The organism is Streptomyces sp. NPDC107521, assembly GCF_055598485.1.
In genome coordinates this window covers 1-57671 of record NZ_JBVKAT010000014.1, presented here as the reverse complement: position 1 = coordinate 57671, position 57671 = coordinate 1, and the positions used below count along the sequence as shown (strand labels likewise).

The 57671-nt window shown below is 75.3% G+C and carries 37 protein-coding genes and 3 pseudogenes (1 of these 40 running past the window's edge); 13 read left to right on the top strand and 27 right to left on the bottom strand.

The features are described from left to right. On the bottom strand, window positions 1-1444 hold the 5' portion of the coding sequence (locus ACZ7LB_RS21005) for an ATP-dependent DNA ligase (RefSeq protein ID WP_471470193.1). The gene continues 95 nt to the left of window position 1, outside the view; 1444 of the gene's 1539 nt are visible here — the first part of the coding sequence; its start codon is at window positions 1442-1444; its stop codon lies beyond the left edge, outside the window. Between the two features lie 233 nt (window positions 1445-1677). Here ACZ7LB_RS21005 and ACZ7LB_RS21000 point away from each other — a divergent pair, with 233 nt between their 5' ends. Further along, complete coding sequence (locus tag ACZ7LB_RS21000; RefSeq protein WP_471470191.1) at window positions 1678-2286, top strand: helix-turn-helix domain-containing protein; 609 nt, start codon at window positions 1678-1680, stop codon at window positions 2284-2286. 495 nt (window positions 2287-2781) lie between these two features. Next, entirely contained in the window at window positions 2782-2976 is a 195-nt protein-coding gene (locus tag ACZ7LB_RS20995) for a hypothetical protein (protein WP_161226796.1), read from the top strand. Window positions 2977-2988: 12 nt separating this feature from the next. Here ACZ7LB_RS20995 and ACZ7LB_RS20990 read toward each other — a convergent pair whose 3' ends face one another. The 19 genes from ACZ7LB_RS20990 to ACZ7LB_RS20900 form a co-directional block, all read right to left on the bottom strand. Next, on the bottom strand, window positions 2989-3333 hold the full coding sequence (locus ACZ7LB_RS20990; protein WP_471470189.1) for a DUF779 domain-containing protein: 345 nt from the start codon (window positions 3331-3333) through the stop codon (window positions 2989-2991). Between the two features lie 221 nt (window positions 3334-3554). Then, the gene (locus ACZ7LB_RS20985; protein WP_471470187.1) at window positions 3555-3938 is read right to left on the bottom strand and encodes a luciferase domain-containing protein; all 384 of its coding nucleotides are present in this window, start codon (window positions 3936-3938) and stop codon (window positions 3555-3557) included. A 336-nt stretch (window positions 3939-4274) separates the two neighbouring features. Further along, window positions 4275-6359 (bottom strand): hypothetical protein, encoded by a 2085-nt coding sequence (locus tag ACZ7LB_RS20980; RefSeq protein WP_471470185.1) that lies wholly within the window; start codon window positions 6357-6359, stop codon window positions 4275-4277. Beyond that, window positions 6356-10267: a DUF5682 family protein gene (locus ACZ7LB_RS20975; RefSeq protein WP_471470388.1), complete on the bottom strand. Its 3912-nt coding sequence runs from the start codon at window positions 10265-10267 to the stop codon at window positions 6356-6358. The genes ACZ7LB_RS20980 and ACZ7LB_RS20975 overlap by 4 nt, the downstream gene beginning before the upstream one ends. Further along, window positions 10264-11430, bottom strand: coding sequence for an ATP-binding protein (locus ACZ7LB_RS20970; RefSeq protein ID WP_471470183.1), 1167 nt, complete (start codon window positions 11428-11430; stop codon window positions 10264-10266). The genes ACZ7LB_RS20975 and ACZ7LB_RS20970 overlap by 4 nt, the downstream gene beginning before the upstream one ends. Window positions 11431-11501: 71 nt before the next feature. Then, window positions 11502-16580, bottom strand: coding sequence for a hypothetical protein (locus ACZ7LB_RS20965; RefSeq protein ID WP_471470181.1), 5079 nt, complete (start codon window positions 16578-16580; stop codon window positions 11502-11504). Further along, window positions 16577-17431 carry a DUF4132 domain-containing protein gene (locus ACZ7LB_RS20960; RefSeq protein WP_471470179.1) on the bottom strand — a complete coding sequence of 285 codons (855 nt, stop codon included), beginning with the start codon at window positions 17429-17431 and terminating at the stop codon, window positions 16577-16579. Before ACZ7LB_RS20960 ends, ACZ7LB_RS20965 begins: the two co-directional genes overlap by 4 nt. A 303-nt stretch (window positions 17432-17734) precedes the next feature. After that, window positions 17735-19012, bottom strand: coding sequence for an amidohydrolase (locus ACZ7LB_RS20955; RefSeq protein ID WP_471470177.1), 1278 nt, complete (start codon window positions 19010-19012; stop codon window positions 17735-17737). Between the two features lie 453 nt (window positions 19013-19465). Continuing rightward, complete coding sequence (locus ACZ7LB_RS20950; protein WP_471470175.1) at window positions 19466-21466, bottom strand: TOMM precursor leader peptide-binding protein; 2001 nt, start codon at window positions 21464-21466, stop codon at window positions 19466-19468. Next, on the bottom strand, window positions 21463-22218 hold the full coding sequence (locus ACZ7LB_RS20945; RefSeq protein WP_471470173.1) for an ABC transporter permease: 756 nt from the start codon (window positions 22216-22218) through the stop codon (window positions 21463-21465). The genes ACZ7LB_RS20950 and ACZ7LB_RS20945 overlap by 4 nt, the downstream gene beginning before the upstream one ends. Continuing rightward, on the bottom strand, window positions 22215-23186 hold the full coding sequence (locus ACZ7LB_RS20940; protein WP_471470171.1) for an ABC transporter ATP-binding protein: 972 nt from the start codon (window positions 23184-23186) through the stop codon (window positions 22215-22217). Before ACZ7LB_RS20940 ends, ACZ7LB_RS20945 begins: the two co-directional genes overlap by 4 nt. 43 nt (window positions 23187-23229) lie before the next feature. Further along, a complete protein-coding gene (locus ACZ7LB_RS20935) occupies window positions 23230-24456 on the bottom strand; it encodes a metalloprotease (protein ID WP_471470169.1) in 1227 nt (408 codons plus the stop codon). Further along, window positions 24453-25601 (bottom strand): lantibiotic dehydratase C-terminal domain-containing protein, encoded by a 1149-nt coding sequence (locus tag ACZ7LB_RS20930; RefSeq protein WP_471470167.1) that lies wholly within the window; start codon window positions 25599-25601, stop codon window positions 24453-24455. The genes ACZ7LB_RS20935 and ACZ7LB_RS20930 overlap by 4 nt, the downstream gene beginning before the upstream one ends. Beyond that, a complete protein-coding gene (locus ACZ7LB_RS20925) occupies window positions 25589-28390 on the bottom strand; it encodes a lantibiotic dehydratase (RefSeq protein WP_471470165.1) in 2802 nt (933 codons plus the stop codon). Before ACZ7LB_RS20925 ends, ACZ7LB_RS20930 begins: the two co-directional genes overlap by 13 nt. A 19-nt stretch (window positions 28391-28409) precedes the next feature. Next, window positions 28410-30140, bottom strand: coding sequence for a nitroreductase family protein (locus ACZ7LB_RS20920; protein ID WP_471470163.1), 1731 nt, complete (start codon window positions 30138-30140; stop codon window positions 28410-28412). 141 nt (window positions 30141-30281) lie between these two features. Beyond that, on the bottom strand, window positions 30282-32333 hold the full coding sequence (locus tag ACZ7LB_RS20915) for a TOMM precursor leader peptide-binding protein (protein ID WP_471470161.1): 2052 nt from the start codon (window positions 32331-32333) through the stop codon (window positions 30282-30284). After that, a complete protein-coding gene (locus ACZ7LB_RS20910; protein WP_471470159.1) occupies window positions 32323-34695 on the bottom strand; it encodes a TOMM precursor leader peptide-binding protein in 2373 nt (790 codons plus the stop codon). The genes ACZ7LB_RS20915 and ACZ7LB_RS20910 overlap by 11 nt, the downstream gene beginning before the upstream one ends. A gap of 308 nt (window positions 34696-35003) precedes the next feature. Next, complete coding sequence (locus ACZ7LB_RS20905; protein ID WP_471470157.1) at window positions 35004-36953, bottom strand: AfsR/SARP family transcriptional regulator; 1950 nt, start codon at window positions 36951-36953, stop codon at window positions 35004-35006. A 425-nt stretch (window positions 36954-37378) separates the two neighbouring features. After that, a complete protein-coding gene (locus ACZ7LB_RS20900; RefSeq protein WP_031128743.1) occupies window positions 37379-37549 on the bottom strand; it encodes a thiazolylpeptide-type bacteriocin in 171 nt (56 codons plus the stop codon). Between the two features lie 693 nt (window positions 37550-38242). On the opposite strand from ACZ7LB_RS20900, the gene ACZ7LB_RS20895 reads away from it, so the two are divergent. Then, entirely contained in the window at window positions 38243-38992 is a 750-nt protein-coding gene (locus ACZ7LB_RS20895; protein ID WP_471470155.1) for an SMI1/KNR4 family protein, read from the top strand. Between the two features lie 30 nt (window positions 38993-39022). Then, window positions 39023-40127, top strand: a pseudogene (locus tag ACZ7LB_RS20890) (IS630 family transposase); the annotation flags it as partial. A gap of 115 nt (window positions 40128-40242) precedes the next feature. On the opposite strand, the gene ACZ7LB_RS20885 reads toward ACZ7LB_RS20890, so the two are convergent. The 3 genes from ACZ7LB_RS20885 to ACZ7LB_RS20875 are packed head-to-tail and all read right to left on the bottom strand — an operon-like array spanning window position 40243 to window position 46060. After that, a complete protein-coding gene (locus ACZ7LB_RS20885) occupies window positions 40243-40974 on the bottom strand; it encodes a hypothetical protein (protein WP_471470153.1) in 732 nt (243 codons plus the stop codon). Next, window positions 40959-45392, bottom strand: a complete 4434-nt coding sequence (locus ACZ7LB_RS20880; protein WP_471470151.1) for a WD40 repeat domain-containing serine/threonine protein kinase — start codon at window positions 45390-45392, stop codon at window positions 40959-40961. The genes ACZ7LB_RS20885 and ACZ7LB_RS20880 overlap by 16 nt, the downstream gene beginning before the upstream one ends. 5 nt (window positions 45393-45397) lie before the next feature. Then, window positions 45398-46060, bottom strand: coding sequence for a DUF7019 family protein (locus ACZ7LB_RS20875; RefSeq protein ID WP_471470149.1), 663 nt, complete (start codon window positions 46058-46060; stop codon window positions 45398-45400). Between the two features lie 653 nt (window positions 46061-46713). Between ACZ7LB_RS20875 and ACZ7LB_RS20870 the strand changes: the two genes are divergently transcribed. The 3 genes from ACZ7LB_RS20870 (at window position 46714) to ACZ7LB_RS20860 (ending at window position 47965) form a co-directional block, all read left to right on the top strand. Further along, a complete protein-coding gene (locus tag ACZ7LB_RS20870) occupies window positions 46714-47208 on the top strand; it encodes a DUF6232 family protein (protein ID WP_471470147.1) in 495 nt (164 codons plus the stop codon). Next, window positions 47205-47555 (top strand): hypothetical protein, encoded by a 351-nt coding sequence (locus tag ACZ7LB_RS20865; protein WP_471470145.1) that lies wholly within the window; start codon window positions 47205-47207, stop codon window positions 47553-47555. Before ACZ7LB_RS20870 ends, ACZ7LB_RS20865 begins: the two co-directional genes overlap by 4 nt. A 146-nt stretch (window positions 47556-47701) precedes the next feature. Further along, window positions 47702-47965, top strand: coding sequence for a hypothetical protein (locus ACZ7LB_RS20860; RefSeq protein ID WP_471470143.1), 264 nt, complete (start codon window positions 47702-47704; stop codon window positions 47963-47965). A gap of 428 nt (window positions 47966-48393) precedes the next feature. Here ACZ7LB_RS20860 and ACZ7LB_RS20855 read toward each other — a convergent pair whose 3' ends face one another. Continuing rightward, a complete protein-coding gene (locus ACZ7LB_RS20855) occupies window positions 48394-49023 on the bottom strand; it encodes a TetR-like C-terminal domain-containing protein (RefSeq protein ID WP_471470141.1) in 630 nt (209 codons plus the stop codon). A 104-nt stretch (window positions 49024-49127) separates the two neighbouring features. On the opposite strand from ACZ7LB_RS20855, the gene ACZ7LB_RS20850 reads away from it, so the two are divergent. Beyond that, a complete protein-coding gene (locus tag ACZ7LB_RS20850; RefSeq protein ID WP_471470139.1) occupies window positions 49128-50180 on the top strand; it encodes an aldo/keto reductase in 1053 nt (350 codons plus the stop codon). Window positions 50181-50419: 239 nt separating this feature from the next. On the opposite strand, the gene ACZ7LB_RS20845 is transcribed toward ACZ7LB_RS20850, so the two are convergent. The 3 genes and pseudogenes from ACZ7LB_RS20845 to ACZ7LB_RS20835 all read right to left on the bottom strand — a co-directional run bounded on the left by ACZ7LB_RS20845 (window position 50420) and on the right by ACZ7LB_RS20835 (window position 51870). After that, window positions 50420-51106 carry a hypothetical protein gene (locus tag ACZ7LB_RS20845; RefSeq protein WP_471470408.1) on the bottom strand — a complete coding sequence of 229 codons (687 nt, stop codon included), beginning with the start codon at window positions 51104-51106 and terminating at the stop codon, window positions 50420-50422. Between the two features lie 117 nt (window positions 51107-51223). Continuing rightward, window positions 51224-51364, bottom strand: a pseudogene (locus ACZ7LB_RS20840) (IS5/IS1182 family transposase); the annotation flags it as partial. A 53-nt stretch (window positions 51365-51417) separates the two neighbouring features. After that, on the bottom strand, window positions 51418-51870 hold the full coding sequence (locus ACZ7LB_RS20835; RefSeq protein WP_471470137.1) for a GNAT family N-acetyltransferase: 453 nt from the start codon (window positions 51868-51870) through the stop codon (window positions 51418-51420). A 129-nt stretch (window positions 51871-51999) separates the two neighbouring features. Here ACZ7LB_RS20835 and ACZ7LB_RS20830 point away from each other — a divergent pair, with 129 nt between their 5' ends. From ACZ7LB_RS20830 to ACZ7LB_RS20810, 5 genes and pseudogenes are all read left to right on the top strand, one after another. Beyond that, window positions 52000-53376, top strand: a complete 1377-nt coding sequence (locus ACZ7LB_RS20830; protein ID WP_471470135.1) for an aminotransferase-like domain-containing protein — start codon at window positions 52000-52002, stop codon at window positions 53374-53376. A 469-nt stretch (window positions 53377-53845) separates the two neighbouring features. Then, complete coding sequence (locus tag ACZ7LB_RS20825) at window positions 53846-53980, top strand: hypothetical protein (protein ID WP_471470133.1); 135 nt, start codon at window positions 53846-53848, stop codon at window positions 53978-53980. A 150-nt stretch (window positions 53981-54130) separates the two neighbouring features. After that, window positions 54131-54976, top strand: a complete 846-nt coding sequence (locus ACZ7LB_RS20820) for a sensor domain-containing protein (protein WP_471470131.1) — start codon at window positions 54131-54133, stop codon at window positions 54974-54976. Continuing rightward, window positions 54894-55546: pseudogene (locus ACZ7LB_RS20815) on the top strand (LuxR C-terminal-related transcriptional regulator). The gene ACZ7LB_RS20820 and the pseudogene ACZ7LB_RS20815 overlap by 83 nt, the downstream one beginning before the upstream one ends. A gap of 1014 nt (window positions 55547-56560) precedes the next feature. Further along, window positions 56561-57241: a hypothetical protein gene (locus ACZ7LB_RS20810; protein WP_471470129.1), complete on the top strand. Its 681-nt coding sequence runs from the start codon at window positions 56561-56563 to the stop codon at window positions 57239-57241. Window positions 57242-57671: the final 430 nt, after the last annotated feature.

The window sequence follows — 57671 nt, the reverse complement described above, 5'->3', positions numbered from 1 at the left end:
AGCGGAGGGTGACGCCGGCCGGGTAGCGGGTGGAGCGCTGGAGGCCGTCGTAGGCGATCTCGACGACGAGTTCGGGCCGGACGGTGACCCCCCAGGGGTGCTCCGTCACGGCCAGTTCCCGCAGCCGTCCCGTCTGCCAGGCCAGCAGGGCGTCCGTCATCCCCTTGAACGTCTTGCCCAGCATCACGAAGGAGCCGTCGGCCGCGCGGGCGCCCAGATGCAGGTTGGAGAGCCGGCCGGTGCGGCGGCCGTGCCCCCACTCGGCGGCCAGCACCACCAGGTCGAGGGTGTGCACGGGCTTGACCTTCAGCCAGGACGCGCCGCGCCGCCCCGCGCCGTACGGGGCGTCCAGGGCCTTGACGACGACGCCCTCGTGGCCGCGCTCCAGTGCCCCGGCGAGGAACCGCTCCCCGGCGGGCGCGCCGTCCGGCCCCCGCACCACGGCGCGGCGCACCCGGGCGGCGTCCGGCACCAGCCGGGCCAGCTCCGCGTGCCGCTCCGACAGCGGCAGGTCCAGCAGGTCGCGGCCGTCGACGGAGAGGGCGTCGAAGAACACCGCGGAGACCGGCACCGCCCGCGCCGCCGTGGCCACGTCGGCACGGGAGCCGACGCGTCCGGCGGTCTCCTGGAAGGAGCGGGGCCGCCCGCCGGCGGTCAGCGAGATCACCTCGCCGTCCAGGACGAACCGCTCACCGGGCAGCGACCGGGCCGTCGCGGCGACCTCCGGGAGCCGGTCCGTGATGTCGTCCAGGGTCCGGGTGTACACGCCCACGGCCGCGCCGTCGCGGTGCACCTGGACGCGGATGCCGTCGAGCTTCTCCTCGACCGCGCAGTCGCCCAGCCGATCCACCGCCTCCGTGACCGAGGACGCGCTGTGCGCCAGCATCGGCAGCACCGGACGGCCCACGGTGAGCCGGAACCGGTCCAGGGCCCCCGGGCCGTCGGCGAGCAGCGCCGCGGCCACCGCGGGCAGCGAACCCGCGAGCATCACCGCGCGCCGGACCCCCGCCGGGGGCGCCCCGGTGGCCAGTGCCAGTCCCTCGACGGCCACCGCCTCCAGGGCGCCCTGGCGGACCTCACCGGTGAGCAGGCCGCGCAGGAAGCGCTGCTCCTCCGCGGTCGCCGCGCCCATCAGCTCCTCGACCAGCCGGGCCCGCCCGGCCTGCGCACCGGGCCCCGACACCCCGGCGAGCCGGGTCAGCAGGGCGTCCACCGCGCGCACCGTCAGCGACGGTCCGGCGGCGGGTTCCACCGGCCGTGCCAGCGTCTTCCAGCCGACGCCGATGCGGCCCTGGGGGAGGCGCCCCGCGAGATACGGGATGACGACGGGCACGTCCTCGGGGTCCGCCTCCCCGAACAGCTCCGCGAGCAGCGCGGTCTTGCGCGACCGGGCCGACACCGCGCCGACCTCCCGCGACACCTCGGCCACCCGGGCGAACAGCATGCCCCCATGGTGCACCGGGCCCGCCGGGTCCACATCCCCGCCGGTGCGGTGCGGTGCGGTGCGGTGCGGTGCGGGGCCGGGGCGTGGCGGGCGACGGGGTGCGGGCGGGTGCCGTGGTGGCGCGGCCGGGCGGTGCGGCGGAGCGGTGCTGGCCGCCGGTGCGGGCTGCGGGCCGCCGCCGGGCCGGGGCTCCGGGGTGACGGGTGCCCCCGCCGGTTCCGCACAATGGGGTCATGACCGCAGACGACGTCCTCGCCCGGGTCGGCCCCAGGCTCCGGCAGCTCCGCAAGGAGCGCGAGATCACCCTCGCCGCCCTGTCCGAGGCGACCGGGATCTCGGTCAGCACCCTCTCCCGGCTGGAGTCCGGACTGCGCAGACCGACCCTGGAACTGCTGCTGCCCCTGGCCGGTGCCCATCAGGTGCCCCTGGACGAGTTGGTCGGCGCGCCGCCGGTCGGCGATCCCCGGGTGCGTGCCGAACCGGTCGTGCGCGAGGGGCGCACCCACTGGCCGCTCACCCGCCAGCCCGGCGGACTCCAGGCGTTCAAGGTGCTGGAGCCCCGCCGCTCCCGGGAACCGGACCCGCGCAGCCACGAGGGCTACGAGTGGCTGTACGTGCTCTCCGGACGGCTGCGGCTGGTCCTCGGCGAGCACGACGTGGTGCTGGGCGCGGGCGAGGCCGCCGAGTTCGACACCCGGGTCCCGCACTGGTTCGGGTCGACGGGGGAGGGGCCGGTGGAGTTCCTCAGCCTGTTCGGCCCGCAGGGCGAGCGGATGCACATCCGCGCCCGGCCCGCACGTCCCGAGGGCCCCGCCCGTCCCGAGGGCCCCGCCGGGCGGTGACGCTGCCGGTCCGTGACGCTGCGGGTCGGACCGGCGGTGGAACGGAGCGGTCCCGGGCGGGCCGGCCGGGGTGCCGGGCGTCGGACCGGGCGCGGTGGGGCTCTCCCCGGGGCCGGGACGCGGAAGCGGGCGCCGTGTCCGGGCGGGGCGGCGACCGGCGTACCGCCCCCGGTACGGTCGGTCTCCCGGGGTCGGGAGCGGGTCCGGCGCACGGCCGGGGATGCCCGGCGGCGACGACCGGTGTATGGCGACTGCTCCATAACACCGTCTGAACGTCGGGGAATTGACTCCACGGGTGAGCGCCCGCCGTCGCCGGACGGGCCGGGTCCCTAGGCCCCGCGGCCGCGCCCGGCCCGTGCGCGAGCCGTGCACGGGCGGGGGAGCGGCACCGGACACCACACGTTCGGCGGACAGGTCATCCGCCCGGACGAACCCTCCGCTGGGCCACACTTGCCGCCGAACGCCGCGAAGCGGACGTGGTGAAGGAGGCGGACGATGGCCATTTCCATCTCTGTGGTGCTGTTGCTGTTCATCTTCGCGGTGATCTTCCTGCGCAACGGCGGGCTGAAGATCTCGCACGCGCTGGTCTGCCTGCTGCTCGGCTTCTATCTGGCGAGTTCCAGCATGGCCCCCACCATCAGCAGCGGCCTGGCGGCGACGGCGGACATCGTCAGCAGCCTGCGACCGTGACACGGGGCGCCGTCAGGCGCCGACGACCCGGGAGCGGATGAGGAAGCGGACGCCTTCGGGGGCCTCCAGGGAGAAGCCGCTGCCCCGGCCGGGCACCACGTCCACGGTCAGCGCGGTGTGGCTCCACACCGCGAACTGGGCACGGGACATCCAGAACGGCACGGGCTCGGCGACGCCCTCCACCGCCAGCTCCGCCAGCAGCACGTCCGCGGCGCCGGTGCGGAACTCACCGGCCGGGAAGCACATGGGGGCGCTGCCGTCGCAGCATCCCCCGGACTGGTGGAACATCAGCGGACCGTGTTCCGCGCGCAGTCGGCGCAGCAGCCCGGCGGCCTCCGGGGTGAGTGCGACGCGCACGGTGTCGCCGGACGTCCCCGGGGCCCTGGACGGACCGGGTGCCTCGGGAGCCTCCGACGGGCGGGGTGTCTCGGGTGTGGGGGGTGTCTCGGGGATGTGGGGCATGCGGTGCATGCCACCACGGGGGACGTTGCGACGGCGTTGCGGTCCCGGCGGTGCCGACGGCCCCGGAGGTGCCGGTGGCCCGAGTGGTCGGCGCGGGGCCGCGGACGGCCGTCGGATCAGCGGACGCCGTCGCGGCGCAGGACGGTGACGCGGCGGTAGTTGCAGCCGGACGGGGTGTCGGTGGGCGGGTAGGTCAGATGGGCCTTGAGCGCGACGCTCGTCAGGCTGAGCAGGAGGTCTATGTCGGTTCCGCAGTCCAGGTGCACGGTCGCCCACGGGGAGTCCGGCACCAGGCGTATCGCGCTGGAGCCCCCGAGGTCGTAGTGGAAGCGTTGGATGGCCCGCCGGGTGAGATGGAGGTCCACATCCCGGTCCGAGTGGAAGTGGACGATGTCGTCGCGGACGGAGCGGAGAGCCCGCCCCGTCCCGCAGCTGGCCCTGCTCGTGGTGAGGTCGGGCCAGGCCTGCAGCCGCTCCAGGGCGTGCTGAGCCAGAGTCATGCCCCCATCGTGGCCGGATCACCGCCCGGCAACCAGGGGTTGAGCGATTCGTAACCGGCATGTGAGGCCGGACGCCCGCCGCCCGGTCCGGCGGGGGCCGGAGCGGCACCGCGCGGTGCCCCTCCCCGGCCCCGGGGGCGGCGGGCCGAGGGCCCCGGGGAAGCCGTTGTCCGTGGGGACGGGGGCGGGGGGCGAACAGGGACGCGGCGGCGGGGCCCGGACGTCCAGGTGAACCGGGACCCGGCGGTGGAGCCCGGACGTGCCGCTGCCCTCCGGCGGGACGGTCCGGTGGCGGTCCGTGTCGCGGGGTGCGACGCGGACCGTCGTCCCCGCCGGTCAGCCGTCCGTTCCCGGCACCGCCGGCGGCGGTGCCCCGGCCGCACCCGGTGCCGCGTCCCGCCCCGCCGGAACGGGGGCCGCCGGGTGGAGGGGCGTCGGGCGGAGGGGCGCCGTGCCCCAGGAGGCGGCGCAGAGCGCGCGGTCCAGCTCCTCGGTGTACACCGAGGCGGCCAGCCACGCCCGGGAGAACCGCCCGGCGTCGGCGGGCAGCAGCCGGCCGAAGGGGTCCCGCCCGCGGTCCGCGGCGGCCCCGCGCAGCTCGTCCAGGAGGTCACCGGCGGTCGTGAGACCGTTGCGGCGCAGCCGCGCGCCGTCCGCGTCCTCGCGGTGGCCGGAGAAGGCCAGCACCCGCCGTCCGCCGGAGACGGCCTGATGGACCCGGCGGCGCAGCAGATGCAGGGGCGCCTCGTCGCCCGGCGGCGCGAGGGGCGCCGCCGGTGCCGGGGATGGCGGGAGGTCCGCGCGGCGCAGCCGGTCGAGCCCCAGGTCCACCCGGACACCGGGGTCGGTGGGATGACCGGCCGCCAGCAGCAGCGCCCGCGGCACCGGACCGGGGGTGAGACGGGCGATCACCCGCAGCCGGAGGCCACCGGCGGAGGCGAGCAGCCGCAGGTTCTCCCGGTACGGCAGCGCCGGGTCGTCGTGGGCGGCGGCCAGCCGCACCGCCACTTCGCCGCAGTGGGCCACCAGGCACTCGCCCGCCGCCTCGCGCACCGTCCCGGCCGTCGTCACGTCGAGGAACAGCAGGTCCTGACCGGACGTCAGGGCCCGGGAGACCTGCTCGGCCACCGGCACCGCCCACAGCCGGTCCAGGGGCTCCTCGTGCCAGGCGACCCCGGAGGCGCGCACCGCCCGTACGCCCGCACCCGCTCCGAGCCGCCCCGTCGGGGAGACCGTCGCGCCGGACACCGCGAGCCCCGCGCGGGAGAGCTCCCGGTGGGTCAGGGTGGTGTCCCCGATCCGCACCGCGCGGTCGGCGGCGCCCGTCGCCCGGCCCGCGCCGCCCGGGGCGACGTCGGACACCGTGCAGAGCCTGCCCCGGGCGTCGGCGGTCCAGGTGACCGCGCCCGCGTACCCGCTGGTGGTGAGGACGGGTTCGGAGAACAGCCCGTACAGCCGCAGCGAGCCGTCCGGGGTGTACGGCTGCCGCGCCGCGCCGCGCAACTCGGCCAGCTCCGGGCCGGTCGCGAGGGGGAGGCGGTGGGCGGCGGCCAGGACGTCGCGGAGCCCGGCGGCCAGGTCCGCCAGCCGGTGGGAGGGATCGCCGCTCCGGGCCGCGCGCACCGCCGTGACGACGGCGACGGCGCGTCCGGCCGCTCTCGGCAGTCCCGCGAGCCGCGCGGTGTGCGCCGCGCGCAGCAGCTCGGCCTGGAGCACGGCACCGGCCCCGTCCGCGCCGGCCTCCAGGACGGCGGTCGCCGCGTCGCGCAGGGCCCGGGCGGCGTCCCGCTGCGCGGGGGTCGCCCCGGGGCCGGGTCCGGGGTCGGCCGGGTCCGTACCGGGAGAGTGGGGGGAGTCGGGAGAGCCGGGGGAGCGGGGGCAGCCGGGGGAGCCGGCACGGGTCCGGCCCGCCGCGCCCGTGCCCGCGGCGGAGGCTGCGCGCCCGGGTGCCGTCGACGGCACCCGGTCCGGGCCCGGCGCGCCGTCGGCCGGACCCGGTGCGGTGGCCGCCGGTTCCCCCGGGCCGGGTGCGGTCCCGTCCGGGGGGCCCGGCGCCCCGGACGGCGAAGGCTCCGCCGCCGGGGCGCCGGCCGCGTCCCCTCCCGCGCCCTCGGCGGCCGGGTACTCGGCGGGGTCCGCGACCGGCGCCGCCGAGGCAGCCGCCGCGCGGTGCAGGCAGTCCGGCGCCAGCAGGCACCCGCAGCGGATCGCCCCGGCGTCCGTCACCGCGCCGCCGGGCGCGTGGAGTTCGAGGTCCGTGTCGTTGTCGACGGCGATCCGCACCACGTCCCCGTCCCGGACCGCGGGCCGGGCGGCCACCTTGGCGACGCCCGCGTCCAGCCGCTTGCGCAGCCGGGGCGTCAGCGCCGCGACGAGTTCGGCGGTGACCGCCGGATCGACCGGCGGAAGGTGCGCGTTCATGAGATCTTCTCCCCTACCCAGCGGGCGAGTTCCAGCGGACTGAGGGCGGCGACCGGCATGCCCGCCGCGACGAGCTGCCCCGCCACGCCGGTGGAGTACCGGGGGCGCCCGGAGTCGTCGAGGCTGGCGCAGCCCAGCACGTGGCACCCGGCCCCGACCAGCGCCCGCACCTCGGCGAGCAGACCGCCCAGCGGATACCCCTCCTCGAAGTCGCTGACGACCACGACGAGCGTGCGCGAGGGCACGGTGACCAGCTCCCGGGCGTGCCGCAGCCCCGCCGCGATGTGGGTGCCGCCGCCCACGCTGACCTCCAGCAGCAGCGACAGCGGGTCCTCGACGTGGTCCGTGAGGTCGATGACCTCCGTCGAGAAGGCCAGGAAGTGCGTGGACAGCGTGGGCACCCCGGCCAGCACCGACGCCGTCAGCGCGGCCCACACCGTGGACGCCTCCATCGAGCCCGACACGTCCGTCACCAGCACCAGCCGCCAGTCGGCGGCCCGCCGGGCCCGGCTGCGGAAGACGGGACGCTCCGGGACCACCCGGACCGTGCCGTCCGGCGCACGGCGCGCCGAGGCCAGGTTGGCCCGCAGTGTCCTGGGCAGGTCCAGACCGCCGCCCGGCCGGCGGCTGGGGCGCGGCAGCACCGTGCCGTGCAGCGCGGGGCGCAGCCGGGTCGACAACTGCCGGGTCAGCGCCTCGACCAGCCGCCGCACCAGGGGTCGCAGCGCGGCCAGCCGCGCCTCGGGCAGGCCGCCCGCGTGCCGCAGCACCGTGCGCAGCAGGTCGACGGAGGGGCGGACGCTCTCCGCGTCCAGTTCGGCCAGGACGTCCGAGCGGCCCGCGTCGGCCGCCGCCGCGAGGACCTCCTCACGGATGCCCGGACCGAACAGCGCCGCCAGCTCCTCCGACCACTCCCGGACCCCGGGGTAGGGGGCCTCCCGGCCGCCCACGCCCCCGCGGCCGGTCAGCTCGCCCCTGCTGCCCTCGCCGCGGCCGTTGCCGTACAGCTCGTCCAGGGCGGTGGCGAGGGCCGCCGCGGACGGCGGCAGCCGGTCGGAACGGCGGCCCAGCACCAGCCGCCAGCGGTCGGCGGGGGCCAGCCACCGCTCCTCGGCGGCGGCAGCCCCGGCCCCTGTGGCACCTGAGGCATCCTCGGCACCGGTGCCGGGAGCATCGACACCCCCGCGCCCGGGGGCACCGGTGCCGGACCCCTCCGGACCGCCGGACATGCCGGGGACGGCGGCCTCGCCGGGAACAGCGGCCGTGGCGGACGGGGCCGGACCGCCCGACGCGCCGGGCCCGGCGGGAGGAGCCGCCCCGATGGCGGCCGCCGCGGTGGTGACGGTCCCGTCGGGCGCGGTGCCCGGGACGGACGCCGTGTCGTCCGCCGGGGCGGGCCCGGCGGTGGCCGGCGCGGGCAGCAGCCCCAGGGCGCCGAGGGCCGTCCGGGCGGTGAGGTCCGCCCCGGTCCACAGCGCCAGGGCGACGGGATCCACCCCTGCGGTGTCGGCGAGATGTCCGGTGTCCAGCCGCTCCTCGACGGCGGACAGCAGCCGTTCCCGGGCGGCCGGACTCAGTGCGTCGAAGCCGCCGCGCAACGCCGGGAGCCGGTCCAGGAACTCCCGGTCGGCCAGCTCGGACACCCGGTCGAGCAGCGGGTCCAGCGCGGGAGCGGCCGACTCCAGCAGCGGACCGGCGGCCGTCAGCAGCCCGGTCAGCCGGGCGGTCAGCGCCGACCGCGACACCGCGTCGCCCGCCGTGTCGAGCCAGGCGGCGACCCGGTCGCCCAGGACCCGGGGGTCCTCGTGGCCCAGCAGCACCCGGACGGCTCCGGCCGCGCCCCGCATCAGCGGGGAGCCGTCCCGGGCCAGCCGGGCCAGCGCGCCGGCCAGCCGCACCCCGCCGGACACGTCCGCCCGGTGGGCCAGCTCCAGCAGGGCGTGCGCGTCCGCCGGGTCCTCGGAACCGGTGAGACCGTCCACCTGGCGCACCGCCGCCGCCGTCAGCAGCTCGGCCAGGGCGACGGCCCGCGCCGTCCGGTCCTCCGACGCGGGCAGCCCGGCGACATGGCCCGCCCGCAGCCGGTCCAGCAGCGCGAGCCCGCCCAGCAGTCCGGACAGGGAGGCCGCCCGGGGCAGCACCTCGGCCGCCTCCGCGAGCCGCGCGTCCGTCAGCTCCGGGAGGCCGCACCCGGCCGCCCGGTGAAGGCCCTCCAGGGTCTGCTCCGCCGTCGGGCCGCCCTCGTCCCGTTCCGCCCGCCACCGCTCCCGCAGGACGCCCTCGGCCGCCTGCGCGGGCGTGACACCCCGGACCCCGGCCGCCGACAGCATCGCCGCGGTCGCCGGTGTCCAGCGCACCTCCCAGCGGGTGGTCAGCGCCTCCGCGCCGCCCGCCCCGGCCACCTCCTTCGGTTCCGCGTACGGCACCCCGCACACCGACAGCCGCCGCAGCAGCAGATCGCGCCGCCGGTCCGTACCGGACCGGAGCGGGTCCAGCCGCAGGTCCCGGGCGGGGCCGGTGGTGCCGGGGCCGGGCAGGCCCAGCTCCGCGACCTCGGCCTCGACCGCGGGGACCAGACCGCTGCGGGGGGCGCCGGGCGCGGGGCGCCCGGTGCGGGTGCCGACGAGCACCCGCTCCATGGCCCGCGCGACGGCCCGGCCCCTGCCGTACGGCTCGCCCTGGGCGAGCACCGTCTGCACCGCTTCCACCAGCTCGCCCCGGCCCGCCGCGGGCAGCCCCCGCAGCCGGGCGAGGTCGGCGGCGAAACGGGCGATCTCCCGTGCGTCCGCCGGTCCCGAGGGGTGGCCGAGACCGCGCAGCTCCGCGCACACCCGTACGGCGGCGCCGGTCAGCGCCTCCTCCAGGGCGGCGGGATCGCCCGCGGCCCGCAGCACCCGGTGCTGCCACTCCGGGTCCCGGATGCCCGCCGGATAACCCGACCGCTCGTCCAGCAGCGCGTAGGCGTACGGGATCAGCGAGGTCGTCCACCCCGCGTCCCGGACCGCGCCCGAGACCCCGGCCCCGGGCTCCCCGGCCGCGGCCCGCGCCTGCCCCGCCTCCCGGACCGCGACGGCCGCCAGGGCCGGGGCGTGGAAGGCGCCGACGACGACGGCGGCGCGCTCCCCGCGCGCGGTGGCGGCGGACAGCCGGGAGCGCATCCACTCCTCCCGGCGCAGATCCAGCTCGGGCACCCCGCCCGCCGCCGCGGCCTCCTCGCGCAGCGCCCACCCGGTCAGGAGGGCGGCCCTGCGCAGCGCCTCGGGCGGTGACCCCGGGGCGGTGGCCTCCACCAGCCGGTCCCAGAGGTCCTCGCCGGGGCGGCCGGTGAGCCGAGACCGCAGCGCGGCCCCCACCCCCGCCCGCCACGGCTCGGCGGCCGCGGCGCTCCCGTCCTCCGGCTCCCCGGTGCTCCCGTCCTCCGGGGGACCCGGCACCGCGGACGGGGGGCCGGAGGGCCCGGGCGGGCCGCCGTCCGGGCCCCGGCGGCCCGCCGCCCACGCCCGGTCGGCCAGCGGCAGGTCGCAGGCCACGACCGGCACACCGTGCCGCGAGGCCCAGCGCACCGCGGCCAGCTCGGGGGAGAAGTCGGCGAACGGGTAGAACGCCGGACCCGCGCCCCCCGCCGCGGACGAGGGCGCCGCGGCCAGGGCGACGGGCGCCCGGGTCTCCTCGTGGCCCAGCCAGGGCAGCCACTCCTGCATCTCGGCGGGCAGCTCGACCAGCAGCACGTCCGGACCGGCCGCGTCCAGCAGCGCGGGCACGGCCGCCGCCAGGGAGGGCGCGTGGTGCCGCACGCCGATGAGGTACGGCGCCGCCGGGTCGTCCGCGAGGACGGCCACCGCCTCCTCCGGGGAGAGCGGCGCGGACGGGGCGGGGCGGGGGCGCGGGATCGGGGACACGGGCGTCAGTCCTCCAGGACCGTGCGCAGGTCCCACAGGGTGCGCCAGGTGGCCGAACCCTGCTCCGCGCGCCGCCGCACCGGACCGTCCCAGTAGCCGCGCAGCCGGGCCGCGTCGGCGGGATCGTCCTTGCGCACCACCCCGAGCAGATGCCCGGGCAGCAGCTCCAGCACGTCCCGGTCACCCGGGAAGTAGGCCGCCGCCAGCCCCAGGGCGCCCGCCACCGCCACCGCCTCGGCGGTGCTCATCACCGTCGACGGCCGCTCGATCTCCCAGCCCTCGGCCGACCGCCCCTCCCGCAGGTCCCGGAAGGCCACGACCAGGGCCTCCAGCACCGCGTCGTCGACCCGGAACGGGGCGCCCGCCCGCTCCACACAGGCCCGCGCCTGGCCGCGCACCAGCGCCGTCTCCGCGTCCAGGTCCCCGATGGGGCCGACCGTCTCGAAGTTGAAACGGCGCTTGAGCGCGGCGGACATCTCGGAGACGCCCCGGTCGCGCAGGTTCGCGGTGGCGATCAGGTTGAACCCCGGCGCCGCGTGGGCCAGGGAGTCCTCGCCGCCCGCGAGTTCGGGGACCGCGATGCGCCGCTCGGACAGCAGCGACACCAGGGAGTCCTGCACCTCCGGCAGACAGCGGGTGACCTCCTCGACGCGGGCGATGCCGCCCCGGGTCATGGCCGTCAGCACGGGCGACGGCACCAGCGCCTGCCGGCTCGGACCCTGCGCGAGCAGCAGGGAGTAGTTCCACCCGTACTTGAGCTGGTCCTCGGTGGTGCCCGCGGTGCCCTGGACGACCAGGCCGCTCGTCCCGCACACCGCCGCGGACAGCAGCTCCGACAGCATCGACTTCGCCGTTCCCGGCTCGCCGACGAGCAGCAGGCCCCGCTCCCCGGCGAGGGTGACGACACACCGCTCCACCAGTGCCCGGTCGCCGACGAACTTGCCCCCGACCACCAGTCGCCGCGGCACGCCCTCGGGCACCTCCGCGTCGTCCGGCAGCCGCAGCGCCCGGCCGCCGCTGCCCATCACGAACGTGACGACGGCACGCGGCGTGAGCCGCCAGGAGGGCGGTCGCGGCCCGTCGTCATGGGCCGCGAGGAAGGCCAGTTCGGTGGCGAACAGGTCCTCGGGCGGCACGATCTGCCGGGCGGGACCGGGGGCGGTGGTGGTCATCGGCGTACTTCCGGTGGATTCTGGACGGTGGTCATCGCCGGAGCGCGGGACGGCTCCGGCACGGGCCGCGCTCACCGGCGGCGGCCCTTGCGCGTGGCGCGGGTGACGAGCTGCTCGTACGAGGGCGCGTCACCGGCGCGGACCCGGGCCCACGCGCGGGTGAACAGCTCGGGCACCGGCAGCGCGGGCACGGTGCGGCGGCCGGTGGCTATCGGGTACAGCCCCTCCTTCCACATCTCCAGCGGCAGCGCCGGGGACCTGAGGTCGTGCCATCCGCAGGGCAGGAACAGGGTGCGGCCGGCCCGCGTCCGCTTCGCCTCCACGACCAGGCCGCTGGCGGCCAGTTCGGCACGGGCCTTCTTCAGCCGCGCGGGCCGCCAGCCCGTCCAGCGGGCGCAGTTGCGGTCCGTCGGATCGGGCAGGGCGAGCAGCTGGAGGTAGAGCGCCGCCGCGTCCTCGCCCAGACCGTGGGCCGAGGCGACCTCGGCGACGAGTTCCGGCACGCTGACCGTGGGGTCCTGCGGGACGCCCGTCGGCCCGCCGGAACCCGGCCGGCCGACCGCGACCGCGTCGGCCAGACCGTCCCCGAGGACCGCCCGCAGCGTCCGCGGGGCCGCGTGTCCGGCGCCCAGGAGCCCGTCGAGCAGCCCGAGGGCCGGGTCGTCCGGCCCGGTCAGCGCCGACGGCCGGATCAGCACCGACTCGTGGTCGCCGTACCAGGGGCGCAGGGCGAGCGCGGCACCCGCCCAGGTGGTGCCGTGCGCGTCGGCGCCGCCGGTGGCCGGCAGACCGTACGCCTTGCGGATCTCGACGGAGGTGGAACCGCCCTTCTCCGTCCACGCGATGCCCATGTCGAGCAGCAGCCCCGGGTCCTCGAAGCGACGGCGCAGCGCGGCCAGGCCCTCGGGGAGCACGGAGCGCATCGGATGCCCGTAGGGCAGGGCGTAGGCGAGGGTGGCCAGGGCGGCGACCGCCTGCTCCACGGTGCGGCCCGCGGGGATCGCCTGCGGGTCCGCGGCGACCAGATTCCCGTCCTCGTCCGGCCGCTGCGTGGTGATCCGGCTCAGCCACGCGGTGCGGTCCGGGTTGAGCACCGCCTCGGCGGAGCCGAGCGACAGTCCGTCCAGGCCCACGGCCAGCTCCTCGGGCACCCGGACGAGGGAACCGTGGCGCTCGGCCCACACCCGGCCCGCCCGGGCCAGGTCGGGACCGTCGGTCCAGAGCCCGGCGGTCTCCTCGGGCAGCAGGGCGCCGACCAGCTCCGCCCGTTCCTGGACGCTCAGGGTGTCCAGCATCTCGTTGGCCGCGTCGAGCTGGCGGGGCTTCAGGCCCACCAGGAGGAGCGCCTCGGGGGAGAGCTTCTCGGGCTGTCCGGCGAGGAGCGCGGTGGCCTGCAGGCGGCCCACCGCGTCGCCGGTCTCGGCCATCAGCGCGGCCGGCGCGGCGTCCTGCCAGGGGACAGTGCCCTTCTCCCGGAGCAGCCGGGCCGCGACGGCCGGACCGCCGTCCGGCAGGACGGTGGTGAACCGGACCTCCCGCTCCAGCGCGAAGTGGGCGACGGCGCCGAACCGCCCCTCGGGGTCGTACTCGACGGCCTGCCAGTGGACGCGGTCGGTGCGGTAGTCGACCCGCTCGGAGTCGAGGACGACCACCGTGCGGCCGTCACGGCGCAGCACCTGGCCCGCGCGCTGCTGCCGGTCGTGCGGCTCGCTCAGTTCGATCTCGCGCAGCACCCCTCCCGGCGAGGCGAGCGGCCCCTCGGCGAGCGCCTCGAACAGCAGGACCAGCGCCTCCCGTTCGGCCTGCGGCAGGGTCGGCGACGCGGCCCGGACGACCAGCCCGCGCAGCGCGGGGAGCAGCGCCTGCCAGGGCACACCCGCCCGGGGCGCGGTGTGGTCGTCGCTGACCCAGCCGTCCGAGGACGCGGTGTGCCGGGCCTGGCCGGGCAGCGGCACTCCGTCGGCGGGGCCGCCGGAGAACACGTGGTTCACCGCGCGGATCTGGCGCAGCGTGTACCACTGGGTGTCGCTCCGGTGCGCTCCCCACAGGGAGGTCATCCCGGCGACGGCCGAGAGCAGCGTCCGGTCGTCGCCGTGCTCGGGGCGGTACTCCGCGAACATGCCCTCGGTCCGCTTGCGCTCCTGCTGGGGACGCTCGACGGGCGGGGTCGCGAACGTGGTGGCCGAACCGGCGGCCTGGAGGGCCAGGTTCACCAGCGACGCCACCCCGGCGACCAGCCGCTTGTCGGACAGCTCGGGCAGGGTGCGGGAGACCGCGCTCCGGAGGGTGGCCTCGGCGCTGGGGACGCTCCCCTGGCCGGCGGACTCCGGGGCCCGGGCGCCGTCCTGCCGCGCGGCCGTGCTCTCCTTGGCGGCGGCGACCAGCGCCCGGCGCTCGTCCAGGGCCCGCGCCGCCTCGGTCAGCAGCTCCGCCGCGCGGTCGTCGCCGAGGGCGCGCAGCACCGCCGACGCCTCCTCGTCCCGGGGGCGCAGCGCGTGCCAGAAGGCGATCGGGGGCACCATCCGGGTGCCTCCGGCGTAGGAGCCGCCCTCCTCGCCGGGGGTCACCGAGCCCAGCTCGCTGCCCTCCTCGCCGGGGGCGAGCAGGCGGACGTCGCGCCGCCGCAGGGCGACCACGGGCTCCGCGCCACCGGGCAGCCGCAGGGCACCGAGCGGCACCTGCCGCTGCCCGGAGGAGACGAGGGTGACGGTGCGTCCGTCGGGCGTGCCCGTGGTGGTGCGCTGTTCGCCGCCGGTGTCCTCGGAGCGCACCCAGCGGCCCAGGACGGTGCCGTCGGTGCCGAACGGGCTGCCCTCCAGCCCCGGCAGCAGCGGCAGCATCTCGCAGCGGTCCTGGAGGAGCGTGGTGTCGTCCAGCACGCCGGAGCGGAGGAAGGCGGGCAGGGACGCGCGGCCGTGCGTGCCGGTCGCGGGGTCGTACTCCAGCCAGAGGGGCCGCTTGCCCTGGTAGCCCTGGCGCCAGTGCAGCGTGCCGTCGGAGAGCACCGAACGGGACGCGGGCAGCACGGTGTCCCCGGCGTGCAGGGCGCGTCCGCCGGTGGCCCGGCCCCCGGCGGCCAGCGGGACCGAGGACGCGCCGGTGTCGAAGCGACGGTAGGCCACCTGCTCGCCGGTGAGCGCGACGACCTCGGACGGGCGGGTGGACCAGTAGCCCTGCTGCTTGGAGTCCTTCCACCACAGCACCAGCAGTTCACCGTCGGTGTAGCGGAACTGCGGGCGCTGCCAGCGGTCCAGGTCGGCCGGGAGCCGCAGGTCGTGGTCGAGGAGGATGCCCTCGGGGCCGACGACGATCGCCTTGCGGCCGCGGCTCACGATCAGGTTCGGCCACGCCTCGTTCACGATCAGCGTGTTGTCGTGGTCCTTCGGCGGCGCCTCGGCGTGCAGCCGGCCCAGGGCCTGCTCCAGGGCGGGCCAGTGCAGTTCGTCCATGATGCCGGCCCGCAGGGTGCGGCCCAGCAGGGGCGCGATCTCGTACGCGGCGACCCGGGCGACCGCCTCCGGGTTCACCGCGGCGGCCACCGCCCGGTAGGGGGCGAGCAGGTTCAGCGTGGTCCGCGCGTCCGGCAGGCCCACCGCGCCGGTGAGCCGCGCGACCGTGCCGTCCAGCCATTCGCGCAGCACGTCGCGGAGCACGGGGTGGCCGGCCAGGTGCTTCAGCACCCGCGAGGTGTCCCGGTCGCGGCCGGCTCCGCCGACGGCGTCGAGCAGCATCGGCCGCAGCCTCGGGTCCGCCGCCGAGGCGGTCAGGTCGCGGTGGCCGGGCGGATTGTCCCGCACCCAGCGGTCCAGACCCAGTCTGATGTCGGTGCCGGGCTCCGGGAGGGTGAGCGGGATCCGCTCGGCCGCGCACAGGTCCAGCAGGTCGAGGTCGGCGCCCGCGCGCCAGCGGCCCGAGAACAGGTCGACGGGGCGTCCGTCGGCACGCAGCCGCGGCGCCATGCGCGCCACCAGGGCGAGGGTGGCGGGGGAGCGGTCGGACTGGGAGCCGCCGTGCTTGCGGTGGGTGGCCCAGCGGGTGAGCCAGCCCGCGGGGTCGATCTCCGGCGGGTTCCCCCGGTCGTCCACGGCGGTCCCGTCCTCGTCGGTGAGCAGGCGGTCCGCGCCGCACTCGGCGAGCAGCTCCAGCCAGAACTCGTCCGCCCTGCCGTCCCGGTCCAGAGCGGCGGGCATGATCTCCAGGAGCCGGGCGCGCACCTCCGGGCGCCGCGCGGCCAGCGCCGGCAGCACCCCTCGGTAGGCGGTCCAGAAGGACTCGGGCGCCCGGACGGCGGCGGGCGAGGCCAGCAGATCGGCGACGAGGTCGCCCTCCGCCTCGGCCCGGTCCAGTCCGGCGGCCTTGATCAGCGCACGGGCGTCCTGCGGCAGCGAGGCGTAGGGCGGCATGCCGGCGGCGCAGCGCTCCACGGTGAGCTGCCGGAACTGCGTCCAGGCGTCCTCGGCCCGCAGCCGGCCCGACAGGTCCCGCACGTGCTGCTTCAGCGCCTTGACCGTCAGCGCGCCCGCGAAGGCGAACTCCAGGAAGACGGCGCGCTGCCGCTCCTCGTCGACGGTGAGGGCGTGCACCCGCTCGGCGTCTCGGGCCTTGCCGAAGAAGGCCGCGGCGTAGGTGGAGTTGTCGTGTTCGAGGAAGACCCGGGCGGCCTGCTCGTAGAAGGTGGGCAGGAAGTGCGGGACGGCCCGGCCGAGCCGGTCCCCGAGCGCCTCGAAGCCCTCCTTCGCCGTGCCGGGACGGGACTTGGCCTGCCGCGCGAGCCGCTCGACGTCCTTGACCAGGGCCAGCGCGTGGTGTCCGTTGGCCGGGTCGTTGACCAGCGCCCACGCGGGGAAGCCGAGGGTCTCCCGGCGGACCTGCCCCACCTCGGGGGTCTCCCGCTCGCGGACGAGGCCGAGGAAGTCCAGCGCGAGGTCCTCGGCCTCGCCGAGGGTGCCCGGCACGAGCCGCACGACGCGGCGGTCGCCCAGCGCCGGGTGGGTGTAGGCGCGGACGGTGAGGACGTCGGCGTCCTCGCCGGTGCTGCTGCCGGAGGGCAGGACGGCCCCGGCGTCCAGCAGCGCGGCGACGGCCGCGTCGTCGGGGGCGGCGGGTCGCCGGGCGGTGCCGGCCGTGCTCTGGTCCTGGGTGACGCTCATGCCGCCCGCTCCTCGTCCTCGATGTCCCGTCCGGCGTACAGCGCCGCCGCCATGCGCATGCCCTCGGACCAGGCCACCGGCCCGATCAGACCGAGCTTCAGCACCCGTCCCGCGGGGTCGGTCCACATCAGGGGACCGGTCTCCGCGTCGTCGTAGCCGTCGTAGTCGCCGACCCAGACGCGGGCCTCGACCGCCCGGCCGTCCTCGCGCACGGAGCAGATCGCGTTGCCGCCGCGCACGCGGTAGCCGAGCTGGGCGACCCGGCCGTGCAGGAACCGCTGCTGCTTGAAGGCGCCGCCCGCGTACTCCTCGACGGAGGTCGCCTCGGCGTCCAGCGCGGCGGGGCGGGACCACACCTCGCGGAAGAGCTGCTGGGCCCGCTGCTCGACGCCCAGCTCCACGGCGAACTCCCGCAGCTCCTCCAGGTCCTCCAGCAGGACCGGGTGGGGCAGCCGGACGAGGCCGGGGGCGATGCGCACGGTGTCCCCGTCGAGGTCGACGAGGCCGAGGCCGCGCTCGGGGTCGGCGTCGCGCAGGAAGCCGGCGACCCGGCCGTCGGCGCCGCTGACCACGAGGTCGCGCAGGGCCGAGCGCCAGGCGGGGTCGGGCCAGACGCGGGTGAGGACGTCGAGGGGCACCGGGAGGGAACGCACCATCCAGCGCTCCACGTCGGCCAGGCACTGGCGCTCGTGCCGCTCCAGCCATTCGGTGAGCTGCCGCAGACCGACGACCGCCGGGTCGTCCGCGAGCTTGGCGGGCACCGACTTCAGCCGCCGCCCCGCCGCGTTGCGGCAGACCACCCTCCCGTCCTCCAGAGCGACCTCGTAGTCGCCCGCCGAGACCCACCCCATACGTGCCTCCCCGCACCGCAGTGATCAAGTGCGGGGAACTCTAGGACAGGACACTGACAACGCCGTTCGAGCCCTGTGGACGAACGGGGCCGTACGCCTGGGGAAAAGTGTTCCGCCCCAGGTGGGGGAGGGTGAGGCCGGGTCCGCGGGGGCGGCGGACGCGGCTCGGGGTCCGGTTCGCGGGGGCGTTCCGCCGGTCCGTCCGGCCGCTCCGCAGGGGCGGGCCCACGCGTCGCGGACCCGCCCCTTCCGGTCACCGGTCCCTTCCGCTCGCTCGCCCCTCCGGCCGTTCGCCGCGCCCGCTCACCCCGCCGCGAACCGGTCCAGCGCCGCGGCGGCCAGCCCGGCGACGGCGGGGCGCAGCGCGCTGCCGATGTGGGGCGCGAACCGGGGGGAGTGGTTCGGGGCCGGCGGGGCCGGTGCGGCCGACGTGCCGGGCGGGGCCTCCCGGCCCGGCGCCGGTGTGTCCGTCGGTGCGCCCGCCGGGGCGGCGGCCCGGTCCGGGGCCGGGCGTCCGGGGTCCGCGACGCCCAGCATCCAGTAGACCAGCGGGATCCCGCGCTGCCCGTGGAACCGGGCCCCGGCGTCGCCGAACAGGGGGAAGTCCTCCGTGGCCAGCGAGCCTGGCCAGGGCAGCACGCGGGAGGCCCCCAGCAGTCCGGCCTGGGCCCGGCGCACCGACTCGGTGGCCGTCAGGTCGGAGCGCAGGGCCGCCGAGCGGGACACCACCCGCACCTCCGGTTCCCGGGGTGCCCCCGAGGCGGCGCTCTCCGCGTGGACGGCGCGGTGCACCGCCGTCAGCAGCCGGTCGAGGTCGGCGTCGGCACGGGCGCGGAGCCCGACGCCGAGCGCGGCGCTCTCCGGGACGACGTTGGCCGCCGTACCGGCCCGGACCATCCCCACGTTGAGGGCCATCCGGTCGGCGTGCGGGCCCGTGCGGGCGGTCAGGTTGTGCAGCCGGGTGATGACGGCGGCGGCGGTGACCACCGGGTCCAGGGCGAGCCCCGGGGTGGCGGCGTGACCGCCCCGGCCGTGCAGCACCACCTCCAGCACCGCGCCCGCCCCCGTCACCGGGGTCCCGTCCGGGGTGTGCGCCACCGTGCCGGAGGGCAGCGGCGCGGCGTGCTGGGCGAGGACGGCCCCGGGCCGGCCGAACCGCTCGTACAGGCCGTCGCGGAGCATGGCCTCGGCACCGGTCAGGGTCTCCTCGGCGGGCTGGCCGAGCACCACCAGGGTGCCCCGCCAGCGGTCGCGGAGCCGGGCGAGCAGATCGGTGGCGCCGGCCGCCGCGGCCAGGTGCAGATCGTGCCCGCAGGCGTGCATGGCGCCGGAGTCGCTGGCGTAGGGCAGCCCGGTCCGCTCACGGACCGGGAGGGCGTCGAGTTCCGCCCGCAGCCAGACACGGGGGCCGTCGCCGTTGCGCAGGACGCCGACGACTCCGTGCCCGCCCACGCCCCGGGTGACCTCGCAGCCCGCCGCCGCGAGCCGTTCGGCGAACCGGCCCGCGGTGCGCGCCTCGTGCCCGGAGGTCTCCGGGTGGGCGTGCAGGTCGAGGTAGAGGGCCAGGGCGGGCCGCAGCACCTCTCCGGCCCGGGTGAGGAGGCATGCCCCGGCCGTCGGCGCCGCGCCCCCGGACGGACCGCCCTTCGGCCCCCCGCCCGTCCGGGCGGCCTCCGGCCGGCTCCCGTCCGGCGCCGGAACGGCCGCTGACGGACCGCCCGGTGAAGGGCCGCCCGACGACGGACCGCCCGGTGAGGGGCTGACCGGTGAAGGGCCGCCCGTGGACGGCTCCGCCGCTGACGGGGCGGCCGGCGGCGGACCGGCCCGCCCCGCTCCCGGGCGCGGTAGGGCGGCCGCCGGGAGGAGGCGGGGCGGTGTCCCGCCGGGCGCGGTGCCGGGCGGGAGCGCGGTGGCGCGGCCGGCCGGTGGCCGCGGCGGGGGAGGGTGCGGGGGGGACGGCGGGGTCATCGGCCGCTCCGGGGGACGGCCGGGCCCGGCCGGAACACGGCCAAGGCCCGGGAGACGGAAGGGGGTTCAGGGGAAGGGATGCGGGGCGCGGCGGATCTCCGCGTCCGTGAGGTCCCGGTCCCGGAGGCCGCCCCGGCGCTGGGCAATGCGCAACCGGGGCATGTGCGGGGCGCGTTGACGGTTCCAGCCGAAGTCGATCGGCAGCAGCCCCGGAACGACGGTGCTGACGGTGCGCAGCCCCATCCGCTCCTGCTCGGGCGAGGTCTGGTCGACGACGATGACGTCGTGGCCCGCCCGCACCAACTCGTCCCGGACCACGGCGACATCGTCGCTAAGGTCGCGGGTGCGCGGCCGGAGCCGGTCCTCCCAGTCCCGGTACACCTCGTCGAAGGGGAGCGCCTCGGACGGCTCCAGATAGGCGCGCGCGTACTCGGCCATCCGGGGCAGCCCGTAGAGCTGGGGGTGGTCCTTGAGATGCCGCACCAGGGAGAAGTCGTCCGCCATCGCCTCCAGTTCGGCGCGGCGCTCCGCGGTCTGCCGGGCCAGGTGCGGGATGTAGCTCAGCACCTCGGACAGGGCGCCCTCGATGGCGGACCTCGGGTCCAGGGAGGCCGCCGCGGCGAAGGAGAGGGTGCCGGGGCCCCCGTCCCGGCGGACGCCGACGACGGTGACGGCCGGGACCGCCAGGTCGATCCGGTTGTCGAAGACCCGTACGTCGTAGCCCTGCAGGGCGGCGCGTTCGGCCAGGGCGGCGGAGGCGGACCCGCCCACCGTCCGCAGGTCGACGCGGGTCAGCGGGGCCGCCCCGTACCAGCCGTTGAGGAACGAGTCGCGCTCGACCAGTTCCAGCAGCCCGCCCAGCACCGCCTCCTGGGCACCGCCGCCGATGGCGCAGCCGTTGGAGCACTCGAAGACGAAGTTGTCGCCGGCCAACGGGATGCTGTAGTAGACGAGCCGGGACGGCACCAGCACCGGGCGTTCGTCGCGCAGCGACCAGCCCCACTCCCAGGGGATGGGGCGGCCCGGGTCGAAGGGGGCCACGGCGGGATCGTCCCGGTAGGTCTCCTCGGCGTACAGACCGCACACGGCGGGGTCGACGGCGTCGGCCCGCAGTTCGTCGTAGGAGCCGACGACCGGGGCGGCGCCGCCCCGGCGGTGGGTGCCCGCGTACCGCTCCAGGCCCTCCAGGTAGGCCAGTCGGCGGCTGGTGTCGAAGGAGCTCTCCTGTCCGCTCCACGTCACGTCGTGGAGCCCCGCGTACCCGCGGATGAAGACGCTGCCCGCCACCGGCGCGGTGGTGGACGAGGTGACGTCGGTCCAGGTGCCCGCCCCGAGGGCGCCGCAGACCGGGTTGGCCAGGGCGTCGGTGGGCAGCGGGTGGGCGAAGGCGGAGCGGACCCGGTAGGTGCCGGGGTCCGGCTTGAGGACCGGGTCCCCGGCGAACGGCCCGGTGGTGTCCGGGGGCTGGCGCCGGGCCGGGGGCCCGCAGTCCGGGCAGAGCGGATCGGCGAGCAGCGGGAACGTCCTGACCAGCAGGGTGGTCGCGTCGACCCGGGTCACCTGGGGCAGTGCCCGGTCCGCCGGTCCGGTCGCCGGGGGCGTGGGCCCGGCGGCGCCCCGCAGGGCCTCGCACAGCGCGGCCACGGTGTCCCGGAGGTGTCCGGTGAGCAGCGGCCACGCCCCGGCCGGGCGGGGGCCGTCGGGGCCGCCGGTCTCCAGGGCGTTGCGCTCGCTGCGGCTGCGCAGCCGTTGCCAGCGGACGGCGAGGCAGCGTCCGCAGGCGGGGGCGGTGCCGTCGCCGCCCCAGGGGCCGAGCAGGACCGCGGAGGCGGTGAGGTGCACCCGCGCCGCCGGGCGCTCCGCCGCCCACGGGTCCGCGGCACCGGCGTCCCCGGCCCCGGTGCCGACGGCGCCGACCGGCACCACGCGCGGGGCCCCGGTGCCGAAGCGGCCGTCCAGGAAGGTCTGGAGGGCGCCGCGGGCCTCCTCCATCGGATGCGGGAGCGGCGGCGCGGGGCGCGCGTCCGGGGAGCCGGGGCCCGGCAGCGGGCGCGTCGCGGTGCTCATGAGGTCTTCGTCCAGCGGAAGGTGCGCATCGCCACCGCGCCGAGGACGACGGTGAAGACGAGCAGCCCGGCGCAGCCGGCCGCGATGTCGGAGAGGTCGCCGCGCCCGGTCAGCGAGCCCGAGACCGCGTCGTTCAGATAGCGCAGCGGCATGACCAGGGAGAGCTTCCGCAGCCAGTCCGGCATCGAGTCCAGCGGGAAGAACGAACCGGACAGGAACGCCATCGGCAGCATCAGGAAGTTGGCGATCCCGGCGACCGACTCCGGGGTGTCGGCGACGCTGCCGATGATGACGCCGAGCATCAGGAAGGTGATGATCCCGAGGATCATCACGGGGATCAGCAGCGGCCATCGGGAGTCCGGCACGAGGTCGAACCCGGGGAGCATCGCCACCCCGACGAAGAGCACGGACTGCACCGCCCCCACCACCAGGGCGAGCACGAAGCGGGAGCCGATGACGGAGGAGAGCGGGGCGGGCGACATGCGGATCATGCGCAGGATGTCGTCGACCCGCCACTGCATCAGGGTGAAGCCGATGCCGAAGACGGCCGCGTTGGCGACGCCCCAGGAGAGCACCCCGGAGGCGGTGTAGGAGAGGTACGAGTAGCCGCTCTCCTCCACGTCGCGCCCGCGGAAGATCAGCCCGAAGACGACGAGGAAGATCAGCGGGAAGGCGAAGGTGAAGAAGACGGTCGTCCGGTCCCGGACCTGGGCGCGGTAGCCCGCCGCGGTCAGCGCGGAGTAGGCGCTCATGCCTGCTGCTCCTGGTTCTCGGCGGCGGCGGGAGTCCGGCCCGGCCGCCGGGCGGTGATGTCGAGGTAGACGTCCTCCAGGCTGGGGGTGCGGGTCTGCACACCCTCCAGTCCGGTCACGGCGTCGAGCGCGGCGAGGACCCGGCCGGTGGCGCGGGTCTCCAGCACCAGGTGGCCGCCCTGCACGGTGACGGCCTCCACGCCCGGCAGGGCCGCGGCCTCGCGTTCGCCGATCCGGCCGAGCGGGACCAGCATCCGGCTGCCGGCGCCGAAGGTGCCGATGAGGTGCTGGGGTTCGTCGGTGACGACGAGCCGGCCGTCCACCAGGATGCCGACGCGGTCGCAGAGCGCCTCGGCCTCGTCGAGGTGGTGCGTGGTGTAGACGATGGTCCGGCCCCGCGCCTTCAGCCCGCGCAGCACCTCCCACAGGTCCCGTCGGCCCTCCGGGTCGAGGGCGGCGGTCGGTTCGTCCAGGAAGATCAGTTCGGGTCCGTGGACCAGGGCGGAGGCGATGGCGAGCCGCTGGCGCTGGCCGCCGGAGAGGCTGTCGACCCGCACCCCGTGCCGCCCGCCCAGGCCGACGGACTCCAGGGTGGTGTCGACGGCCGCGGGATCGGCGCCGAACAGGGCGGCCACGGTGCGCAGGTGCTCGTGGACGGTCTGCCGCACGAAGAACGCCGAGGACTGGGTCTGCACCCCCATGCGGGGCAGCAGCGCGGTGTTGCGGGGCCACGGGGACGCGCCGAACACCGAGACGGTGCCGGAGTCCGCCCGGCGCAGCCCCTCCATGATCTCCACCAGGGTCGACTTCCCCGCCCCGTTGGGGCCCAGCAGCCCGAAGAACTCGCCGCGGCGGACCTCCAGCGTGACCTCGTCGACGGCCCGCCGGCCGCCGTAGCTCTTCGTCACACCGCTGACGGCGACGGCGGGTCGCTCTCCCTCGGCCGGTGTGGGGGAGGTGGTGCTCATACGGGTACCTCATTCATGGTCGCGTGGTCCTTCGGGGCCGCGGTCATCGGAGCAGCAGCAGTACGGCGCAGGTGACGGAGCCGGCCACCGCGAGCAGCACCAGGGCGGTCCAGGAGACGGCGTAGCCGGTGTAGACCCGGCGGGCCCGCGGCGGGTAGGCGGCGACGGCGTCCCGGCCGCCGCGCCGCAGCGCCAGATAGGCCCGGGTCTCCGGGGCGAGGCTGGCGGCGCCCAGCAGGTGGCAGAGCATCCGGTAGCCGTCCAGCGGGGGCAGCGGCACCAGGTTGCTCAGGGCCTGGACGGTGCCGACGAACAGCATCCCGGTCAGCACCGGGCGCACGGGGTCGGAGGGGTCCAGCAGGGACCACCACAGCCCGAAGGGCAGCAGGAGCACGAGGTTGACGTACGCCCCGGCCCCGGCGACCACCAGTTTCGCCCGCAGGCCGGGCAGGAACAGGTAGTTGTCGACGGTGCAGTACATCATCAGGGTCGGGAAGCGCCAGCGCAGTCCGATCTCGGAGACCACGCCGCCGTAGTGCCGGGCGGCGACGCCGTGGGCCAGCTCGTGCAGGCAGATGCTGAACCAGAGGAACACGGCGAACGGCACCAGCGCCAGGGGCCGGGCCAGCAGCTCCAGCGTCCCGTCGACGAGCGCCGCCGGACGGGCCAGCAGAGCGCCCGTCATCACCAGGACGGCGGCCAGCAAGGGCAGTTGGACCCATGGCCGCAGCAGCGGGCGCAGCGGGCGGTAGAGGCGGCCGGTGGTCGCGTGGGCGTTCGCCACGGTGCGGCGGCTGCCCTTCCAGAAGCCCCCGGTGCGGGCCGGCGCCGGCTCGGGCGGGGCGGGGTCGGGGGATCCGGCGAGCAGGCCCCGGGTGCCGAGCAGGCCCAGCAGCCGCGTCCACTGCTCCTCGGGGAGCCGCAGGCGGAACCGGTCCGCGTACGCGGACACCAGGTCGTCCAGGTTCCGGCTGCCGTCGAGGCGGCTGATGACGAAGTGCTCCTTGGGGCCGACCTCGAACGCGGCCCCGCTGACCGGGTGTTTGATCAGGTGCACGGTGCGCGGACCGCGCAGCAGCGGTGGGCTCATCAGCACCCCCGGGCGCAGGGCCGGCCGGTAGGCCCGCACGGCGGCGGCACGCTCGGCGGCGGAGGGGGCCGCGGGGGCCGCCGGCGCCGAACGGCCGCCGGGGGCACGGCCGGTGGGGGAGCCGCCCGCGGCCGGGGCCGCCGCGGAGGGTCTCCCGGCGGAGCGATCGGTGGCGCTCATGAGGCCCCCTGTCGTCCGGCGGCCGGTTCCCGCAGCACCCTGCCCAGGACGAAGGCCAGATACGCCTCGTCCCGGATGGTCACGTGCAGCCGGTTGTTGGTCATGTGCATGTACGGCGAGAGCAGGCGGGGCAGCACCGCCGGCACATGGGTGACGGGTACCAGCGGCGCCGCGTCCGGCTCCTGGGTCCGCCGCTGCCCGCTGTCCTCGCGGGCCGGGCCCTCCCAGGCGGGGAAGGCCAGCTCGCCGCGCCCGGCCAGCTCCTCCACCCTCGCGCGCAGTTCCAGGCAGTGCTCGGCCCAGCGGCGCAGGAACGCCGGGAGCCTGCTGAGGTCACCGCCGTCCACGGCCTGCCGGATCCGCGAGAACCGGGCCCCCAGCGTGGGCGCCATCCGCTCGTACGTCCGCTCGTACTCGGTCGAGCCGATGAAGCCGGTGCCGGGGAACAGCCGGTGCCAGAAGGCGTAGTAGGAGTCCAGGTAGTCCGCGAGCCGCTCCTCCTCGGGCAGGAAGCAGCTCGCCATCACCATCATGAGCTGGGCGGAGGTGCCCAGCAGCACCGTCCGCAGGTGCAGGTTCATGCCGCGGTACGCCTCCAGGACCAGGTCGCTGGAGTGCCGGAAGTGCCACTCGGCGAGCCGGACCCCGGCCGGGCCGCCGTACTTGGCGTACTCGGGGGCGTACGGCTCGTAGGAGAAGGAGTTGTTGGGCCGCAGGTTCATCCGGCCGTCGGCACCCATGTACGCGTCCCGGTCCCCGTCGGGGAACTCGATGTCGAAGAGCGCGTTGTAGAAGTCCTTCAGGAAGCCCGAGTCGACCTCGTACAGGGCCGGGCGGGAGGCGAGGAAGGAGCGGATCGCCTCCTCCGCCCGGCGCCGCACCTCCGCCTCGGCCCCCGGGCCGCTGGGCCGCAGCCGCAGGCGCACGTGCGGCCCCTCCAGCCAGTAGTTGATGAAGAAGTAGCCGGACAGCAGGCCGTCCCCGGTGAGCGAGTCCACCAGCGGCCGGACGCAGTTGACCAGGAGCGGCTGCGGGTTGGCGGCGTAGAAGACGTGCAGCGCCAGCCAGGGCGCGTCCCCCGCGGCGTCCGCCGCCGGGGTGTCCCGGGGAGCCGGGAAGGCCGCGGGTTCGGTCAGTTCGGGCATGGCGGGGCGACCTCCCGGTCGGAGTGCGGCAGGGGGCGGGTGGTGAAGGTCTCCACGGCGAGTTCGGCCACGTGCCGGCCGCGCGGGGAGGTGAGGTGGAGGCCGTCCTCGGACGGGAGCATCTCCCGGAGGACCACCCGGGTACCGGGCTCGCGGTCCACCAGGGCGTCGAACGCGGCCAGCGAGAGCGGGCTGTCGAAGTCCACGTACACGGGCTTGGCCCCGACGGGCCCCCGGCCGGAGCGGGAGGCCGTGGCGAAGCAGCGGTCGGGCAGCCCGTGCGCGCGCCGCCAGCGCAGGAACTCCAGGTAGTACTCCTCCTCGCCGCTCCCGGCGCGGCGGACCGGCAGCGCCCCGGCGTCGGCGGTCCAGCTCCGCCGCGACACCACCACGCCGCCGTGCCGCACCCGGGGCCTGCGGGTGACCCCGCCCTCGGCCGGGCCCTCCGGCACGCCCGCCCAGACGTCGAACGGGGCCATGGTGCTGGGGGAGAGCAGGAGCAGGGTGCGGGGGATCTCGGGCAGCGCGATCGGCACCAGATAGCCGAAGTAGGCCGGGACGACCTCCCGGCCCAGGCGGCGGGAGCGCAGCACCAGGCGGTCCGCCTCCTCGTCGTGCTCGACGTAGAGGTCGTCGAGGTGGATGCGGTCCTCCTCCGGCACCGAACTGGTCTCGCCGGGGCAGACGATCTGGTGGTCGGTCAGGCGGCCGTGCAGGTTGAGGTTGCTGCTGACCGGGCCGCCGGTGACCTCGGCGAACACCGCTCCCCGGGGGCGCCGGGCCGCCATCTCCTCGCGCAGGGCGCCGGACAGCGGCGGTTCCTGCGCCCCGGGGCCGTCGTAGAGGTGGGTGAAGCGGCTGAACGGGAAGGCCAGTCCGCCGTAGGACTTGTTGAGGACCACCAGGGGCGGGCCGCCGGGCGGGCGGGAGAGCTGGAGGTGGTGGCTCTGCGGGGTGAAGTGGCCGCTGAGCGTGCCGAGTTCGGCGGCGGCTCCGTCCAGCAGCGCGCGGGGCAGCTCGATCTCCGCGGCCTCTGTGCCGCCCTCCCGCCAGAGGGCGCGCATGCCCTCGTGGAAGTGGCGCCGGGCCCGGTCGAGGGCCTTCATCTCGGGCTGCCCGAGCCAGTTCTCCTCGGGCCGGTAGCCGCCCTCCTCGTCGAAGGCGGACCGCTTGGAGGTGAAGGAGACGTACTGGTCGAAGAAGTCCTCGTGGAAGTCGTGGACCAGACCGAGCAGGTCGTCGCACCGCCCGCCCCGGCCGTAGCGGGCGAGGAAGAACCCCAGCAGGGTGACGCGCTGCGGCAGCGTGAGGTCGAACAGCGGCAGGACGCCCTCGACCGCGCGCAGCGCCCGGCCCGTCTCCCCGCCCAGCACGGCGGGACCGCACACCGCCTCCCCGTCCGTGCGCACGTCCTCGTACATCAGGGTCTGCGGCAGGGCCGCCGACCCGTCCGCGCCCAGCTCCCGCTGCACCTCCAGGAGCCGGTTCCGCAGCGAGTCCAGCAGGTCCCGGCGCTCGCGGACCCCGGCGCCCGGATAGCGGGCGAGGCAGTCCGCCGGGCCGTCCAGCAGCTCCGCCAGCCGGTCGGCCCACGGCACCCGGAGCGAGCGCAGCGCGTCCTGGTAGGAGCGCAGCGGATCGCCGCCGTGCACGTCCGCGCGCAGCACCGGCACCTGCACCATGCCGAGGTCGACCAGGGCCGAGGCGTAGCGCTCGCACTCCTCGCGCCCGGTGTCGTGCTCGGCCGCCAGCCAGTCCACCAGGTCCCGGTGGCGCACCGGGGCCTCCCGGCCGCCGAGCCACTCCAGGAGGCGTTCCAGGGTGCCGCTGCTGCGCAGGTAGAACAGCCGGTCACGGACGGCGTCGAAGGTGACGGCGGCGCTGTCGTCGCCCGCCGTCGTCACGTGGCGCACGTAGCGGATGCGGTCGGCGTCGCGTCCCCAGCCGGGGGAGAGGACCACCGGGAGGTCCCGGCGGCGCAGCGGGTCGGCCATCACCAGTTCGGTGATCCGGGCCAGCACCACCACGTTCAGCCGCACCTGGCTGACCCAGTCCCCGTCGGTGCGCAGCTCGGTCCCGTCGTCCGCCGGGTCACCGGCGAAGGTGCCGAGGCCGATGCCGGTGAAGGTGCTGAAGGGGCTGGTCTTGCAGGCCGTCCGGTACAGATAGGTCAGCGCGGCGCGCTCGATCTTGCGCAGCCGGTTGCCCGGCCGCTCAGCCGTGTCGCGCAGATAGGTGTCCAGCCGCCCGTCGAGGGCGGGCGAGGCGAGCAGCAGGCCGAGGCGCAGCCGGTCGTCGGCCAGCGACGCGCGCAGCGACCGCCGGCTCTCGCGGAGTTCACCGGCGAGCAGCTCCGCCCCCTCGGCGCGCCGTCCGTCCAGCCGGGCGCGGTCCAGGAGCCACCGCCCGACGCGTCGCCCGGCCTCCGGATCCCGCTCCGACACCAGCAGTTCGGCGGCCCCGGGGTCGGCGGGCAGCCGGTTGTTGAAGATCTGCCGCCGCAGGGCGAGCAGGCGGCGGCGCGCGGCGGGGTCGTCCTGCCCGCCGTCGGGGCCGGTGGTGGCCTTGACCAGGGTGTGCAGCAGGTCGCTGAGCGCGGCCCCCTGCGCGGCCAGCCGTTCCTCCTCGGCCAGGACGTCGTCGGCCCAGCGGCGGGTCTCCGGGCAGCGCAGTCCGCGCACGGTCTCGATGGGCAGTCCGGCGGCGCGCAGCAGGAAGCGGCGGCCGGGTTCCCAGTGGGTCCCGGACTCGGTGGCGGGCACGGGCGCGCCGGGGTCTGTGGAAGTCATGGGGAGTCCTTAGCGGCCGTCAGGCGATCTCGTGGCGGAAGTCGGCGGGCCCGGGGCGTTCGTGACCGAGGGCCATGATGAGCAGCGGGGCCTCGTCCCCGTCGGCGAGACCGAGCCGCTCGACGTAGGAGACGTTGTCGAAGCCCAGGGCCACACCGGCGCCCAGGCCCAGGGCCGCGGCGGCCAGGTAGAAGCTCTGTGCGACGGCCCCGGCGGTGCCGACCGCGAGCCGGTAGCCGCGGTCCCCGACGGCGTCCAGCACGGCGGTGGTGCGCACGGTGGGCACCAGGACGGCTCCGGCCTGCTCCAGGTTGTAGTTGGCCAGGAAGTAGTTCCGCTGCAGGAAGGAGCCCTGCGGCCCGGCCGCGACCAGCCGCAGGTCGCCCCGCTCGGCGTCGTAGGCGTACGCGCCGGGCTCCACGCCGTCCACGTGGCCGACGAAGGCGTGGAGCCGGGCGAGGCGCACGGTGTCCAGCGGATCGGTGTCCCCGGCCAGCCGGGTCCCGGCGCAGGCGGCGAGGACGGCGGACAGCTCCCCGGCGCCGACCGGCCGCCGGGCGTCGAAGCGGCCGAAGCTGGAGCGCCGGTCCCGCAGCGCCCGGCGCAGTCCGGTCGCCGGGAACCGGGGAGGGGGGAGCGGGGCGCGGGTGCCGCCGTCCCCGGTGGGCAGCGCCGCCGCCGGGGCCAGGGCACCGGCGGGCGGCCGGTCGGCGGCACCGGCGAGGGTCGCCCGGTGCATGGCGTCCAGGGCGTCGAAGCCCAGCAGGGTGCGGGAGCGCTCGGCGTCCCGGTGGCGGACGGAGGGGCGGTGGCCCGGGTCGGTGCGCGGTGCCCCGGCCGGACGGGAGGACGGGCCGCCGGCGCCCGGGGCGGCGGCGGGCGCAGGGTCAGGGGCGGTGACGGGCGCCGGGGCCGGACGGTGCGGGGTGGCGGAACCGCCGGCGGCGGGCGCGGTGTCCCCGCCGGGCACGGCCCAGCGCAGCGGCACGACGCCGAACACCGTCTCGTCCCCGCCCCGCACACCGAGGAGTTCGTTCAGCCGGGGCTCGTCGAACCAGAGTACGGGGGCGAGCCGCAGCCCCCGGGCCAGCGCCCAGATCCGCCAGGTCTGCACGAGGGTGCCGAGGTCGGTGGAGACCACGTGGAAGGAGAAGCTGTTGTACTTGAAGGAGTTCTGCCAGTACTTGACGCCGAGGACCAGGTACTGGTCCGTGTCCCGCGCCCAGCCGGGCGCGTCCGGGCCGAGTGCCTCGCGGACCCGGTCGGTGACGTCGCCCGCCAGGAGCCGCTGCATGGCGTGCCGGTGGACGTCGTAGTGGTGCAGCCCGGGGGTGAGGGGACCGGAGGGGCCGCAGGCCCAGTGGATGGTCACCGGGTAGAGCCCGCCGCCGCCCGAGGTGCCGCGCGACCAGTTGGCGTGGGTGTAGAAGGGCAGCCCGGGCAGATCGGTGTTGGCCTGGACGCCGAGGCGGCGCCCGGTCAGCCCGTAGGAGTCCCGGAGCATCGCGGACAGCAGGCGCAGGTCGAAACCGGCGCCCGGCTCCGGGGCGGGGGCGGTGCCGGGCAGCAGCCCCGGGGCGACCGGCACGTCGGCGAGATCCTCGGTGCCGGGCAGCGCGAACGCCTCGGCGTCCGGGTAGTACTTGCCCTTGCGCGGGCCGTCGGCCCAGTTCACGACGTGGTCGGTGGGCTCCATCGGGACCCGGCCGCGATGCAGGATCGCCTGCGCGTACTCATGGGCGTATCCCATGGGGGTCCTCCTTTCCTCGGGCGGTGGGGCGGTCGGGCGGTGGGGCCGCCGGCGCGGTGCGCCGGGCGGGCGCCGGGGCGGTCCGGCGGTGCGGGCCGCGCGGATTGCGCGCGGCGCCGTTCCGGCCGGGCGGCCGGCCGGTCACGGGAACGGGTGCGGGCCGGGGTTGAGACCGGCCGCGGTCAGGTCGTCCGGCCGCAGCCCCGCCTCGCGCAGCGCGGTGCGGGTGCGGGGCATGTGCCGGGCGCGCTGCCGGGTCCAGCCGAAGTCGAGCGGCAGCAGTCCGGGCACCAGCACCTTCACGGTGGTCAGGCCGAGCGCGCGCTGCTCGGGTGTCGTCTGGTCGACGACGACCACGTCGAACCCGGCCCCGGTCACCGCCTCCACCGCGCGCAGCAGGTCGTCGCGGATGTCGGGGCCCGAGCCGTCGGCGCGTTCCCAGCGCAGGTCGGAGACCGCCACCGGCGCGGGCGGGGAGGGGCGGCGGAGCAGGAAGTCGGCGTGGCGGCCCATCTCCGGCACGGCGTAGACCAGCGGATGGTCGTGCAGGCCGGTGATCCGCCCGAAGTCCTCGGCCATGCCCCGGTAGGCGGCCTCGTCGCGCCGGAAGCGCTGGAGGAGCTGCACCGAGTCGGTGGCGATCTCGCACAGCGCGGCGGCCAGTGCCGCCTCCGGGTCGAGGGCGGCCCCGGCCCCGAAGCACATCCGGGCCGGACCGCCGTCGAACCGCTCCGCGACCCCCGTGACGACGGGCACCGGGAAGGTGATCCGGGTGTCGAAGAACCGGGCCCGGTACCCGTACATGGCCATCCGGTCCACCATCACCCGGGTGTGCGGGTCGGCGCTGGTCGCCGGGTCGATCTCGGGCAGCGGCTGCATCCCGTGCCAGGCCAGCAGGAACGCGTCCCGCTCCAGCACCTCCATGAGTCCGCCGAGCACCGCCTCCTCCGGACTGCCCCCGGAGGCGCAGCCGTTGGAGCTCTCCTGGACGAACCGGTGCTCGATTCCGGGCTTGTGGTAGAAGGCCAGGACCTCCGGAACGGGGCGGGGCCGCCCGTCCCGCAGCGACCAGCCCCACACCCAGGGGACCGGATGGGTGGGTGAGAAGGGCGGCACCCAGGGGTTGTCCCGGTGGAAGGCGTCCGTGTAGAGCCCCGTCTCGCGCGGGTCCACGGCGTCCGGCCCGAGGTCGTCCAGGGCCGCCGTCAGGGTGAGGTCGCGGCCCCGGGCCCGCATCCCCGCGAACCGCTCCAGGCCCTCCAGCACGCCGATGCGGGTGCTGTCGTGGTAGGTGTCGGCGTGACCGCCCCAGAAGGTCTCCCGCAGGTACTCGCCGGAACGGCTGGAGAAGCAGCCCACGGTGGCCGAGGTGGTCGGCGAGGTCACGTCGCACACCACCGACGGACCGACCGCCCCCCAGTGCGGGTTGGCGAACGCGTCGACCGGCAGCCGGTACGCCTCCACCGGCCGGACCCGGCTGACGCCCGGCCGGTACTTCGGCGCGGACCGCAGCACCAGGGCGGCCGACTCCGCGGTCACCGGCTCCGGTTCACCGCAGCCGGGGCAGTCCGGCTCGGGCACCAGCGGATGGTGACGTACCGTCAGGGTGTCCAGGTCCAGCAGCCAGACGTCCGGGAAGGGGCCCCCGGCCTCCGGCGGAGCGGCGCCGAGCCGGGCGATCAGGGCGGCCACGGCCTGGGCGGCGAACGGCGACCGGTACGGCCACGGCCCCGACTCCCTCGTCCCGCCGCGCAGTTCGAGTCCCTCCCGCAGTCCGACCGAGCGCACCCCCTGCCAGCGGCGGCGCAGGCATCCGCCGCAGCCGGGCCGTCCCGGGGCGGGCCGGGGCCCGACGATCACCTGGCGGCCGTACAGGTGCACCGGCAGGGTCGTGCGCGCCGCCCGCTCGGCGGTGGCGGGAGCGGTGAAGGCGTCCCGCACCCCGAGCGCGGCGACCGTGACACCGGGCAGCGGAGGGCCGCCCGGCGCGGCGGGCAGCTCCGCCAGGGCCCGGCGGAGGTCCTCGGCGAAGAGGCGGCACGCCTCCTGCCGGGCCGCCCCGGGTCCGTCGGCGTCCGCCGCGACGACGGAGGGCGCGACGACGGCGGGCGCGGCGACGCGTGCCTCGGGGACCGTGCCCGGCCGGCCGGGCACGGCGCGGTCATCGGTGGCGGCGGCGAGGTCAGCGGTCATCGGCGGCCGCCTGCGTGAGCAGCACCCGCACGGTGCGGATGCCGGCGGCGGGCAGGTCGGCGGCGTGGGTCGGCACCACGAACGCGTCCCGCCCGGCGGCGGCCAGCCGCTCCAGCACGTCCGCCCAGGCCACCGGTGCGCCGTCGGCGGCCGGTGCGGCGGCACCGGCCGGGCCGGTGACCGGGACCAGCGCCGCGTCCAGGTCCACCAGCAGCGGGTCCCCGGTGTCGGCGCCCTCCAGCACGCCCTCCGCGTCGAGTTGCAGGGCACCCAGCAGATCACGGAGGGCGTCGGTGGCCGCGGCGGTCCGCTCCAGGGCGGCACCGACGGCCCACCGGACCGGCGCCCGCCCCCCGCCGGTCCCGGCACCGGCGTCCCGCCCGGCGGCGCTCGCCGGTCCGCCGCCCGTTCCGGCCTCCGCCCCGCCCGTTCCGGCCTCCGCCTCCGTCCCCCCGGGTACGGCCGCCGGCGGCGGCACCGTCCGGGCCAGGACCACGGACGCCCCGCTGTGCCCGGCCTCCCCGAGGTCGAGGAGTTCGACCGCGTGTCCCAGGTGCCCGGCGGACCGCAGCAGGAAGGTGGCCTCGGGATCGTCGCCGAACGCCTCCGGCGGGATCACCGACGTGTGGCCCGTCCCCCGCACGGCCCGCCGCAGGGCGTCCTGGGCGAGCGCGGAGAGCAGACCGGCCGCCGCGGCCTCCGGCAGGCCGCCGCCCGCCCCGGTCCCGGCCCGGGAGGGCTCGAACCGGCGGTCCGCGTTGTCCGGGCCGAAGGGCCGCACCGCACCGGACGGCACCCGCGCCTGCTCCTTGGTCACCAGGGAGACGGCCGCCGACCAGGAGGCGACCGGACCGTCGCCCGCGCCGGTGGCCGCCGTCAGCCGCTCCGGGGCGACCTCCGGGAGCGTGCCGTGGTCGGGCCCGGCCGGGGCCGGGGGCACCACGTGCTCCGCGTAGACCCCGGCGGCGGCGTTCAGTGCCCGCAGCCGCGCGCCCGCCGTGTGCTGGACGTCGAAGGCGGCGACGGTCCGTGTCCCGGCCGCGCCGAGACCGACCTCCACGGCCCCCACCTTCAGCGGGAGCTGGGTGACCGGCTCGTCGGCGTACCGGGTGAACACGCCGACCGACGGCCGGACGGCGAGCGAGCGCCGGTCGAGTTCCGCGAGCGGACCCTCGGTCGCGCCGTCGTCCGGGGCGGCGGCGACGACCGGCTCGAACACCGGCCGGGCGGGCGCCGCCGTCAGGTCGACGGGCTCCGGCGCGGCGGACGGCGTCCGGCAGAACGGGCAGCGCGGGTGCGGCAGCAGCCGCTCCGCCAGCACGTCGAAGGAGGCCATGTCCTGGAGCAGCACCTGGTCCCGGGTCTCGGCCGGCAGCGCCCCGGTGACGAGCCGGAAGACCTCGTAGCCGAGCAGGTTTCCGAGCATCGCGGCGAGTGGCCCGCGCGGTGCCGGACCGGTGGCGCCGCGGCCGAGGGCCAGCCCGCTCCAGAGGTCCGCCGCGACCGCGGGGTCGCCGTTCGCGCCCAGCCGCAGCGCCGCGCAGACCGCGCACGCCCCGGAGCCCGGGGCGGTGACCGGCCCGACCACCGCGCGGCCGCCCAGGGTCCAGGCCGGGAGCAGTACGCGTCCGTCCGGGACCCCCCGGCGGAGCAGGGAGACCGCGGTCCGGAACGCGTCCCGGCCGCAGGCGGCCACCACCACGTCGTACCCCTCGTACGCCTCCCAGCCGGCCTCCGCCCCGGCCGCGGCGTCCGGCAGTACCACGACCTCGGCCGGGCTGCCCTCCCCGGTGAGCCCCGCCGCCTCGTCCCGCAGGGCGCCGAACTCCCCCGCGGTGGCGGAACCCTCGGCCAGGGCGGACTCCACGGCGACATGGGCGCCGCCGTTGCGGATCAGGGAGAGGGCGCACCAGCGGGCCACCGGACCGTCGCCCAGGACGGCCACCCGGGTGGCGCGGAACGCGGCGAACCTCCGCTCGGCGCCGTCCGCGTAGTGGTCGAGGTAGGCGATCTGCTGGGCGAAGCGGGCGGCGACCGCCCCGGCCACGGGGGCGACGTCCGTGCCGTCTCCGGAGGGTCCGGTCACGGGCCGGGCGAAGCCCCGTGAGTAGAGCGCCTTGACCAGGCCCCCCACCATCGCCTTCTGCGGGTCCTTGAAGCCCCGGCAGATCTCCGCCACCGTGCGGCTCCCGTCGAGGTGCGGGACGAGGAGGGTGGCGAAGCGGTAGGCGGACGGCGAGCTGACCTGGAATCCGCCGTCGGCGTTGTGGAAGATCACCCCGCCCGGGGTCTCGGTGAACAGCACGTCGCGTCGCACCCGGGGACGGGTGCCGGCGGTCTCCTCGTACGGCGTCGTGGGCATGCGGGGGTCACACCTCCGGAGCGCGGCCGGTGGCCGCTGGGTCTGAACGGGGGAGCTGAACGGGGGAGTCGAACGGGGGAGTCGGGCAGCGAAGTCGGGCCCGGCGGGCCGGACGGGAGGGTCGGACGAGCGAGCGGGGCGGGGTGGGGGTCGGACGAGCGAGCGGGGCGGGGAAGCGGGGGCGGGGGCCGGGCCGAGGAGCGGGAGCGGGGGACGGGGGAGCGGGAGGAGTCGAGGGGCGGGGGAGCGGACGGCGGCCGGGCGGGACGGGGAGGCCCGCCGCGGCGCGTCCTCCGGGGCCGTGCGCGTCACACGGCCCCGGAGGGGAGGGCGTGCCGCGCGGTGGCGGCGACGGGCCGGGGGACGCCCCCGGCCCGGGCGGCCCTGAGCCGCGCGTGCGCGCGGAACAGGGGGTTCATCCGGAGGTCCCCGGGCTGCTCCTCGTCCAGCAGCCCGGTGTCCAGCAGCCGTTCGAGCAGCACCTCGGCCTGGGTCTCGGGGACGGACAGGACGGTGGCCGCCTCCGGCGCCGTGATCCGCCCGTCCAGCCGGGCCAGGCGCAGATACGTCCCTGCCAGCGGATCGGGCAGCCGATCCAGCGCCCCGTCGAGGGCCTGCGGCACGGACATCCGGGGGTCGTCGGGCAGCGCCAGCCGGGCCGGGAGGTCCCGCCGCAGCCAGGCGGCGCAGTCCGCGAGACGCAGCTTGGGACGGGTCAGCAGCCGGGCCGCGGCGATCCGCAGGGCCAGCGGAACGTGTCCGCACAGGGCGGCCAGGCTCCGGGCGGCGGCGGGTTCGGCCGCGACCCGCTCGGTGCCGAGGACGGTGGTGAGGAGCGCGTGGGACTCCCGCGGCGGCAGTGCGCCCAGGTGCAGCACGGCCGGACCGTGGGTGGCGACCAGGGCGGCCAGCCCCATCCTGCTGGTGACGACCGCCGCGCCGCAGCGGGCCAGGTCCAGCACCCCGCGCACCTGGTCCGGGTGGACGGCGTCGTCCAGGATCACCAGGCAGTCCTCGGGCGGGGCGGCCGGGGGCAGCGCCCCGGCCAGCTCCCTCGCCGCCTCGACGGCGCGCCGGGGGGTCCCGTCCGGGCCGGTCAGCGGGAGCAGGACGGCGACGGGGTAGCGGTCGGCCACCGCGTGCGCGGCGTGCAGGGCGAGCGCGGTCTTGCCCATGCCGGGGCCGCCCGAGACCAGCGCCGTCACCGGGGCGGCGGCCGGCCCGTCCCGGTGTCCGGCGCTCCGGAGACGGTCCACCAGATCGGCGCTGGCCGGGGCGCGCCCGGTGAAGCCGGGGACGTGCGGGAGTCGGGGGCCGGGCGAGGCCGCGGGACCGGGGGAGCGGGGGGCGGCACCGGGGGAGCGGGTGACCGGGCCGCCCTCGGGGGCGGTGGCGGGACGGCTCACGGCGGGGTCCTCCGCCGCGGCGGGGCCGTCGGTCGGCCCGGCCGGGGGGTGCGGGCCGTCGGTCCCGGCGGCCGGGCGCGGTCCCCGGACGGTCAGGGCCGCCTCCCGGACGGGTCCGCGCGGTTCGTCGCCGCGCAGGATGGCCAGTTCCAGGCGGCGCAGTTCGGCGCCGGGATCGACGCCCAGCTCGTCGCGCAGCCGGGTCCTGATCCTGCGGTATTCGGCCAGGGCCTCCATCTGCCGTCCCTCGCGGTACAGCGCGCGCATCAACTGGGCGGTCAGCCCCTCGTGCTGGGGGTGGTCCCGGGTCGCCTCCCAGAGGTCCACCAGGACCTCCCGACATCGCCCCTGGGCGAGCTGGATCTCGCAGACGCGCTCCAGCACCCGCAGTCGCTCCTCGGCCAGCCGGGGCACCTCGTCGCGGTGCAGCAGATCGGAGGAGACGTTGGCGAGCAGCGGCCCCCGCCACAGGGCGAGCGCTCCGCGCAAGAGGGGGAGTTCGGACTCCCCGCCGACGGCCGCGCGGGCCACCAGGCTCCGGAAGTGCAGCAGGTCCAGGGTGTCGTCGTCGGCCGGGAGCCGGTAGCCGCCCGCGACCGCCACGACCGCCTGGTCCTCGATGTCGTACTTGGCGAACAGCCGCCGCAGCCGCAGGACACAGCTCTGCAGGGCGGCCTTGGCCGTGGCCGGCTGGTCCTCGCCCCAGACGGCCTGGCGCAGCCGGTCCACGGGGACCACCTCGCCGGGACGGAGCAGCAGCGCCGCCAGCAGCGAGGTCGGCTTGGCGGTCGGAAGGACGACCGCGTCACCGCCGTCGGTGATGCTGAGCGGGCCGAGCAATTGAAATCGCAATGCTTCCCCCGAGACCTTCGAAACACCTGCCGAACCGACTCATCGTGATCTGTCCGAAAAAGTGGATGCCGGGTGCGCACGACATCGATCGGCCTTGCGGCAGTGGTGAGTGTCTACCTGCGTAGAACGCGGGTCAAGAGGAGGTCATGGAGACGTTCCCGACGGGCTGCGATTCCCGGCCGGGCGTCAAGTGCCCTGGAAAACAGCGTTGTTACTGGTGAGAAGGGTTGGCCGGGGCGCGCGGTGAAGGAAGGGTTCTACCGGGGGCGTGCGCGGGGCGGACGACAGTGTTCGGTCAATGTTCACCGCGCGGTGATCAAGTTTCCGGCCATGTGCGGGAGTTCGTCCGAAGACATGCCGAAGGCCCGGTCGGCACCCCCGTGTTGGGAGGTGCCGACCGGGCGTTCACCGCGCCGGTCCCGGCGTCAGGCCGAGCAGGAGGTGGTGCTGCAGGTGGAGCTGGAGGTCGAGGTGGAGCTGGTGCTCGTGCAGCCGGCCAGCACGACCTCGCTGGCGTCCGAGTAGTCGGAGATCTCGAAGGTCTCGGCCTCCAGCTCGAGGATCTCGTCCGCGAGGGTGCTCAGGTCCTTGTTCATGACGCCTCCCGTTGAGTGGGCCCGGGCCGCCCGGCGGCGGCTCCGAGGGGGTACGGGACCATTGCAGCGGGCACCGCTCACCGTTCCGGGTGCCTGCCGCTGTCATTCCGCTGGCATCCGGTGCCAGCGGACGGCGGACCGTCGGTTTCCGGCCATCCGTGGCTGCGCGGCGCGACGCGTCCGGCGGTGGGGGGCGGCGGTGGGCGGGAGACCGGGGCCCCCGCGGCGCACCCCGGTACGGCTCCGGCGCGCGCCGGTCGGCCGTGTCCCGGGCCGCCGGACACCGGACCGGACGCGGGGTCGGAGGCGTGCCCGTGCGGTACGCCGTGGAACACGGCGGAGGCGATGGGCGGCGGCGGGCGGGACGCGGCCCTCGCCGGGACGGCTGTCCGGTTCCGGACGTCCGCCGTGCGCCGAGGCGATGGCGGCGGCGACGGCGAGCCCGGGGCCGGGCCGGGGCCGGAACCGGGGCCGCACCCGTCTGCGGGCGGGTGCGCGGCGGGCGGCTCGGACAGGGTGCCGCGCGCTGGGCGGTGCGCGGCACTCTTCCGGGTCGGCCCGGCGAGGAGCGGTTCGGCGAGCCCCGGGCGGCGGTGGGCGGGGCGCGCGGCTCGTACCGTGAACGGCCCGTGCGGGCGGGGTGCCCCGACCGTCGGCGACCGTGCGCCGGCCTCGTGTGGCATCATCGCGCCGGTGCGCCCCGACCCCTCGCTCCTGCGCGAACTGATCGACATGTCACCGGCCGTCCGCGCGATGGCGGGGCGCGGCTGCCCGGAACCGGCGATCCGCGCGGCCGAGGCCGAGGTGGGCCCGCTGCCCGCGTCGTTCCGGTGGTGGCTCGCGGAGTACGGCTCCGGGACGGTGGACGGCACCGACGTCGTGACCGTCGCGCCGGCCGGGGTGCGCCTCGACGCCGACGACCTCGTCGGACGCCGCGAGGGCGACCGGATCGGCCTCTGGGACGACGGCTGCGAGGGCGCCTGTCTCCTCGCGCTGGACCAGTGGGAGGGCGAGGAGTGCGCCGTGGTCCGCCGGGACCCCTTCACCGGCGAGGAGGAGCGGATCGCGGACTCCTTCGCCGGGTTCCTGACCGTGCGCACCGCCCTCGCCCTCGGCCTGCGCGACGGCCCCAACCCCACGGTGGCCCGGCTGTGGCGCTCCGCCCCCGGCGTCCTGCTGCCCGGCGGCGGGCGCCTCTACGGGCCGCACGTCATCCGGGAGCACAACGCCGCCCACGGCGTCGGGGCCCGCGCGCCCCACTGGGTGCTCGTGGGCGACGACGGGGACGGCGGCGGCCTGTTCATGCGGCGTCACGGCCGCGACCGGACCTCGGTCCACCTGCTCGGCCTCGACGCGGTGGAGCGCGGCGTCGGGACCGCAGGTGAACCCCTCACCGTCGACCTCCTCGCCTGGGCCGACGCCGAGGTCGCCGGGCGCCAGTGACCCGGGTCGAAGATCTGCCGTTGGTCGGGCATGAGCCGTCCGGGCCCGAGGACTCCGCCGTTGTCGGTGACCGATGCCCAGCGGACGGTGCGGGAGGGCCGGCTGCGCCGCCGGACGGCGGCCCGGGCCCTGGCTCAGCGGTCGCGGATCGTGCCGGAGTACGCCCGCCGGGGGGTACTCGGTCACGGAGGTGCCCCGCGGGCTGCGGGTCACGCCGGACACGGTCCGCACGTGGCGGCGCCGCTTCATCGAGCGAGGTCCGGACGGCTTGTGCGACGACCCGCGCCCGGGCGTCCCACGCGGGATCACCGATGCGGACGTCGAGCGGGTCGTCGTCAGGAGCCTTGAGTGGACGCCGAAGGACGCCACGCACTGGTCGGCCAGGTCGACGGCCGCGGCCACGGGCCTGTCGCAGTCGACCATCTCGCGGATCCGGCGGGCGTTCGCCCCGGCACCTCACCGGTCGCCGACGTTCAAGCCGTCCACCGACCCGCTGTTCATCGACACGGTCCGCGACCTCGCCGCCCTCTGCCCCGACCCGCCGGAGAAGGCCCTGGTGCTCCGTGTGGACGAGAAGTCGCGGATCCAGGCCCTGAACAGGTCCCGGCCGGTCCCGCCGATGATGCCCGGCGTTCCCGGACGCCGCGGCCACGACCACGTCCGCGCCGGCACCACCACCCCCTTCACCGCCCTGGAGGCCGCCACCGGCAAGGTCGTCGGCTCCCCGCACCGCCGCCACCGGGCAGCGGAGTTCTAGAGTTCCGCACGAAGCCGGACAAGGAGGTCCCGGCTGCTCCACACGTCCACCTGATCCCGGACGACCACGCGGCCCACGAGGCACCCGACACCAGGAAGTGGCCGCCGGCCCACCCGCGGTTCCACCCGCACTTCACGCCGACGGGCGCGTACTGGCTGGACCTGGTCGAGCGGTGGTTCGCCGAGCCGACCCGGAAGAGGCTCAGGCGCTCCGTCCACCGCTCCGTCCACCGCTCCGTCCAAGCTCCCGCACGCGACATCCGGTCCTGGCTCGTCGACCGGAACGAGCACCCCGGACCGTTCGTCCGGACGAAGACAGCCGACGAGATCCTCGGCACAGCCGCCGCCTGCTGCCCGACGACTCTCTGACTCAGGTCGCCAGCCGGACGCACCAGGGGGCGTATCCGGCAGCCCGGCCTCGGCTTCCGCGCCGGAGCTCGCGATGACCGGGCACCCCTGTCGTGGTCCGCGCTCGCCGGCCCGGCGGCTGGGTCTCAGGCCGGCACCTCCAGTTGGATGTCGCCGAGCCAGAGACTCAGCCGCCGGCCGGACCGGGGTCCGGTCCTTCGGGCGTCTCTCAGGTTCTTCGTGAAGGCCCGGCGCTGGGCCCGGCCGGCGGAGCGCCAGCGCAGTTCGAGGACCGCTCGTACCGGCGGGACGAGGTCCCGGATCCGCTGGTCGGCCCGGGCGAGCCGGGTCTCGTAGGCGTCGTCCGGCCGGTAGACCAGATCGAGGTCGATCGACGGTTCGGCGCCTCCGGCCCGGTGGTGACAGTCCGTGAGCCACTCGGTGATCAGGTCGAGCGCGACCCGCACGGACAGCGAGACCTGTTCCTGCCACGCGCCGAGGTACGGCGCGTTCACCGACGCGGCGGTCACCTCCTCCGGCATGACGATCAGCCCGTGGACGGCGGTGCCGAGCAGTTCGACGTGGATACGCGGCCACAGGCCGCTCGCGTCGATGCGGAAGCGGGGAAGATGCCCCGCCAGGGCGTTGCCCGCCCGCAGCCCGGCCCAGTCCGTCGCGTCGGACGGGGGCCGCTGGGGTGTGTACGGCCCGCTGGTGCGATGCCCGAGGTCGTCGGCACGCATCATGAGCACGGCCGTGAACTCGCCGTCCCGCAAGGCCATCCGCACGGGAAAGAACGCCCCGATCTGGGACATGAACGCCTTGCCGGTGGTCAGGGCCGCGAGACTGGACCGGCCCGGGATCATCGCTTCCTCCATCGCCGCCACCTTCCTCGTCGCCGTGCCGGGTTCCCCGGCTCCGGAACGGACTCTCGTAGGCTCTCCAGCTCGGCCTGGACCGCGAGGGTGTCCGGGTGGTCGTCGCCCAGCAGCAGCCGCCGCTTCGCCAGTACCTCCCGCAGGACCGGCTCGGCCCCGTCCGGCCGCCCGAGCCGGTGATGTACGCGCGCCAGCCCCACCCGGGCGTCGAGCGTGCGGCCGTCGTCGCGACCGAAGAGCTCCACGAGCCGGGGCAGCAGGTCGCCGTACAGCCCTTCCGCCTCCGCCTGTTCGCCGCTCGCCGAGAGCAGGGCCGCGAGGGTCGTGTTCGCCACCAGAGTGGCGGGGTGGTCCGGGCCCAGGTCCTGGACGCGCTCTTCTGCGACCGCCCGGACCAGCGCCAGGGCCTCCGGCTCCCGGCGCAGGTCGGCGAGGACCGCGGCCCAGCCGAGCATGGCCTCCTGCGTGTCGAGGTACCCGGCGTCCCAGAGGTGGGAGCGGACGTCGACGACGAGTCGCCACGCGTGCTCCGCCGAGACCGGATCGCCCTCGCGGCTCAGTGTCGGGGCGGCCTCGGAGAGTGTGACGAGGTCGTCCAGGAGCTGATCGGCGAAGAACCCGGCCCAGAACTCCTCGGACCGGTCCAGCTCCGCCTCCGGGCGCAGCAGCAGCACGAGTCGCTCGGCCGTGCTCGGTGTGCTCGTGGGTTCCCTGCTCGCCGCGTCCTCGGCCACCTCGTGCAGGTAGATCCGGTATCCGGCGTCGGTGCGCGAGAGGACCCTCTCCAGTTCCCGGACCAGCTCCAGCGTACGGACGACGGCGTCCCGCTGCCGGTCGCCGAGGCGGGCACACGCCTCGACGAGCGCCGGGCGGTCGTCCTCGCGGGAGGGCAGTGCGACGGTGACCTCGTCCCGCAGCTCGTCGAGCGCGTCCGCGGTGCCGGGGCGCAGCGAGCCGGCACCCGAGAAGTCGTACTCCCAGTCCAGGGCCCAGGTCAGCAGGCGGCCACTCTGGTCACCGGCGAGCAGCAGTGTCCCGTCGGGGGCCAGGGCGACCCGGGTGACGTCCTGCGCGAGGCCCGTGAAGGCGCGCAGCCGCCGGCCGGTCGTGAGGTCCCACAGCCGGACCGTCCGGTCCTGTCCGCCCGACGCCGCGAGCCGGAAGTCCGGGGTGACGGCCAGACCGAGCACGGCGCCGGTGTGCCCGGCCAGGACGTGGACACACCGCGCCTCCTCGGCGTCCCAGAGCCGGACGGTGCCGTCGACCGAACAGGACAGTATCCGGCGGCTGTCCGGACTCGGCAGGACCTCGGTCACGGCATCGGTGTGCCCGGTGAGCGCCACCGCGCACCGCCCGTCGGCGATCCGCCAGACCCGTACCGCGGCGTCGGCGCCACCGGTGACCACGAACCGGCCGTCGTCGCTCAGCCGCGCGGTACCGGTCCACTCGCCGTGCCCGGGCAGCACCCACCGGAGTTCACCTTCGGTGAGATCCCAGATCTTCACGTCGGCGTCCTGGCCGCGTGAGAGCCCGTAGCGGTGATCGGCGCCGACCGCCACCCCCACGATCGCCCCCGTATGCGCCTCCCAGGAGCCGATGTGCCGCCCGCCGGGGATGTCCCAGGCGGAGAGCAGGCCGTCGGCGGTCCCCGCGAGCGCCACCTGGCCGTCCTCGCCGACCGCGACGAAGTACACCGGGGCGCGGGGACTGGTGAACAGCCGGAGGATCCGTCCGTCGCGCGGCTGCCAGACGACGACCCGGCCGTCGTCGCCCCCGGACACCGCGAGCCGGCCGTCGGCGGTCATGGCCACGGCACCGACGTGGCCGGTGTGCAGGCTGAGGGTGTGCAGCAGCCGTCCGGTGACGGTGTCGAAGACCCACGCCTCGGCGGCGTTCCCGTTGCGGGCCAGCACGGTGGGGCTGCGACCGCTGAACTCCAGAGCCCACGACCGGCTTTCCGCGGGCTCGATCCGGCCCGCGGGCCAGGCGTCGACGAGTGCGGTCCGGCGGCCGAGGGAACCGAGGCGGCGCCAGAGGCGCACCGGCTCGGCATGACGCCGGTGCCCCGGCAGCGCGCGAGCGGCGCGGATCCGGTCCGCCGCCTCACTGAGCCGCCCGTCTCCCGCCAGCGTGGCCGCCTCCGCCAGCAGTGCCGCGGCTCGGCCGGCGGCCTCGGTGACGGCGGAAGCCCCGTGCGGGCGGACGTGACTCCACGGGGCGGGCGGCCCCGGGGGCGGCAGCCACCACACCCGCACGGACTTCCCCTCGGCGGTCACCGCGACCCGCCCGGCCGCGCTCAGGACGACGTCCTTCGTGTCGGGCGCCCGGTCCAGGGACAGGCGGCACCGGCCACTGTCCAGGTCCCACACCCGCGACGGCTCGTCGCGTCCGCCGCTGGAGAAGCCGACCGTGCCGTCCTGGTCGAGGGCGAACCGGCCGTACCCGGTGCCCAGTTCTCCCCGGGACGCGCCGGACGCGAGATCGACTAGCCGGACGCCGGTGCCACTGACGCCGATCGCGGCGAGCCGGCCGTCGCCGCTGAACCGCGCGGCCTCTCGCGTACCGTCGAACCGCCGGACCAGCTCACCCGTGCGCACGTCGTACACGGCGCTTGTGCGGCGCTGGTGGTCGACGAGGGAGCACAAGGTGCCCCGGGCGCCCAGGACTTCCGCCTGCCGCTCGAACCGCCGGATGTCCAGGGGCCGGAGTGTCTCCAGGTCCCACGTGACCGTCTCCCCTCCGGAACCGCCGGTGACCGCGTGCCGCTGATCGGCCGTCAGCGCGACCGGCCCCGTCCTGCCCGGGTGCCCGCCCAGTTCGCACGCGGTCCCGGTGTCGAGGTCGAGCACGAGTGCCCGTCTCGTGTCCCCGCCGACGACCACGAGCCGTCCGTCGTCGCGGAGCGCCAGGGACGAGGCGTGCTGATACGCGATGCGCAGCCGCTGCCGGCATTCTCGCGCCGGTACGTCCCAGACCCGCAGCCCGCCGGATCCGTCGGCCGAGACCGCGACCCGGCCGTCCGGCGTCAGCGCGAGGGCGGTGATCCAGTCGTCGTGCTCGCCCGGCAGGACGGCCTGTCCGGGCGTGGGCACGCCCTCGACCGATGCGAGCGCGACGGCGGCCTGCGCGTCGTCGGGCGTGCGCGCGACCACCTCCCGCAGCAGAGCGGCGGCCGCGTCCGGGTCGCCGCGTTCCCGGTGGACCAGCGCGAGCAGATGCGCCCCCACCCCGTCACCCGGATCCCCGGCCGCCACGGACTCCAGTTCGTCGACCAGTTCGGTGTCGGTGATCACCCCGGTCCGCCACCGGTGCAGCCCGCGGTTGTAGCGGGCGTGCGGGTGGTGCGGATCCGCCCGCAGGGCCCGGGCCCACAGCTCCTCGGCGCTGTCGCGGTGGCCGAGGTCCAGCAGGGACAGGGCGTGGTTCGACAGGCCGTCGGCGAGCAGGATGGCCGCGGTCGGCGCACGCCGGGGATACGGGCCGACGTCCCGCTCGTACAACCGGATCAGACGCTCCGCGAGCGGCCCGAGCCGGCCGGGGCGCGCGGCCGGGTCCTCGGTGAAGCACGCGCCGAGCAGCTCCGCCACCTCGACCGGCACCGGCAGCATCGCGTCCGGGGCCCCGGAGCGCGGGAGACTGTCGAGAACGCCGCCCGCCGCGGTCCCGTCCGGGGCCGGCGGCCGGCCGAGGAACATCTCCAGGACGGTGACCGCCCAGGACCAGGTGTCCGTGGCCGTCGTGAGCCCGCCCGGCGAACGGGCCTGCTCGGGTGAGCAGTACGCGGGGGTCAATCCGCCGCGGCTGACGAACGGATCCGGGTCCCTGGCGTCCGTCCCGCCGACCATGCGGGCCCGCGCCATGCCGAAATCGGTGACCTTGACGGTGCCGTCCCGGGTGAGCATCACGTTGGCGGGTTTGACGTCCTGGTGCACGATCCCGTTCTCGTGCGCGTGGTCGAGCCCCCACGCCGACTGGATGGCGACGTCCAGCACCCTCCCCAGGGCGACGTTCCCGCCGCGTTCGACGGATCCGTGGTCGCCGCAGTCGCCGTCGCTGCCGTCGCTGCCGTCGGTTTCGCCGGTCCCGGCGTAGAGACTCCGGTCCCGGACGGCTTCGGCGAGGCTGCCGCCGTCCGCCCACTCCGCGAAGACCCGGGGCACACCGTCGACGGTGCGGACGTACACACAGTTCGCGAGGTGCGGATGCAGGCCCAGCCCGACCCACACCTCGGCCTCCCGCGCGAAGTCCCGCAGCGCGTCCGGTGAGCGGACCAGGGCCCGGCGCGGGGTCTTCACCGCCAGGTCGATGTCCCAGCCGCGGTGCCGGACCCGGTGCACCAGCCCCATGCCCCCGGTGCGCACCACGTCCAGGACCTCGTAGAGGCCGAGGATCAGATCCCCGCGGCGCCACGTCTCCATCGCCGTCAACCGACGACGGCGACGTAGACCGGCGTCCCGAGCAGCACCGATCCGGCCGGGCCGGCCGGATCGCCGCCGTGCAGCAGACGCTTGGCCACGAACTCGACGTTCTGCGCCGGCCACCGCAGGCTCACCACGGCGTGCCGCACCCGGGCGAGCGCGGCGTGGTCGGCCCGGTCGAGGTCGCCGTCCACCGCGTCGGCGACGTACTCGTCCTCCAGGTCCGAGGTGGCTCCCAGCCCGTCGAGCATCGACGACATCATCGAGCGTCCCACCCCGTGCGCCAGGGCGTCCGGTACGGAGTCGACCACATGCCGGTACGAGCCGCCCAGCCCGACGACGGTGTCGTCGCTCCGCCCGCCGAAGAAGACGAGCGAGGAGGTGGGATCACCGGGGAACGCTCCCCAGCGCATGGGCAGCGCCCCCCAGAAGAACTGGCCGGGCTCGTCCACCGAGCCGAGATCGCCGTGATCACGCAGATACTCGACGACGGTCTCCAGTCGGCTGAACCGGTCGCCGGACGGCCTCTCGGTCGTGCGCTTCGCCGACAGCACCGACAGGCCGATCCCCAGTTCCGTCGTACGCTTCGCCCCGGACCCGGGGTCGATCTGCGGCAACAGCATGTCGACCTTGCTGTCGCTGACGTACACGTAGTAGCTGAACGACATGGCCGGCTCCCTTCCAGGGACGGCCTGCCCCGGCGTAGCCGTCTCGACACCGAACGAGACATCAGAAGCACGGTGGACAAGGCAAGTTGAGACGTCGGAACGTTCCGGGAATCCCCAGTCGGCGGTGGCCGCCCACTCGCCCGTCCTCGCCGACGGGGTCGTCTGCCTCGGGATGTGGAACGGCGAGCCGTACGCCTTCGACGCGGCCGGCGGCAGGAAGCTCCGGACCCACACCACAGAGGGCGAGCCGGAGACAAACCCCCGAGGTCCGCACCGCGCCGGTGTGTCCAGCGGCCGCGCCATTGAGGGCTGGCCGCCGACCCGGCCGGTTCGGTCGACCGGAGCTGTCAGGAGCACGAGCAGTGGCATCAGTGGCCCGGCTCCGGTCAGGGCCGGCCGTGATGCACCACGGACGGAGGCCGGAGCGGTAGGCATCGCGAGCGGCTGCGCGAAGGCAAAGTTGGCCGTTTCTCGTCTGCCGTCCCGCGACGCCACACAGGCTTAATGATGTTCCTGCGGCACCCACTGCGCGGGGGCTGTGACGACAGCACGGGGGGATCATGGATCACACGGGCAGCAGCGGCATACCCCCTTCCGGGACGCCACTCGGGCCTCCGTCTCAGCCACCGTCGGTGCCTGCTCAGATACCGCCGATGCCGAGTCCTCCCCGCAGGGGGAAGCGGCTGGAGCTCCGGGTCGAGCGGCAGATCCTGTGGGTGGACTCGGCGGCGGTACCGCTACGCAACATCAGCTGGGTCGAGGTGTTCAGGCTGAAGCCCTCCTTGGGCACGGGCGGCAGCTTCTTCCTCCTGTTGGCGGCCCTGCTCGCCCTCTGGCTCTCCTCCACGGGCAGGGCCGACGGCCGCACCCTGGCCGTCCTGCTCGTGACCGTCCTGACCGTGGTCTGCGCCGTCCTGTTCCAGTCGAGGAAGCCGATGCTGGTCATCGAGATGAACAGCGGGTCCAGGGTGGTCCTGACCCTGCCGACCATGGAAGAACTGCGCGGGACAGGCGGGCAGATCGTGTACGCGATCGACCACCCGGAACACGAGTTCACCTCCTTCCTCGAGCAGCACAACACCACGAACAACTTCGGTTCCGTCGTCAACATGAACGGCGGCAGGGGAAACACGGGGTTCCGGCTATGAGCGACACCACGAACAACTTCAGGGACGTCGTCAACATCAACGGCGGCGAAAGAATCGTCGGCATCAACCACGGCACCGTCGTCCACGGCGACGGCACCGCCCATGACGCCGGACTCCGAGCCGCCGTGGCTGACCTCGTCCGTCTCCTCAACGACCTTCGCCCGTCGCTCACTGCGGAGCAGGACCGGTCCGTGGAGAACGCGCTGCCCGCACTCGCTCCCGACCGGGACGCCCTGCGCGAGCGCGGCGTGATCCTGGCTTCCGTCGCGCAGATCGCGGCGACCGTGGGGGATGTGGGAAGGCCCGTCGTGGAGGCGCTGGGCCGGCTGCTCGCGCTGCTGGGCTGAAAGCCCGCCCACCTGTTCACCGGCCCGGCCACTCCGGACCGGCGGCTTTGAGGTTCCCCTTGTTGCTCGGGAGGGGCTGATCAGCTGGTCGGAGCGGGTCGGCGGGGTTTCAGGTTCGCTCGTCGGGACGCCGCCTGCTCGGCGTAGTGCTTCTCATCGAACTCGACGGGGCTGAGGTCGCCGAGGCGTTTCTGGATCCGCCGACCGCTACAGCACCCGTCGATGTACTCGAAGAGCGCGAGGTTCGCCTCGGCCCGGATGGCGAAGGTGCGGCCGCGGAGGCCCCGGTCGTGATGAGCGCCCAGAGGTTCTCCGCGAGGGCGTTGTCGTACGAGTCCCCGGCAGGGCCCATGGATGCCTCAATTCCTGCCCGCACCAGGGGTGTTGTGTGCCTCGCGGATGTGTCATGACAACCGTGGTCCGCATGGTGGATCTGCTGGCCGGTTTCGCCCTCCCGGGACGCGAGGGCGTACTCGAGGGCGCCCGGCGCGAGGTCGGCGTCCGCGCGTGCGGGGACGACGAGTCGCGGGCGTTCGTCGACCAGCGGCCGAGCATTTCGACCGCGACCACCCTCGACACGCGGTGGCTCTTTGCCGGCCGCCGAGCCGGGCAGCCCATGACCTCACATCCCTTGAGGTCCGCTTCCGCCGGGGCTTCCCACCCGGAGAGGCCGCACGGCGGCGATCCGCCACCTTGTCCTCCAGGCTCCGGCCCCGGTGGTCGGCTGCCGCGACGACGCCACCGCCCAACTCGCCGTCGAGGCCGGGGGACCTGGAAACGCTGCGCCCCGGAGATCACGGTCGGTGGCCCGCGCTCGGCGACGGATACGGAAAGCCGGTCACGCATGGCCTTCGTCGCCCCGCAGGTACGCTCCCGCACGCGCCGCGGCCACGGCGGCCTCGGCGGCCCGATCTGCGGCGGCCTCGTCGAGGCCCCCGCCGGTGGTCAGCAGCCGGTAGTAGAGGGGGGCGGAAACAGCACGGATCACCTCGTGGACATCGGTGCCCTCGGGCACCTCGCCCCGGTCGATGGCCTGCTGGACACAGGGTGCCCATTCCTCGACGCGGATGTCGTAGAAGCGGTGCAGTGCTTCGGCTGTCTTCGCCTCACAGGTGGCGGCGGCGATCACTGCCTTGAACAGCGCTCCTTGCCGCGGATCGGCCAAGGTGCGCTGCACGAGCCGGGCGTTGGCCTTGAGATCACCGAGGAGCGAGCCGGTCTCGGTGCGCGGCAGTGATTGCTCGGCCATGTCCATCAGCAGGTCGGCCACCAGGATGGTCACCGTTCCCCAGCGCCGGTAGACGGTGGTCTTGCCCACCTCGGCACGGCGCGCGATGTCGGAGAGGTCCAGGCCGGCGAAGCCGTGCTCCGCCAAGGCGTCCCCAGCCGCCTGCAGCACCGACGCCCGCACCCGCGCCGTGCGCCCTCCAGGACGGACGGTCCCCGGATCCGCACCCTCAATCCCCATAACGGGACTCCAGTTTCGTTAATCATGCACACCTGCTATGGTGAGACCACACTAACGGAACTTCAGCACCGTTAGCCAGGTCAGGTGACAAGAGAGGAACAGTCATGGAATACAGGCGGCTGGGCGCATCCGGCCTCAAGGTCCCCGCACTGAGCTTCGGCGCCGGCACTTTCGGCGGCCAAGGGCCGCTGTTCGGTGCCTGGGGCAACACCGACGCGCGAGAAGCCCGCCGTCTCGTGGACATCTGCCTCGACGCCGGGATCACGATGTTCGACACCGCTGACGTCTATTCCGGCGGGGCCTCCGAGGAGGTGCTGGGCGAAGCGATCAAGGGCCGCAGGGACCAGGTGATCGTGTCCACCAAGACGAGCCTGCCCATGGGCGACGGCCCGGGCGACGCGGGCTCCTCTCGTTCGCGCCTGATCGCCGCGTGCGAGGACGCCCTGCGCAGGCTCGGCACCGACTACATCGACCTGTTCCAGCTGCACGCCTTTGACGCCGGCACGCCGATCGAGGAAGTCCTGTCCACGCTCGACGATCTCGTACGAGCGGGGAAGGTCCGTTACCTCGGCGTCTCCAACTTCTCCGGCTGGCAGGCGATGAAGTCCCTCGCGAGCGCGGAGAAGCACGGCCACCCGCGCTATGTCGCACATCAGGTCTACTACTCCCTCATCGGCCGCGACTACGAATGGGAGCTGATGCCCCTCGGGCTCGATCAGGGCCTCGGAGCCCTCGTCTGGAGCCCGCTCGGCTGGGGACGGCTCACCGGCAAGATCCGCCGCGGCCAGCCGATACCGGCCCAAAGCCGACTGCACCACACCGCGGACTACGGTCCACCGGTCGAGGACGAACACCTCTACCGCGTGGTCGACGCCCTCGACGAGATCGCGCAAGAGACCGGCAAGAGCATTCCGCAGATCGCCATCAACTGGCTGCTGCAGCGACCGAGCGTCTCCTCCGTCATCATCGGCGCCCGCGACGAGAACCAGCTTCGCCAGAACCTCGGTGCCCTCGGCTGGACTCTCACGCCCGACCAGATGACGAAACTCGATGCGGCCAGCGACAAGACAGCGCCCTACCCGTACTTCCCTTACCAGCGCCAGGAAGGCTTCGCCCGCCTCAACCCGTCAGTCGTCGCGCGTCCGCCCGCTGCATGACATCGACGTCGATCAAGGGGCGGGAGCGGCCGCGGGTCCCGGCCTCGGACCGGCGAGGTGCCGCCTCACCCAACGGCTGCCCGGGGCCTGGAAGGCTGCGGTTACGGCGTCTCGCCCCCCGCCGACCGTCTTGGTGGCACGACCGCACACAGTCACCGCGGAACCTCACGCACCGAGGAACGGGCGACAGCCGATTGCGCGAGGCCGCCCGTTCCGTACCGCGGGTTCGGGCCTGCCGATCAGGCTTGGGCGGGCCCTGGCCCGAATCGGCGGGGGTGGGCTGTTCCGGCGTACTCCAGCGCGGTCGTGCCGGAGATCCCGAAGACGCGCATCAGGCGCCCGGGGTCGGCGGTTTCGTGTGTCTCATCGAGCAGCAGGTCGATGCGGAGCCTCCGGGGCTGGACACCGAGCTCTCTCGCGTAGATGGTCACCAAGGCAACGAGGGCCTTCGCCACCGCGGTCGGTGCCTTGTCCGGCAGATGCGCGAGCCGGTCCGGCGGCACGCGCCTGGGCGCGTTGACGACGGAGGCCAGGGAGGCACCGCGGGCCGGACCACGGAAGATCACGCGCTCGTGTTTCAACGCGCGGAAGAACGATCGCGGGCCTGCGTGGAGCGAACGGGCCTGTTCTCCCGAACGGTTGCTGAGTACGTCCGCGATGTCCGTCGGGGTGATCTCACGGAGACCGCCGACCTGCCGGCCCCACTGCTTCAGGGCTGGGACCTTGTAGTGCGCATGGCATCGGATGGTGACCCGGTTCCTCGTGGGGGAGAGCTTGCGGCCTTCCCCGCGGAGCACGCGGCCCCAGGCGTCCGCCTCGTCCCGCAGGCCGTCGGGCACACCCTGCGGAAGCCGTTCCAGCGCGGCCTGCCCCGGGCTGGTCCGCTCCAGGGGAACGAGGAGGCCGAACCGGTCGAGGAAGGCCACGGCGCGACGTCCTGGCCAGTTCGGGCCGAGTCCGGTGACGGCGCGGACGTCGGCCTCCGGGAGGGGGCGTCGATGCCGCACCGGGCGACGAGAAGCCGCAGGACTTCGGTGTGAGTGAACCCCGGTCCGCACCCGGTACAGAATCCCGTCGATCACCTGACGGTGATCACGCCGCCGGCTCCAACGCCGACTGCCGACCGGCGGGAGCGGCCGCGGCCGCTCCCGCCGGTCGGCATCCGTCAGATCACCCCGCCCCACGGCCACGCCAACGACCCCGACGCGGAACAGTCACATGATCGGCCGGAGAAGTCCTAGACGCCGCTCTCGTACGTGACCCAGTGCGTGCGCGTGGCGACAGTGTCGTAAAGGGCCTGGGCCTGGTGGTTGTCCTCCGCGGTGACCCATTGGACGAAGGACCGCCCTTCAGCGGCGGCGAGTTCTCCCAGTCGTTGGACGAGCGCCCGTCCGACGCCCCGCCCGCGGACCGCGGGATCGGTGAACAGGTCATCGAGGAAGATGCCCGTCGTCCCGGTGTACGGGGAGGGGATGGGGCGGTGGTGCGCGAATCCGACGACGGCTCCGTCGACCTCCGCGACGAGGGCGTCGCATTCGTGCCCGGGATCCGTCAGCCAGGCCCAGGCGCGGGAGACGACCTCCTCGGACTCCCGCAGTCGGTAGAACTCGCGGTACTGGCGGAACAGCACGCGCCAGCGGGCTTCGTCCGCTGCGGCGAGGGGGCGGATGGTCGGGGTGTTCGATGTCATGGGGTTCTCTTTCCGTCTTCGTTCACGGGCGGGATGCGGCGCGAGAACGGAGGTGCGCGAGCGGCGGCGAGAGGAAGGAGAGTGCGTAACGGTGCAGATCGAAGTGGAGTAACGTTACTGTGTATTCTCATGAGTAACGATAACAGGTCGCGTGAGATCGCCGAGCTGATGAGGCGTCGCATCGCGGGGATGCGCGCGGGGGACAGGCTTCCGGGCGTGAGGGCGCTTGCCGCGGAGTACCGGGCGAGCGCGGCGACGATCTCGTCCGCGCTGTCCTCGCTGACTGTGCTGGGGCTCGTGCGGGCCGAGCCGGGGCGAGGCACGTTCGTGGCCGGGCAGGAGCGGATGCCCGAGTCCGACTTCTCCTGGCAGTCCCAGGCGCTCGGGCGGGTCAGGGTCGACGCGGACCGGGCCTCGCGGCTGGGGAGCTACGGCACGCCCGAGCACCTTCCGCTCTCCTGGGGGTATCTCTCCCCGGAGCTGCAGCCGGGGGAGGAACTGCGCCGGATCGGGTCACGGGCGGCGCGGAGCGGCCAGGGGTGGGGGATGACCCCGCCGGCGGGGTCGCCCGAACTGCGACGGGTTCTCGCGGCGGAGTACCGCGCCGAGCCGAGCGATGTGCTCGTGGTCTCGGGCGGGCAGCAGGGGCTGGTCTTCGCACTGCGCACGCTCGCCGAACCCGGGGCCGCGGTCATCACCGAGAGCCCCAGCTACCCGGGCGCGATCCTTGCGGCGCAGAGCGCGGGCCTGCGGCTCTCCGCGGTCCCCGCCGACGACGACGGCATCCTCGTGGACCGTCTCGCCGACGAACTCGAACGGACGAAGGCGCGTGTGGTCTATCTCCAGCCGAGCTGTGCGAACCCGACCGGTGCGGTGCTGAGCGCGGGGCGTCGCGCGCAGGTCCTCGCCCTCGCCTCCGCGCACGGTGCCTTCATCGTCGAGGACGACTGGGCCAGGCACCTCTGGCTCGACCGCTCCGCGCCGGACCCGCTCTTCGCCGAGGATCCCGACGGGCACGTGGTGTCGGTCCTCACGCTCTCGAAGCCCGTCTCGCCCAGCCTCCGGCTCGGCGCGATCCTCGCGCGCGGACCCGCCGGCGCGCGGCTGCGAGCCTCACGCACCGCCGATGACCTCTGCGTCTCGCCGCTCGTGCAGGAGATCGCGCTCGAGCTTCTCTCCTCCAGCGCCTGGCCCCGGCACCTGAGGCGGTTGCGGGCCGCGCTCGTCGACAGGCGCGACGCGATGGCTGACGCGATCCGGAGCACGCTGCCCGACGTGCGCCTCCCACGGATCCCGTCCGGTGGACTCCATCTCTGGGCCCGGTTGCCGGAGGGACTGGACAGCGCAGAGGTCAGCGCCGCGGCCTACGCGGCCGGGGTCCTCGTCGGCGACGGGCGGCACTTCTTCGTCGACGAGCCGCCCGCGCCGCACCTCCGCTTCTCCTACGGTGCCGCCACAGGACCCCAGATCGCCGAAGGCATCCGCAGGCTCGCTCAACACCTGTAGGGGCTTGCCGGGAGTCACCACGTCGAGGTGATTCCGGCTCCGTCCGGGCCGGAGCGTGTCCGATCGCGGGTGATGGCGGTGGCTGTCATCAGATGCGGTCCGCCCAGCAGGGTCTGCCGTGCCGCGCTTCGGCGACGGGTGCCCTGTCCCGTACCGACAGGGAAGCCCTGGCCGGCCCGGGTGACGGCGGTTTCTGGGCATCACCCACGGCGCCCTGCCGGACATCGACGTCGAGGTCGTCCGCCGCAACCCCGCTGACCGGGGCAAAGGGTTCGTCCCGCACCCCAAGCGGTGGGTGGTCGAGGAGACGAGCGGCACGGGGATGCCGCACCGGCGTCTGACCGGTGAGTACGACCACCGGCCCGGCATCTCCGCCCCGCGCGTCCACTGGGCCTCGACTCCACCGCGAACACGACCGCCGCCTCACGACACCGAGTCCCGCCCGGCGCGACACTGTCGGACTGGCCGCGTGGACGTCGCCGAACTCCTCGCCGGGCTCCGGACCCAGCACGACGAGGCCGCCGCCCGAGCCGGGGAACTACGTGGCCGGATCGAGCACCTCACCGCCGCTCGGGCCGAGACCGAGGCGCGCTCGCGGATCTGACCACCGCCCGGAAGGTCATCGCGGAACTCGCGCCGACCGGGGACGAGCCCGGTCCGACCCACGCGAACACCGCCTGCCAGACCATCGTGAACGCCTTCGACCAGCACCCCGACCAGGCGTTCAGGGCGTGAACCGCACGGACTCCTCCGCATGCCCGCCCACGAGGCGTCCGTCGACATCACCCGCAGCCGCCTGGGACGACTCACCCGTCGAGGCTTCCCCACCCGGTCCGGAGGAGGCCGCTACCGGCAACGGACTCGACGTCCGCCAAGTCCCGGGCTGTTCCTCCTGATCGTCCTGATCGGTGCGGTCCCGCTCGTCGGCGTCGTGCTGTCCTCGATACCCGTGGCCGCGGTCGAACGGCGGCGGACGCGCCTGGTCGACCTCGACGTGATGCCGAACCCGCACCGGGCGCCCGACGGCGCCGGCTTCCGCGTCCGGGTGCGGACCCGCCTGGCCGAACGGGCCACCTGGCGTGAGCTGTCGTTCACGTTCATCTCCGCGGCGGCGCCGTGGTGGCTCGACCTGCTGGTGCTCGCCTTCTGCTTCCTCCTGCCCGTCCTCGCCCACGAGGCGCTCGATGCCCCGGGGACCTGGCCGTGGGCGGCCTTCGGTTCGTTCGTGCTGCTGCTGGCCTCGCCGTACACCCTGACGTCCTGGGCGGGGGCGCGCCGCGCGGCACAGCGGAGCCAAGAGCGCCGAACTGCGCGGCCGTTGTCACTCGGACATGCTGGTCCTGGAGACGACGGACGACGGACGACGGACGACGGACGACGGACGACGGACATGGCGGTGCGGACCCGGACTCGGGCAGTGGTCCGACCGGCCTCGCGGACCGGCTCACCGCGTCGGCGGGCCGCATGCGTGTGTCCAGCCCGGTCGGGGGCCCGACCCTGCTCCATGGGGAAGTCCCGTGCCACTTCGGGTGATCGTCGCGGAGGAGGCGGTCCTGCCGCGCGAGGGTCCGGTCAGCCTGTTGCGGCGGTTCGGCCATGAGACGCTCGTCGCCGTCGGCGACGCGGACGCGCTCGTCGGGGCGGTCCGCGCCGAGCGGCCGGACCTGGTGGTCACGGACGTACGGATGCCGCCCGGCAGCGGGGACGACGGGCTGCGGGCAGCCGTAGCACTGCGGGAGACGTACACCGGGCTGCCGGTGCCGGTGCCGGTGCTCGGCCAGTACGTCGAGCGGTCCTACGCCATGCGGCTGCTCGGCTCGTGCGACGACACGGCGATGGGCCATCTGCTGAAGGAACGCGTCGGCGCCGTCACCGACTTCATGACGGCGCTGGACCGCGTGGCTCCGGCGGGACCGTGGTGGACCCGGAGGTGATCCGCCAACTCGTCAGGCTGCGTCACGATCCGCTGGAGCGCCTCAGCGCCCGCGAAGAGGAGGTTCTCGGCCCGATGGCCGAAGGACGCTCCAACGCGAACATGGCGGCGCGACTGTTCATCAGCGGAGCCGCGGTGAACAAGCACATCGGTCATATCCTCAATCAGCCCGATCCGCCGGTGGACGCGGACGGACATCGCCGCGCCCTGGCGGTGCTGGCTTTTCTCAGCGCGTGAGGCACTCGGCATTTCCGGCGCAAGCCGGATAGCGCGGTGAGGGGTTCAGGACCCGGGGACGCAACAGGACTGGGTTGCACCGCTTTTCCAGCACGGGTTGAGCACCGAGCCGATGCCAACCGGCGTGAGGTCGGACGGCGACCCCGGCGGCGGACATGAAGAAGGCTCCTTTTGGACGGGGTTCACGATCAGGGTCACCAGTCCGCCGGGAGCTTTCGCGTGCTCGTCCATTCGTCCGGCATCGATCCGTCCAGCCGCGTCCTGCACCACCCCGGTCCTCTCGCAGGCCACCGCCGTCAAATCGGCTCCCGGGGGCGTCGCCTGACCTGCGGCCGGCAGATGCGGCCCGTCCGGGCACACCTGCGCTGCGGCGACACCCGCGCCCGTCTCGCGGCAGGCTTCCGCATCGGGAATGCCGCGGCCCGCCGCTGCGTACACGAGGCCGTCGACCGCCCACGCTGGAACAGACCATGACGACCGTGCGGAAGAAGGCGTATGCGGTCCTCGACGGCATCGTGCTGCCGATCGACCGCGTCGCCGCCGACCAGCCGACCAGCCGTACTGCTCGGGAAGAAGAAGCACCACGGGCTGAACGCGCGAGTGCTCGCGGATCCAGCCGCCCGTCTGTTCCGGGCTTCGGACGCGTTTCCAGGGACCATGCACGCCCCGGCCGGTACCCGGGGCCCTTGAGCGAGCGGAGTGGAAGATGTTGGCCCGACCCGCGCCGAAATCCGCAAGGGGGCAGGTGGGATTCCTTCTCACGCAGGCGAAAGGGTCAGCAAGGGCCTTACGGGGCGTGGCACCTCGACTCGCACGATGGAGCGCCACCACACCGGGAAGCTGACAGCCCCGCAGAGGCGCCTCCGGGCCGCCGTGGCGGAAGCGACTGAACCCAAGTGGAAGCCGCGGACCAGAACACAGGCACGGTCGGGCCCCGGAACCGGTTGCGGGACAGGTCGTCTGAAACGGCTCCCGCCATGCCGGGCACAAGCCTCGAAGGAAGGGTGGAAACGGATGGATAACTTCCCTATTTCCATTCATATTGACGTCCTCGGCAGCGAATGGAACTCTTGTCGGAGCATCGGTGCATTTCAGTCGCCGATGATCTCGAAGGAGAGGTTTTCCATGGCCTTACCCGAGGGAACGAAACAAGGAAGACGGACCTTCCTGACCAAGACACTCGGCGTGGCGGCCGGCCTCGCCGGCGCCGCCGTGGCCACCGGAGCCTTCGCCGCCCCGGCCTCCGCGACCGCGTCCGGTACTCAGTCGACGCAGGACGCCTGGCGTTTCTGCAGCAAGTGCTTCTCGATGTTCTTCTGGGGCTACTCCACGGATGGAGCCTGTCCGACGGGCGGTGCGCACTACGCCCAGGGATACAACTTCATCTTGCCGTACGACCTGCCCGAGACATCCAACCAGCAGCGCAACTGGCGTTTCTGCAACAAGTGTTTCGCGATGTTCTTCTGGGGCTACGCGAGCAACGGCGTGTGCGCCGCCGGCGGCTCCCACTCCGCGCAGGGGTTCAACTTCACTCTCCCGCACGACATTTCGGAGTCGTCGACCCGACAGGGCAAGTGGCGTTTCTGCAGCAAGTGCTTCTCGATGTTCTTCTGGGGCTACTCCACCGATGGAGCCTGCCCGGCGGGCGGTGCGCACTACGCCCAGGGATACAACTTCGTACTCACGCACTACTGAAGGCGGATGGACCGTGCCATGAAATGCGCCCGCCCGCCTTCGGCGGCCCTTCTCCACCCTCTTTCGGGAGGTACGGGACGGGGAGCGGGGGGCGGGCCCGCCGTGCCGGTCCGGTCGGGACCGGAATGTCACGGCACACTGCGTGAACGCGCTGAACCCATGTCGCCCCGGTCAAGCGGCGCCGTGCCCCGGTCGGCCTCGTCCGGAACCGGCCATGGAGGCTGCGGGCGGCCGGGACCCGGCGGTTTCGAGATGGCACGTGACTGCGCGAGGTGCCGGGCGTTGTACGGGGCAGCGCCTCCGCTGGATGGCGCGCATGAAGACCCCGCGCCCTTAGAGCACATCTCATTTGGGTGACTCGGTAGCCTGTGAGTCATGGTGGGGATCGTTGAGCGGCTGGTGCCGGACGAGTTGTGGGAGTTGTTCCAGC

Coding starts and splice junctions, on each gene's coding strand:
- ACZ7LB_RS20850 (WP_471470139.1), top strand. CDS start 49,128: ATGGAATACAGGCGGCTGGGCGCATCCGGCCTCAAGGTCCCCGCACTG.
- ACZ7LB_RS20900 (WP_031128743.1), bottom strand. CDS start 37,549: ATGAACAAGGACCTGAGCACCCTCGCGGACGAGATCCTCGAGCTGGAG.
- ACZ7LB_RS20875 (WP_471470149.1), bottom strand. CDS start 46,060: ATGTCGTTCAGCTACTACGTGTACGTCAGCGACAGCAAGGTCGACATG.
- ACZ7LB_RS20995 (WP_161226796.1), top strand. CDS start 2,782: ATGGCCATTTCCATCTCTGTGGTGCTGTTGCTGTTCATCTTCGCGGTG.
- ACZ7LB_RS20950 (WP_471470175.1), bottom strand. CDS start 21,466: ATGAGCACCGCGACGCGCCCGCTGCCGGGCCCCGGCTCCCCGGACGCG.
- ACZ7LB_RS20930 (WP_471470167.1), bottom strand. CDS start 25,601: ATGCCCGAACTGACCGAACCCGCGGCCTTCCCGGCTCCCCGGGACACC.
- ACZ7LB_RS20920 (WP_471470163.1), bottom strand. CDS start 30,140: ATGGGATACGCCCATGAGTACGCGCAGGCGATCCTGCATCGCGGCCGG.
- ACZ7LB_RS21000 (WP_471470191.1), top strand. CDS start 1,678: ATGACCGCAGACGACGTCCTCGCCCGGGTCGGCCCCAGGCTCCGGCAG.
- ACZ7LB_RS20925 (WP_471470165.1), bottom strand. CDS start 28,390: ATGACTTCCACAGACCCCGGCGCGCCCGTGCCCGCCACCGAGTCCGGG.
- ACZ7LB_RS20865 (WP_471470145.1), top strand. CDS start 47,205: ATGAGCGACACCACGAACAACTTCAGGGACGTCGTCAACATCAACGGC.
- ACZ7LB_RS20910 (WP_471470159.1), bottom strand. CDS start 34,695: ATGCCCACGACGCCGTACGAGGAGACCGCCGGCACCCGTCCCCGGGTG.
- ACZ7LB_RS20870 (WP_471470147.1), top strand. CDS start 46,714: ATGCCGAGTCCTCCCCGCAGGGGGAAGCGGCTGGAGCTCCGGGTCGAG.
- ACZ7LB_RS20835 (WP_471470137.1), bottom strand. CDS start 51,870: ATGACATCGAACACCCCGACCATCCGCCCCCTCGCCGCAGCGGACGAA.
- ACZ7LB_RS20855 (WP_471470141.1), bottom strand. CDS start 49,023: ATGGGGATTGAGGGTGCGGATCCGGGGACCGTCCGTCCTGGAGGGCGC.
- ACZ7LB_RS20980 (WP_471470185.1), bottom strand. CDS start 6,359: ATGAACGCGCACCTTCCGCCGGTCGATCCGGCGGTCACCGCCGAACTC.
- ACZ7LB_RS20960 (WP_471470179.1), bottom strand. CDS start 17,431: ATGGGGTGGGTCTCGGCGGGCGACTACGAGGTCGCTCTGGAGGACGGG.
- ACZ7LB_RS20830 (WP_471470135.1), top strand. CDS start 52,000: ATGAGTAACGATAACAGGTCGCGTGAGATCGCCGAGCTGATGAGGCGT.
- ACZ7LB_RS20985 (WP_471470187.1), bottom strand. CDS start 3,938: ATGACTCTGGCTCAGCACGCCCTGGAGCGGCTGCAGGCCTGGCCCGAC.
- ACZ7LB_RS20965 (WP_471470181.1), bottom strand. CDS start 16,580: ATGAGCGTCACCCAGGACCAGAGCACGGCCGGCACCGCCCGGCGACCC.
- ACZ7LB_RS20935 (WP_471470169.1), bottom strand. CDS start 24,456: ATGAGCGCCACCGATCGCTCCGCCGGGAGACCCTCCGCGGCGGCCCCG.
- ACZ7LB_RS20885 (WP_471470153.1), bottom strand. CDS start 40,974: ATGGAGGAAGCGATGATCCCGGGCCGGTCCAGTCTCGCGGCCCTGACC.
- ACZ7LB_RS20970 (WP_471470183.1), bottom strand. CDS start 11,430: ATGACCACCACCGCCCCCGGTCCCGCCCGGCAGATCGTGCCGCCCGAG.
- ACZ7LB_RS20940 (WP_471470171.1), bottom strand. CDS start 23,186: ATGAGCACCACCTCCCCCACACCGGCCGAGGGAGAGCGACCCGCCGTC.
- ACZ7LB_RS20820 (WP_471470131.1), top strand. CDS start 54,131: ATGCCCGCCCACGAGGCGTCCGTCGACATCACCCGCAGCCGCCTGGGA.
- ACZ7LB_RS20915 (WP_471470161.1), bottom strand. CDS start 32,333: ATGACCGCTGACCTCGCCGCCGCCACCGATGACCGCGCCGTGCCCGGC.
- ACZ7LB_RS20945 (WP_471470173.1), bottom strand. CDS start 22,218: ATGAGCGCCTACTCCGCGCTGACCGCGGCGGGCTACCGCGCCCAGGTC.
- ACZ7LB_RS20880 (WP_471470151.1), bottom strand. CDS start 45,392: ATGGAGACGTGGCGCCGCGGGGATCTGATCCTCGGCCTCTACGAGGTC.
- ACZ7LB_RS20810 (WP_471470129.1), top strand. CDS start 56,561: ATGGATAACTTCCCTATTTCCATTCATATTGACGTCCTCGGCAGCGAA.